Raw genomic sequence first — 57,671 nt, 5'->3', positions numbered from 1 at the left:
GTGGCATCGATTCTCCCGACATGCTCTGGGAGGCGCTGCTGCGGGGCGACGACCTGATCACCGAGATCCCGGCGGACCGGTGGGACGTCGACGAGCACTATGACCCGCAACCGGGCGTGCCCGGCCGGTCGGTGTCGCGATGGGGCGGGTTCATCGACGACGTCGGCGGTTTCGACGCCGAGTTCTTCGGCATCGGCGAGCGTGAGGCGGCCGCGATCGACCCGCAGCATCGCCTCATGATGGAGACGGCCTGGGAAGCGGTGGAGCACGCCGGCATGGCGCCCTCGGTGCTCGCGGATTCACTCACCGGTGTCTTCGCCGGCCTGTGCCACGACGACTACACCCTGGTGACCAGTGAAGCAGGCGCCATGGAGGGTCCATACGGCTATACCTGCACCCCGTACAGCATGGCGTCCGGGCGGATCGCCTACGCGCTGGGGCTGCGAGGTCCGGCGTACACCGTCGACAGCTCGTGCTCATCGGGCCTCCTGGCGGTGCATATGGCCTGCCGAAGCCTCCATGAGGGCGAGAGCGATTACGCGCTGGCCGGTGGCTGTCAGGTCATCCTGAAACCGTCGGTGAGTGCGTCGGCCTCAGCCCAGGGCATGCTCTCCCCGACCGGCCGGTGCCGGGCTTTCGACGCTGACGCGAACGGCTTCGTGCGATCCGACGGTGCCGCAGTGGTGCTCCTGAAGAGATTGCCCGACGCACTGCGTGACGGCGACCGGGTGCTGGCCGTCATCCGCGGTACCGCCGCGAATCAGGACGGCCGATCGGTGACACTGACGACGCCGTCGCTGGACGCCCAGGCCGACGTCTACCGGGCGGCACTGGCGGTGGCCGGCGTGGACGCGAACACCGTCGGCATGGTCGAGGCGCACGGCACCGGAACACCGGTGGGTGACCCACTCGAATTCGGAAGTCTGGCAAAGGTTTACGGCGCCGACGGTAACCAGTGCCTGATCGGATCAGCGAAGAGTAATCTCGGCCACACCGAATCCGCGGCAGGCACCGTCGGTCTCGTCAAGGCCATCCTCGGGCTGCGTCACGGTGTGGTGCCGGCGATGGCGCATTTCAACCGCCTGTCCGACGATCTGGCTCGCATCGAGACCGGTCTGGTCGTGCCGAGGGAGATCACTGCGTGGCCCACCCACCCCGGTCAGCCGCGCCGTGCGGGGGTGTCGTCGTTCGGGATGTCGGGAACCAACGTGCACGCCGTGATCGAGCAGGCGCCGGAGAGCGCAGAGCAGGCCGACGCCGACGTCGCGGCCATCGAGCCGGGATCGTTACTGTTCCCGATATCGGCGACCTCGAGCGAGGAGTTGCGTCACACCTCACGTCGTCTGGCCGACTGGGTCTCTGGGCATGCGGACGGTCTGGTGGCCTCCGATCTGGCCTATTCATTGGCCCGCAGGCGCGGGCACCGGTCGGTGCGAACCGCGGTGCTCGCGGCCGACCTCGCGGGACTGACCGACGGTCTGCGCGAGATCGCCGGTGGGGACATCGCCTATCCCGAGGCCGTCGGACAGGGCGACCGCGGACCGGTGTGGGTGTTCTCCGGCCAGGGTTCTCAGTGGGCGGCGATGGGCGCGGAACTTCTGGCCCGGGAGCCGGCGTTCGCCGCACGCATCGCTGAACTCGAACCGCTGATCGAACGGGAGTCCGGCTTCTCGGTGACCGCGGCAATGTCGGCACCCGAAACGGTGACCGGTATCGACCGGGTGCAGCCGACCTTGTTCGCGATGCAGGTCGGGATCGCGGCGGCGATGCGCTCCTACGGTGTGCAGCCGGGTGCGGTTATCGGGCATTCGATGGGCGAGGCGGCAGCGGCCGTCGTTGCCGGTGCCCTGTCAACCGAAGACGGCGTGCGGGTGATCTGCCGCCGCTCGCGGCTCATGTGCCGGCTCTCCGGCGGGGGGGCGATGGCGTCCGTCGAGTTGCCCGCCCAGCAGGTACGCGACGAACTAGCAGCCCGCGGTGTCCACGACGTGGTGGTGTCGGTGCTCGCCTCGCCGGAGTCCACGGTGATCGGCGGCGCCACCGATACCGTTCGTGAACTGGTGGCCGCCTGGGACGACGCCGATGTGATGGCCCGCGAGGTGGCCGTCGACGTCGCCTCGCACTCCCCTCAGGTCGACCCCATCCTCGCCGACCTGGCCGCTGAACTCGCAGAGCTGGCTCCGCGCGAACCCCAGGTGCCGTATTACTCCGCCACTCTGGAGGACCCTCGCGCCCGACCGGCGTTCGATGCTCGCTACTGGGTCGACAACCTGCGGCAGCCGGTGCGTTTCGCGATGGCAGTCCAGGCGGCCCTCGACGACGGCCACCGGGTGTTCGGCGAGCCTGCCCCCCACCCGTTACTGATCCGGGCGGTTGAGCAGACCGCGCAGGCCGCGGGGATCTCGGTCCAAACCGTGGCGGGTATGCGACGCGAGCAACCGCAGCCGCATGGTCTCCGGCAATTCCTCGCAGATCTGCACAGCGTGGGCGCCGCAGTCGATTTCGCCACCCTGTATCCGAGCGGGAACCTGGTCGACGCACCGCTGCCGACGTGGACGCATCGTCACTTCCTCATCGAATCCGGTGATCAGGACTCCGCGGCGCGCGGCGCGTGCACAGCAGCGGTTCATCCGTTACTGGGCGAGCACGTGCGGCTGCCTGAAGAACCCGAGCGGCACGTCTGGCAGTCCGATGTGGGCACCGGAAAACTGCCATGGCTGACCGACCATCGAGTCAATGACGTGCCGGCCTACCCGGGGGCCGCGTACTGCGAAATGGCCTTAGCCGCAGCCGAACTCGTGTTCGGCGCCGGCAGCGAGGTACGGGATGTCGAATTCGAGCAGCTGATGCTGCTCGATGAAGGCACCGACATCACCTCGGTTGCAGCGGTTACCGGCGCCGCGCTTGCTGAGTTCGCCGTGGAGAACGAACAGGACGGTGAACGCATCCGCCAGGCGGTGGCGGTGCTCGCCGCAGTCGCCGATGACCCTCAACCAGCACACCAGAACATCGCCGAACTGCTGGCATCGCATCCCAACCGGATTTCCGGAGACGAGGTGCGCCAGTGGTTCGCCACCCGGCGAATCCAGTTCGGCCCCGCCTTCACCGGCCTGACCGCCGTGCACACCAGCGGTGGCGACGATGGAACAACGCTGCTGGCTGAGATCGCACTTCCCGGCGACATCCGCTCCCAACAAGCCGGCTACGGCATCCATCCGGCACTGCTGGACGCCTGCTTCCAGTCGGTGGCTGCCGTACTTGTGGCAGCAGGCCGCACCGACGGCGGCCTGCTGCTGCCGTTGCACGTCGCCCGACTGCGCCGGATCGGCTCCGGTCGCGACGCCCGGTACTGCCTGGTTCGGGTGATCTCCTCCGACACCACCACGATCGAGGCGGATCTCGACATCCTGGGCAGCCACGGCGAGATCGTCGCCCAGGTCGCCGGCCTGCGGATGGGGACCAAGGAATCCAAGGCCGGCGAGCGCGACCGCCTTCTCGCCGAGCGACTGCTGACCGTCGAATGGGACCGCCAGGAAATCCCGACGGCCGTTACCGACGCGGGCGCCGGGGCCTGGCTGCTGATCGCGCCCGACGTCCATGACGAATTCGCCGCAGACCTCTCCACGGCTATGACCGCACTCGGTGCGCAGTGCCGAGTGCACACTGCCGCTGACGCCGCCGACGGCGCCATCCGGAATGCACACAGGGGTGTGGTCGTCCTCGCCCCCCCAGCGGATGGTCAGACCGATCAGGGCTGCCTGATTCGCGGTCGCGACCTGGTGGCATCGATCGTCGATGTCGCGCAACAGCTCACCGACGCCGAGGCGGAGGCGCCGCGGCTGTATGTGATCACCCGGGGCGCGCAGGCGGTGGCCACCGGCGACCGGATGAATCTCGACCACGGCGGGGTGCGCGGCCTGTTGCGGGTGATCGGCGCCGAGCAGCCCGATCTCCGGCCCACCCAGATCGACATCGACGCGCGCACCGCGGCCGATGCCGTAGCAGGCGAACTGCTCAGCGGCTCCGATGAGGATGAGACAGCGTGGCGGGAGGGTGCGTGGTACGCCGCGCGCCTGCGTCAGAGCCCGCTGCGCCCGGATGAACGACGTACCACAACTGTCGACACCGAGCGCGACGGTATGCGACTCGACATCCGCGTTCCGGGCGACCTGGACACCCTCGAGTTCGTCACCGCTGACCGGCAGCCACCGCAGGCGGGCCAGATCGAAGTCGCTGTCGGTGCTTCGAGCGTCAATTTCGCCGACGTACTTCTCGCCTTCGGCCGGTACCACACCGTTGAAGGTCCCAGGCCCGGTCTCGGAATCGACCTTGCGGGCGTCGTCACCGCGGTTGGACCCGGCGTGACGAACGTTCAGGTCGGCGACCGGGTCGGCGCCATCGCCGATGCTGTCGCGTGGGGAACATTCGTCACCTGTGACGCGCGACTGGCGGCGACGCTGCCGGAGAACGTGTCCGCCGAGCAGGCCGCAGCTTTGTCGACCGCCTACGCCACCGCGTGGTACGGCCTGCACGATCTGGCCCGGATCCAGGCCGGCGATCGGGTGTTGATCCATTCGGCAACCGGCGGCGTGGGGCAGGCGGCGATCGCGATCGCCCGGCAAGCTGGGGCCCAGATCTTCGCGACAGCGGGAACTGACGAGCGACGTGAGCTTCTTCGCTCGATGGGGATAAAGTACGTATACAACTCACGCACAACGGATTTCGCCGACGAAATCCGTCATGACACCGAGGGGTACGGTGTCGACATCGTGCTCAACTCGCTGACTGGGCTCGCGCAGCGGGCGGGGCTGGAACTGCTCGCCTTCGGCGGTCGTTTCGTGGAGATCGGCAAGCGTGACGTCTACGAGCACACCCGCGTCGACCTCTACCCGTTCCGGCGCAATCTTGCTTTCTACTACGCAGACCTTCTGCTGATGAGCAACAGCGCGCCGGACAAGATCGGCAATCTGCTGCGGACGATCTATTCATCGGTCGCCGACGGCACACTGCCGACGCCGGAGTACTCCGTACGGCCGTTGGCCGAAGCGGACTCCGCCATCCGCGAGATGAGCGCAGCCCAGCACACCGGAAAGCTTGTCCTGACCATCCCGCATGGACAGCAGACCGAGGTCGCGGTGCCGCCGACCAAGGCCGGAGTCTTCCGCAAGGACGGCTCTTACATCGTCACCGGCGGTGTCGGCGGTCTGGGTTTGTTCCTCGCTGCGGTGATGGCATCAGCCGGCTGCGGCCGGATCGTGCTGAGTTCACGTTCGCAGCCGAACCCGCAGGCGCAGAAGACCATCGAGCGACTCCGGTCCAACGGGGCCGACGTCGTCGTCGAGAGCGGCAATATCGCCGATCCGGAGACCGCCGCCCGGTTGGTGTCCGCCGCCACCGCCACCGGTCTGCCGTTGCGCGGTGTTCTCCATGCTGCCGCGGTCGTCGACGACGCAACCCTGGCCAATATCACCGAGGAGTTGATCGACCGGGACTGGGCGCCTAAGGCACACGGCGCCTGGCACCTGCACCAGGCCAGTGTCGGACAGCCGTTGGACTGGTTCGCCAGCTTCTCCTCGGTTGCCGCGCTGTTCGGTTCCCCCGGTCAGGGCGCCTACGCCGCCGCCAACAGTTGGCTGGACACGTTCACTGCCTGGCGACGCAGCCAGGGTCTGCCTGCGACTGCAATCGCCTGGGGCGCATGGGATCAGATCGGCAAGGGCGCGGGTCTGGCGCAGCGCGGTGACACCGCGATGATCTCGCCACAGGAAGGCGCGCATGCCTTCCGCGCGCTGCTCCGCTACGACCGGGGCTACAGTGCCTACCTGCCCTTGACCGGCGCTCCATGGCTCACCGCACTGGCGGCTCGAAGTCCCTTCGCCGCAACATTCCACGCCGCAGAGTCAGGCGGCGGCACCAGCGCCGCCGCAGTTCTCGCCGAACTTCGCGCCCTGCCGCCGGAGGAATGGCCGGACCGGTTGCGCAGGCTGGTCACCGATCAGGTGGGTCTCATCCTGCGGAGGGCGATCGACCCTGATCGTCCGTTCGCCGAACACGGACTGGACTCCCTGGGCAATCTCGAATTGCGCACCCATATCGAAACCCAGACCGGCGTCCGGGTGACTCCGAAGACGATCGTCACCTACAACACCGCGCGCACGCTGGCGAGTCATCTCACCGAGGCGCTTGCCGGAGAGTCTGCTGGCTAGCGGAAAAGTTTGCCGGACAAGCCTGTTCAGCCTTCGATCAACCAGCCGGACAGTGCGATCATCAGCCGCCTGGGCACCACTTTGGTGAACCCGCGCCAGACCAGCGCGTTGGCAGCACCGTCGACGAAGCTGGGTTTGCGGCCGGCCAGCGCCCGCATGGTGTTCTCAACGACCTGCTCCGGGGTGCGGGTGAACATCACGGCCGCCGAACCTGAGGCGGCCTTCACCGCGGCATCACCGGCCACCTCGAAGAACGAGGTCTCGGTCAGCCCGGGACACACCGCCAGAACACGGATACCGTGCCTGCGCTCCTCGGACCACAGCGCCTCGGTGAACGACAACACAAAAGCCTTCGTCGCGCCGTATACCGCCATCTTCGGCAGGGGCAGGAAGGCGGCGGTCGAAGCCAGGTTGATGATCGCTCCACCACCCCTGGCCCGCATCTGCGGCAGATAACGCGCGGTGGTACCGACCAGCGTCAGGCAATTGAGCCGGACCTCTTCCTCAAGGCGTTCGGGGTCAGCGTCGGCGACGTCGCGATGGGTGCCGAAGCCGGCGTTGTTGACCAGCACCGTGATCTCCAGACCCAGCCTGTCGGTCTGCTGCCACAGATCACCGGCGGCGGTGGGGACCGACAGATCCATGGCGATCACGGTGACGTCCACCCCGTGCGCTGCGCGGAGTTGTTTCGCCAGAGCGTCGAGCCTGTCCTCGCTGCGGGCGACCACGACCAAGTCGTGGCCCCGCGCGGCGAATTGCCGGGCGAACTCGGCGCCGATGCCGGTCGATGCCCCGGTAATCAAGGCGACCATCGCAACCTCGCAATCTCCGATGGATGTCCGTACCGGCCACCTCAGCCGGTGCCGTTGGTCAGGTCCTCATCGTAGAGGGAGCCGACCGTGGTGAACTGCGGCGCATTAACGTCCGAGGTGCTCATGGCGGCCGACACGTACGATTAGAGATGTGCAACGTCCAGAGTGGCTTACCGGACTCGATGCCAGCTTCCTGAACCTCGAGACCGCGATCCAACCCCTGCAAATGTTGATCGTGACGCAACTGGACACCACAACCATTCCCGGCGGTTACTCCTACGAGAGTTTCCGTGCGGAATTGGCGGAGCGCATGCGTGCGGTACCGGAGTTTCGGGAGAAGCTGTCACCAAGATTCGGCAACCCCGATCACCCCGCCTGGGTCGAGGATCCCGAGTTCAACATCGACCGGCATGTTCACCGGATCGGCGTTCCGGACCCGGGAGGACCGGCCGAGCTGGACGAGGTCTACGGCTATCTGGCCGGTTTGCCGCTCAACCGGTTCCGGCCGCTGTGGGAGATGTGGGTCATCGAGGGCGTCGATGGCGCGCCGAGCAGCGAACGGCTTTCCGTCGTGATCAAGATCCATCACGCCGCCGCCGACGGTGTCAGCTACTCGGAGTTGTTCGCACGGTTGTGCAGCACCGAACCGGACCCGCCCCGCCGGGATTTCGTTGCGGCCCCGGGTGCCGACCGTCCGCTGCGGATCGCGATGGGCGGTCTGGCGCGGTTCGCCAACCGGCCGCTGCATCTTGTACGCAAAGTTGTGCCCGAGACCGTACACGCGGTGCGCGACGCCTACCGGCGGGCCGCACTCGGTCGCGCGATGGCCGCGCCCTTCAGCGCACCGCCGACGATCTTCAACAGCCGCTTCACCGCCAACCGCAATGTCGCGTTCACCCGCCTTGATCTCAACGAGGTGAAGAGGGTGAAGAACCACTTCGGGGTCACCGTCAACGATGTGGTCACCGCACTGGTCAGCGGATCGGTGCGGCAGTTCCTGCTGGAGCGGCACGAACTTCCGAGTTCCTCCTTGACGGCCCTGGTCCCGGCATCGGTGCACGCGCCGGATCGCCTCGGCCGCAACCAGGTTTCAGGAATGATCACCACACTGCAGACCCAGCTGGCAGACCCGGTGGAGAGGCTCAAGGCGGTCGCCGAGTCCAACACCATCGCCAAGGAGCACAGTGCGGCGATCGGTGCCACGCTGCTGGAGGACTGGATGCAGCTGGGCGGCCGGGCCATCCTCGGGATCGCCAAGCGGGTGTACGGCCGGGTGACTCGATCCAGGCCGATGTACAACGTCGTTGTGTCCAACTGCCCCGAACCCAAGCCGGCGGACTACTTCATGGGCGCCAGGGTCACGGCGTTCTACCCGGTGGGGCCGGTCATGCTCGGTGCGGGCCTCAACATCACCGTATGCACGGTACGTGGGGTACTCAACGTCGGACTGATCTCATGTCCGGACGTGCTGCCCGACCTGCCCGAGATTGCCAAGGGAATGACCACGGGTTTAAACCAGCTGCTGGATCAATGCGGCTGAGCCACAGTCGTTTTCGCTACTTGGTAATTTATTCTGTGGCCCATCCGTAGCGCGAAGGGATATCCACCAGCAGCTTGTGGATCGCGTCAGTGTACTGCTCGGGTCGCGCGCCATGGCTGTGATATGTGATCACCAATGTGCCGTCGTACATGATCGCTGAATACATATCGACACCCGCCGCGGTCGAAGCGAAGAGAACCTCGAAGCCGAACTGCTCGACTGTCAACTCCGGCGGTGTGCGCAGCGATGGAATATCTCCGCTGTCGGTGGCCATCACCACATCGGGCAAACCGGGAGGGTTCCCCTCGTAGTGCTGGCCGAAGTGCAGGAAGGACTGTTGGATCACGCCTTCGGCCAGATCGGAGCGGAACGCCTCGGCGATATCGCGGGCCAGGTCGATGACATCGGTGTCCGGGTGGATCTCGGCCAGGTACATCGCCATCCCGATCGGGTTGGTGGCCTCGGTCGCACCCACCGGCGGGGTCAGGAAGAAGCGCAGATCGACCGGATAGGTGTACGGGATCGGGATGTTCGGGGTATCCCGAATAGTCCACTCGGACATCAGGATCGCAGCCGCGACCATCGCATTGAGACTGACTCGGCGGGACGCGCAAATGTCGAGCAGGCTCTGACTCTCCTGGCGGGTAAGCCGACAGGTGGCCGACGGCACACGTACCGATTGCGGCCCCACCCGTCCTTCGTTGCGCTTTGACGGAGGAAGGTCGTAGGCGAAGATCGCCGGCATGAACCGTTCCAGTCCGAATCGCTGAAGCTTGCTGATGCCGCGGGTGGTAAGCACCGACTCCAACGAGTCCGGAATGGGTTCGACCTTGACCGGTCCCACACCTGCGCCCGTCACGATATCGGTGTACCAACCGAACAACTGCTCCAGCAGAACGAATTGGTGGTGCGCGTCAGCCAGCGAGTGATGTATGTAAAGCGTGAGCTCGGAGCGCTCGTCACCCATTCTCAATCGCAGGTTGACCAGTGCCTCGGATTGGTTCGGAAGCCGTTGCGACAGCGGATCGTCGATCTTCTCGAGCCATATGCCGGCATGTTCGAAATCATCGACCATGAGCTGGTGGCGACCGTCCGCTCCCCTGCTGAGATGCCCGGCATGCGCTGGGTGCACCCGAAGCAGAGTCCTGAAGGCCTCCGCCATCGCATCGACAACGATCGGTCCGCGCAGCGTCAGAGTCAGACCGATGAAGTTCTCGGACTGTGCAAAGAACTCCTCACTGGGCGCCAAATACCGAATCGGCGATGAGTCGAACACCGTGAACCCTCCTCTTGAAGTGCGTGGCCGGTCAGCGGCTTGTGCTTGCCTTTCGGTAGCCCACCATGATGGGCCAGAAACACAGCGCGACGATCCCCACCGACCACGCGAGGGTACCGAGCATCGGCACCAGCACCGGACCACCGACCGACAGGCCGCGCATCGCGTCGACAGCGGTCGACATCGGCTGATACCGGACGACTGGCTGAACCCATTCGGGGTATTTGTCGACCGGAACGAATCCGGTGCACAGAGCCAGACCCATACCCGCGACGGGTTGAATCGCGTCCACCAGAAGTGCTTTCGGCCAGTGCAGTGCGACCATGGTCACCGCGGAGGAAAACGCCACTCCGAAGATCACCGGGACGGTGAGCCACAGCACGGCGGCCGCGATGCCCTGATGGAAACGGAAGCCGAGAGCGAATCCGACGCACAGGATGACCGACGTCGTCGCGAAGAGTCGGATGACTTCGGCGAACAGTCTCGCCAGCAGGCCTGCCCCGCGATGCAACGGCAGCACCCAGAGCCGGTTCAGGAATCCGTCGTGTTGTTCGCCGATGATCCCGATCATGCCCACTGCGGACCCGGATATCGCCGCCACCAGTGCCATCAGCGGCGCGCTGCGGTAAATCCCGTTCTCGCCGGTGACCGCCTCGATCGAGTCACCGAGGACGATGTCAATCGTGAGCAGAAACAGCACCGGCAGCAGTAGCGCGAACGCGATGGTGATCGGGTTGCGGATCAGCCGGACCAGTAATCGCCTCGTGAGCACCGCGGTCTGCGCGGCCATAGTCGACAGTGAGGTTTCCGCGTCAGCGCGCGCGCCAGCCGAACTCGATGCATCCACCAGGATCGCCATCAGATCCTCCGCCGGTAGACCACGATGGCCCACGGGACGGTGCAGGCGATCAGGCCGACAATCCAGGCCAGGGCCGGGCCGACGACCGACCAGGTGACCGGTGCCGTTCCGGGTGAGCTGTCACCTGCAAGCGCCTGCAGGGCGTACACGATCTGCGACACCGGCTGGTTGCGCACAATCGGCTGAATCCACTCCGGAAAGCGTTGCACCGGTTGGATTCCCACCGACAGATACCCGAAGATCATCTGCGGCAGCAGCAGCCACTGGGTAGTCGCGGCGGGATTACGTGAGTTGGTTCCGATGACGTCACCGATGAACGACAGCGCCAGACCGGTGAGAAGTGCCAGCAGGCAGAATGCCACGATGTCGAGCGGTCCGCGGTGGAAACGAAATCCGATCACATAGCCGCAGATGATTGCGACGGTCAGTGCGATGGCGCAACGATAGAAACTCGCGGAGATCCGGGCCGCCAACGGTGTCAGCGCCGCGATCGGCAACGCTTTGAGCCGGCGATTGAGCCCCTGCACCGAGTCGGTTGCGGCCCGGAACGCGGTCGTCACCGACGCGAAGGCGATGGCTTGCAGAGTGATCAGCGGCAGAAGGTATTGCGCGTAGCTGCTCGTCGGTAGGTCAGGGCCGTCCATCAGCCGGTTCAGTGGGATGTAGAAACCCGCGGTCGCCACCACCGATGTGACGATTCCCACCGCGACCTCGCCATTGCGCAGGCTGGGGGCGATCAGACGGGAGGTGAGCACCCACCACTGCTGCACCGTCGCCGGTGCAGGCCGGTTGGCGGTCAGGATTGTCACGCCCGCACCTCGCCAGCCGCGTCCGTCGGCGCTGAGCTGGTGGCCGGACCCCCCGTCAGCGCCAGGAACACATCGTCGAGCGACGGCCGTCGCAATGCGATATCGGCCAACTCGATCTCCGCTGATGTCAGTCGCTGCACGACCGTTGTCAACGTGCCCGGACCGTCGGGGGCGGGGATCGTGACGCGATCGGATTCGGCAGTGAGCGCAGCCCGGCTTGTCGCCGGTAGAAGCGAACCGAGAGCACCCGCAACGGCGTAGACGTCGGCGGGGTCGCGGGGCACGATCTCGCAATACGTGCCGCCGGTGCGCTCCTTGAGTTGGTCGGCGGTTCCCTGCGCGACGATCGTGCCGTGGTCGATCACGACGATCCGGTCACTGAGCGCGTCGGCTTCTTCCAAATACTGCGTCGTCAACAGGGTTGCGATACCCGCCGACTTGAACGAGGTGACCAGATCCCAGATGCCCTGGCGGCTGCGCGGATCCAGTCCGGTCGTCGGCTCGTCAAGGAACACCACCTCGGGGCGGACCACCAGTCCGCAGGCGATATCGACGCGGCGGCGCATTCCGCCGGAGTAGGTGCCGACTCGGCGACCGGCCGCATGCTCCAGATCGAACTCGCCCAGGAGTTCGCGCGCCCTGTTCTGCGCCGCCGCTTTCTTGAGTCCCTGGAGCCGGCCGAACATAACCAGATTCTCGTATCCGGTCTGCATATCATCGAGGGCGACGTGCTGGCCGGTGAGCATGATCGACCGGCGCACCATCGCCGGGTCGGAGACCACGTCGTGACCGGCGACGATCGCACGTCCACGATCCGGCTTGGTCAGCGTCGACAGGATCTCCACAGTCGTCGTCTTGCCGGCGCCGTTGGGACCCAGCAGGGCCACTACCTCACCGCGGCCCACGTCGAACGAGATGTCACGCAACGCGTCAACCGGGCCGAACGACTTACCGACGCCGTCGACATCGACGCCTTTGCCGGACTCCGACATCGCTACCTACTCGTCATCGTCGAGCACGGCCGCCGACAGATCGACCAGCGCGAGGGCTTCGTCATCATCGGCATCGTCATCGCCACCCTCATCACCGGCAACCGCGTCACCGATCAATTCCATCAGGATTGCGGGGAATTGTTCGGCGAACGCGTCGACAGTGCCGCTGCGTACCCGCCGGCTGTCGTACCACCAGTCCATCCGCAGCTCGCCGCCGTAGCGATACGCCCTCAGTTCAAGCGGGTGACCCAACCCAGGCAGGGTGTCCCGGATCGCCAGCTCGTTGTCGGGGTCGAACTGGACCGGTGCATCGTTGTGCTGCCACTCGGGGATCATGCCGAGGTAGGAGACGAAGATGTCCGCGGTGCCCGCGGCCGCGAGCAGCGCGGCGGTCGGAGCGTTCAGGTAACGCAGTAGTCCGTACCCGATTCCGTGATGGGGCACGGCGTCGAGGGCCTGGCTGACCTCGCTGAGTAGTTCCGGCGCGGCGGTACCGGATGCGCACGGCAGAGCAATCGGGTAGACCGTGGAGAACGAGCCGAGGGTCCTGCGCAGGTCGACATCCGGCCGCAGTACCGACCGGCCTGCACCGGCCAGGTCGACCGAAGCCACGCCGTCGCCGAGGGTGACCGCAATGGTGCGCGCCAGCGCGGCCAGCAGGATCGCCTCGATCGAGGACTGCAACAGCCTGCGGGCGTTGTCGAACTGCGATGTCTGCTCGGCGGTCAATCCGGTCGCCAGTTTGGTGAGATCCGCGGCGTGCGGCGGGCCGGTGGGTTCGGTATCGGTGTCAAGGCCCGCCAGGCTCAACGTCGTCTTCGCGGCGTTGTCGATCCAGTAGTCCAGGCTGTCAAGCACCGCGGGATGGGCGGCCAGGGCGGCACAGCGCTGTGACCATTCCCGCCACGGTGCGGTGGCCGGTTCCACAGCGATGTCCTGATCTGCCAGCCGCTGACCGAATGCGGTCAGCAGGTCGGTCGCCAACACGTCTCGTGAGGTCGCGTCAAAGACCATCTGGTGCACGGTCAGAACCAGGAAACGCGATTCGCCGGTGCTGTCTGTGACCCGGGTCGCCGTCAGTGGCGAGCTGCTCAGATCCTGTGCCGCAACAGTTTCGGCGACAATAGCCGCGAGCGCCTCACGCTCCTGCGGCGTTCCCGGTGCCATACCTCCGGGCAATGCGGACTCCGCCACATGGATTGACTCGACCGGTTCGCCGATCCGCTGTTCCCAGATCCCCTTTCGCTTGGTGACCGTCATACGAAGCGCGTCATGGGCGTTGGTCACCGCAGTCAGCACCGACCGGACGTCGTCGACGCTCACCCGCGCAGCGATGCGCAGCACCAGTGGCACCCGCCACCGGCCTGCCTCGGCCAACCCACCCTCGAGGAAGCGCAGGATATTCGGCGGGACTGGAAGGCCCAGATCGCCGGTGTCCTGACCTGACAGGCTGCCGGATCCGGAGCGGGCGACGAGGGTGTCGGCCAGTGCGGTCAGGCTTGGGTGGTCGTAAAGATCCTGGGGCGTGAGTTCCAGGCCCTGATGGGACGCGGTCATCGCCACACCGATCGCCAGCAGTGAGTCGCCGCCGAGTTCGAAGAAGTTGTCGCCCGGTGCCACCGTCGTGACGCCGAGGCACTGCGACCAGATCTGTGCCAGCGTCGCCTGCATCTGCGAGCGGGCGTCCGCGGCGCTACCGCCCTTGTTCTCCGCCGGCTGTGCATCGCCGGTGCCGGCCGCTACTGCGCCGACCGAAGACTTCACGAAGGCCGCGGGCTCGATCCAGTGCCGCTGGCGCGCGAAGGCGTAGCCCGGCAGCGTCACGCGTCGGGCATGTTCTCCCTGCAGCACCGTCCAGTCCACCTCGACACCGGCCGACCACAGCTGGCCGAGTGCGAGCAGAAACGCATCGCGGTCTTTCCTGTTCTGCAACGGGTGCCGCATCATCTTCACCGCGCGGTGGTTCTGCGACCAACCCGGTTGCCGAACGGCCGACCCGGTCAGACTGCCGCCGGGGCCGACTTCGACCAGCACCCGGTGGGTTTCACCGAGGAGCACCTCGAGTTCGTCGGCGAAGCGCACGGTGGATCGGATGTGCTGGGCCCACCGATTGGGGTCGGTGGCTTCCTCGTCGGTCATCCAGGTGCCGGTCACGTTCGACAGCATCGGAATGGCCGGAGCCCGCAATGTGACGGTCGCGAGGTACTCGGCGAACGGTGCGAGCACGACATCCATCGACTGCGAGTGAAAACCATGGGACGTGCGAACGCGGCGGGCCAGAATGCCCTTGGCGGCAACGGCGTCGGTGAACTCGCGGATCGCATCCTCAGGTCCCGCCACGACGCAGCCGCCGGGTTCGTTGATCGCGGCAAGGTCGACACCCCCGCCGAGTTGGTCGGTGATATCGGCGGGACTGGCCGCCACCGCCACCATCGCGCCCGGGGGTGCGGCGTGCATCAGCTTCGCCCGAAGTGCGACGACCTTGATCGCGGTCGGCAAGTCGAAGACGCCGGCGAGGGTGGCCGCCACGAGTTCGCCGATGCTGTGCCCGGCGAGCGCCGTCGGTGTGACGCCGTAGGACATGGTCAGCTGTGCCAGGGCGTACTCCACCGTGAAGAGCGCGGGTTGAGCCAGATCGGTGGACTCGAGGCTGGTGGCACCGGTCTCCGCATCGAAAACCTCTGCGTTGAGGTCGATGTCGAGTTCCTCACGGAAGCCGGCGGCACACCGGTCGAAGCTCTCCCGGAACACCGGTTCGGTGTCGTAGAGCCCGCGGCTCATGCCGACATGCTGGGAACCCTGGCCGGGGAACAGAAATGCCACCCGGTCGGATCCGTTCCCGACCGAAGGTGCCAGCCCGACCGAGACGTTGTCATGCTCGTCCGCCGACAGTACGGCGTGGGCGTCAGCGTGGCCGTCGACGACCGCAGCCATCCGGAACTCGTGGGTGCGGCGCTTCTCAAGCGTGAACGCGACGTCGGCGAGTGGCAGCTTCTCATCGCGAGCAAGTTCGGTGGCAAGTGCTGCCCTGGCGTCCTGCAGGGACTCGGCGGTGCGGGCCGACAGCAGCAACACCTGCGGACCGCCTGGTGCCGGGCCTCCGGCCGCGGTCCGGGGAGCCTCCTCGACCACGACGTGCGCATTGGTGCCGCCGACGCCGAAGGAGCTGACGCCGGCACGCCGCGGTGTTTCGGATTCCCACGGGAGATAGGTGTTCGACACGACGAACGGTGTGTTCTCCAGATGTAGTTCGGGATTGGGCGCGGTGTAGTTCGCGGTCGGCGGAATCGCCCTGTGCTGCAGGCACAGGATCGTCTTGATCAGTCCGGCCACTCCGGATGCGGCGTCGAGGTGGCCGATATTGGACTTCACCGAGCCGAGGACGCATGGGCCGGGCCGCTCGAGTTCTGCTGCCTCGAATGCCTTTCGCAGTGCTTCGATTTCGATCGGATCACCGAGTGGGGTTCCGGTGCCGTGGGTTTCGACGAATCCAATGGTTGAGGCGTCGACCTCGGCAACGGCCTGCGCTTCGGCGATTACCTCAGCCTGCCCGGAAACGGTGGGGGCCGCGTAGGTCATCTTCAACGCGCCGTCGTTGTTGACCGCCGAGCCACGGATGACGGCGTGGATGCGATCACCGTCGTCGAGGGCCGCCTGCAATGGCTTGAGGATCAGCGCTGCTACCCCGCTGCCGAATATCGTTCCGTCGGAACCGATGTCGAAGGGCCGGCAGTGCCCTGAGGGCGACATCATCGCGCCGGATTCGTAGGTGTAGCCGACCTGGTGTGGCACTCGGATCGCGGACCCGCCGGCCAATGCCAGATCGCATTCCCCGGACAGCAGGCTCTGACAGGCCAGGTGCACCGCGACCAACGACGACGAACATGCGGTCTGCACGGACATGCTCGGCCCACGCAGATTCAATTCATGTGACACCCGGGTTGCCAGGTGATCCTTGTCATTGAGCAGCACCAGGTTGAACATCTCGACGGTGATGCCCTCGCCCACAAGCGTATTGACGTCGCGATGCGATATCAGGTTGTCCATCAGATAACCACTGGCGGTACTGCTGGCGAACACACCGATCGATCCGTCGTAGTGCTCGGGGTCGTACCCCGAATCCTCAAGTGCGTGCCAGGCGGTCTGTAGGAACAGCCGCTGCTGAGGGTCCATCATGCGCGCGGTGTACGGGTTGATCCCGAAGTACTCCGCGTCGAAATCCTCGATCCCGTCCAGCAGTGGTGCCCTCCGGACATAGGTGGGATCGGCCAATGTCGTGGCGCTCACTCCCGAGGCGACGAGTGTCTCCTCCGACAACGTTTCAATGGACTCCCTACCAGCGCAGAGGTTCTCCCAGAACTGCGTCAGAGAACCCGCGCCGGGGAAGCGGCCCGCCATTCCGATGACAGCTATCGCATTGTCGTTGGTCACCCGACATGTCCTTTCCGTCTGCTCGCCGCTCCCTGACGCGCCTTGGCTCGCTGCTGGGCGCGGGTGGCGACGCCGGACTTGGCCGCCGGCGCCGCGTCGCAGCCCATGCGCTCGCACAGTGCCTCGGTCAGGGACGAGATCGTCGGGTTCTCGTAGATGAACGCGGCCGGCAGATCGATGCCGAGGCTCGCGCTGAGAGTGCGCTGAAGTGTGACGCTCATCAGCGAGTCCATGCCGAGTTGGAAGAATCCCGCCTCCGGGTCCAGACGATCGCCGGGTGCAAGGCCGATCACGGCGGATGCGGTCGCCAGGATGTGCTCTGCCAACAGTTCCCGGCGGTCCTCGGACGGGCATTCGCGCAGCGCCTTGCGGAACTCACTCTCGGGTGCATCCGCACCAGTGGCCGCATCGCGCTCAAGAACGTCGTCGATGATGCGCAATGCTCCACGGGTCCGGTAGGCCGCGGCAATCAGCGGCCAGTCGGCGTCGACGACAGTGATCCGCACCGGCGCGCCGGAACCCATCGCCAGGGGCAACGCGCGGATTGCGACCTCATCAGCCATCGGCTCGAGTCCCGCGTTCGCCATGACCTCGCCGGCGTCAGACTGCAAGTCGGCCAACGACTTCCATAGTCCCCAGTTCACCACGGTGGCAGGGAGGCCGAGATTGCGGCGCGCGTAGCCGAAGGTGTCGAGGAACGTGCTGGTGGCCGTGTAGTGGGCCAGCCAGCGCGAACCGAGTAGACCGGAGATCGACGAGAACAGCACAAAATGGCGAACCCGCGTCCGCAAGGACAGGGCGTGCAGTACCCCGAGTGCATCCAGTTTCGGCCGGAACATTGTGCTGACGTCGTCATCGGTCATATCAGCCAGCGTCACCGGGCCTCCGGCGAATGCCGCCAGGTAGATGCCGTCCAGCGCCGGCAGATCCGCGCCGAACCGTTCGAATAGTGCGGCCATCGCGGACTCATCGGTGACGTCGGCTGCCACCTGAACCAGATTCGTCCCGGTCGATGCGAGTTGTTGGGCAAGATCGCGCAACCGTTCACCGGGGTTTCGCGACACCGCGACGATCGTGCCGGCGCCCATCTCGGCGAGTTGCCGGATCAGATGCGGGCCGATGTGACCGGTGGCTCCGATCACGAGGTGGCTACCGTCCTTGGTCAACACTGCGTGCGAAGCCGGCGGGGCGCCGGGTTCCAGGCGCGGCACATGCCGCACACCCGAGCGGTAGACGACTTGGTCCTCACCGTCGCCGATGGTGGCCTCGTCTCGCGCCAGGCGGGCGGCCAGCACGGCCGGTATCGACTCGTCCACGTCGATGACACCACCCCAGATTTCGGGGAGTTCGAGGGCCAACGTGCGGCCGAGTCCCCAAAGCACGGCGTGCACCGGGTTGGCCCGGTCACCATCGATGACCGGCTGGGCGTTGCGGGTCAGGAAGAACAGCTTCGGTGGCTGTGATCCCTGGGCATGGGCGGCCAGATCGGTGGCGACACGGCGGGCCTCATTGAACAGCCGGTAGGCCGACGCGATATCGAAGGATGCCCCCGTCGACGCCGGGGCGAACAGTACGTATTCCGCATCCCCAAGCTCGCCGTCCCCGAGCTCGGCGCCGCCCAGTTCGGCAGCCAGCAGGTCGTCGCCGAGTACCCGCCACGATCCGCCCGCGCCGATTGAGCCGGCGGGCAGCGGACGAATGGGCCAGTTCGGCTCATACAGCCAATCGATTGGGACCGGGCTGTCCCCGGCTGACAGTGCCCTACCGCGGCGGGTTCCGAACCCGCTGCGAACAGGTGCGAAATCAAGCCAGTGTCTGGTGTGACGCCACGGCGTGACGGGCAGCGCGGGGTGCGGCTCGGGCGGGTGCGGACCGACCGGCGGCCGGGCGGTGAACGTCGAGTTGAGACTGGTATGGAATGCGACGGTGTCATTGGTGTCGCGCGCCAGGGTGCCGAAGCTGTGATGATGCTTGTTGCCCGTGTCCGGGTCCTCGAGGGTGTCGGTGATGGCCTTGGTGAGGATCGGATGCGGGCTGATCTCGATGAATGTGCTGTTGGTGGCACCGGCGGTGGCGATGGCATCGCCGAACCGGACCGGGTTGCGCAGATTGGCCACCCAGTGGACAGCATCGAATTGCGTTGCCTCACCGGCATTCTCGACGGTTGATATGACCCGAACGACCGGAAATCCGGGTATCAGATCGGCGAGTGCGTCCTTCAGTTTCGGCAGGATCGGGTCCATCATCGCGTGATGGGAGGCAACCTCCATGTTCACCCTGCGGGCAAAGACGTTGCGCTCGCGTGCCACCTCTATGACGGCGTCGACCTCGTCGGCCGGGCCTGCCACCACGGTCTGGTGCGGGGATGAGTACACCGTGATCGTGACCCCCGGGTAAGGGTCGATCAGCGCCTCGGTGGCGGCTGCGCCGAGTTCCAGTAACGCGACCGCGCCCTTATCGGTCAACTGCGCCATCAGTTGCGACCGTGCGGCGATCACCTGTAGACCCTCGGCGGCGGTCAGTGCTCCGGCGGCCACCGCGGCGGACACCTCACCCATGGAATGTCCGATGACGGCGTCGGGTTCGACGCCGTAGGAGCGCCACAGCGCCGTCAGCGCCACCTGCAGGCCGTACAGAACCGACTGAACTCGCACCGAACCCTCGACCGGTTCACCATTGGCCAGCACGTCATGCAGTGAGAACCCCAGCCGGGTGATGAACTCAGGATCAAGTTCGGCGACCGCCTCAGCGAACGCCGGCTCATCGGCGAGTAACTGCCGACCCATGCCCGCCCACTGGGAACCCTGGCCGGAATACACGAACACCACGCCCGGGCCACAGGCTCCCGGGTGCGGGCCGACGACTCCGGTCGCGGTCTGTCCTTCGGCCAGCGCCCGGAGTGCGGCCACGGCTTCATCGCGATCGACCGCGCAGACGGTTGCAAAGCTCGCCTGGTGGGTGCGGTGGTGGTTGAGGGTGTGCGCCACCTCGGCCAGCGGAACCGCCGCCCCGGCACCGGTCATCCAGTCGGCCAGCATCGCGGCCGTCGTCGCCAGCCGATCGGGACTCTTCCCACTGACCACCAGCGTGGTCGCCGCCGGCGTAGGAACCGGCAGGCGTAGCGGGGCCTCCGGAGCCTGCTCGAGCACCACATGGGCGTTGGTCCCGCCGAACCCGAATGAGGACACCCCCGCCAGGCGCGGCTGACCATTCGACGGCCATGTCATCGGCTCGTCGACGACCTTCAACCGAAGCTCGTCGAACGGGATGTGCGGATTGGGGTTATCGAAGTGTTGATTGGGGGGAATCTCGCCACGCTGCACGGCCAGGGTGGTCTTGATAAGACCGGCGATACCGGCAGCGGCCTCGAGGTGACCGAGGTTCGTCTTGGCCGCGCCGACCAGCAGCGGATCGGCGGGTTGGCGTCCCCTGCCGTAGACGGCACCGAGAGCACGGGCCTCGATTGGATCACCGAGCAGCGTTCCGGTGCCGTGCGCCTCGACGTAGCCGACCTCGGCGGGCTCCACCCCGGCGTCCGCACAGGCGGCCCGCAACACAGCGGCCTGCGCGGCCGGATTGGGGGCCATCAGACCGTTGGAGCGGCCGTCTTGGTTGACCGCGGAACCGCGCACGACCGCCAGGATCCGATCACCGTCGCGCACCGCGTCGGAGAGCCGCTTGAGCACCGCGACCCCGCAGCCCTCGCCACGGACGAATCCGTCGGCAGCCGCGTCGAAGGCGTGGCATGCGCCGGTGGGCGACATGGCCTCGGCCCGGTCGAAACTACGCGTCACCACCGGTGAGAGCAGCAGGTTGACCCCGCCGGCGATGGCCAGATCCGACTGGCCGGTCCGCAGGCTCTGACAGGCCAGGTGAACTGCCACCAACGATGAGGAGCAGGCCGTGTCGATGGTCAGCGAGGGCCCGTGCAGGTCGAGAAAGTACGACAACCGATTGGCGATGATGCTCAGCGCACCGCCGGTCCCCGTCCACGCTTCGATCTGGTTGAGATCGCGCGAGGCCAGATACCCGTACTCACTGACGCACGCACCGACGAAGACACCCGTCTGGGAACGCTGCAGTGACTCGGCCGGGATGCCGGCGTGTTCGAGTGCCTCGACCGTCACCTCGAGGATCAGGCGCTGCTGCGGGTCGATGTAGTCGGCCTCGCGCGGAGTGATGTTGAAGTATTCGGCGTCGAAACCCGCGACGTCGGATAGGAACGATCCCCACCGGGTCGTTCCGGCGAGTGCATGCTCGGTTTGGGGCGAGCCGTCATCGAAGGCCTGCCAGCGGTCGTCGGGTACGGTGCTCACCGCCGAGCGGCGCGCAGATATGAAGTCCCACAGCGCATCCGGTCCGTTGATGTCGCCGGGCATCCGGCAGCCGAGACCGATGATGGCGATCGGTTCAGTCAGGGCGGCGAGACTGCCTTCGGCCGTCTGCGCCGCTTCGGCGTCGGGATGGGCCAGCGCGTAGGCAAGACCCGCGATGGTCGGGGTCTGCCAGATGTCGATCGGCGACACCGGCCGGCCCAATAACTCGGCGAGCACACCGGCGAGCACAACTCCGTCGCGCGATCCGACCCCGAGCTCGTTGAACGGGATGTCGACGTCGACCTGGTCCGGGTCGCAGCCGACATTGGTTACCAGGTAGCTGACCAGCCAGCGGCGAAGATCGGCCTCCTCATCGCCGGCTTGGGTCATACGGCGATATCCATCCTCTGGAATTCACCATCGCGGTAGAGCTCCCGGCATGAGGACCGGCGGATCTTGCCGCTGGTGGTGATCGGGATGGATCCCGGTGACACCAGCACCAGGTCGTCGACTCGAAGATTGTGCGACTTCCACACCACGTCGGCCACCTCGTGCTTGACCGAGTCCAGTTCCGGCGCGGGCTTGATCTCGACGATGGCGACAAGATTCTCGGAGGAATCGTGATCGACGGCAATCGCAGCGACGCGGCCGCCGGTGACCTCGCGGATGGTGGCCTCGATGTCCTCGGGGTAGTGGTTGCGCCCGTCGACGATCAGCAGGTCCTTGATACGGCCCATGATGAACAGCTCGCCATCGGAGATGGTTCCGAGGTCACCGGTGCGCAGCCACGGTCCGGCCGGGGTGCCTTCGGAAGGGTTGTTGATCCGGGCGCGGAAGACGCTGGTGGTCAGCTCCGGCTTGCGCCAGTAGCCCAGGGCGACATTATCGCCGCGGGTCCAGATCTCGCCGATGGTGCCCGCGGGCACCTCGATACCGGTCTCCGGGTCGACGATGCGAACCGGGTAGGCCTGCGGCGGTCCGTAACTGACCAGTTCGGTTCCGCTCTCCGGCCGGGAGTCGCTGCGCTGGGCGACGCCGGCGGCAAGCTCCTCGAGGTCGAAGCGGGCGGTGCGGACGGTGTGCGAAATCGGGGGTGAGGCGACATACAGCGTCGCCTCAGCGAGACCGTAGGAGGGCCGGATGACCTTCTCGGTGAGCCCGAACTTGGCGAAGCGGTCGATGAACCGCTTGACGGTTCCGTAGTGCACACGCTCGGCTCCGCTGAGGATGCCGTGCACTCGGCTCAGATCCAGACCCTCCATGTCGGCATCGGTGGTCCGGCGGGCGGCGAGTTCGAAGGCGAAGTTGGGCGCACCGGAGAAGCACACCGGGTTCTGCGCCATCAGCTGCATCCAGCTGGCGGGCTTGGCCAGGAACGCCAGCGGGCTGGTCAGCACTGCGCTGCAATTGGTCACCAGCGGCGAGCAGACGCCCATGATCAGACCAAGGTCGTGGAAGAACGGCAACCACGACACCACCGCGGTCTCCTCGGGCACGCTGCCGCCGTACTCGATGAAGTAGTCCCCGACGATCTGTTCGATATTGCTGGTCACGTTCTTGTGCGACACGATCACGCCGGCCGGTGTGCGGGTCGAGCCCGAGGTGTACTGAAGGTAGGCCGGGCCGTGGCACGAATCATCGGTCTCGTCGAGTGCGCGAGCCGGGTCGACATCGATGACGTCGACCTCCAGGACGGTGGGCGCAGGACGGCCACCATTAGGGCTGGCGTATTTGTTCACATCGGCGACGGCTGCCGAGGTGGTCAGCAGCACGGACGGCACGCTGTCGGCCAGGGCGGACTCCACCCGCTGGTCGTGCACACCGAACATCGGCACCGACAGCGGCACCGCGATCAGACCGGCCTGAAGCGATGCGTAGAACGCGACGACGTAATCCAGCCCCTGCGGAGCCATGATCGCCACCCGGTCGCCCTTGGTGGCGGTCTTCCTCAGCTCCTCGGCCAGTGACAGGACCCGCCGGTAGAGCTGGTTCCAGGTCAGGCTCTCCGGGTGACCCGTGCCGAGCACGGCACCGTCCATGAACGTGAAGGCCAGTTCGTCGCCCTGGGTGTTCGCCTGCTGGCGCAACAGGGCAGGAAGTGTCATATCGGTGTTGAGCATGGTCGAAGACCTCTTCGCGTTTCTCTGTGTGCTCGCTGGCCGGGCAACGCCCGATTCACACGGCCTCTTCGGACGTGCGAATCGGTCTACGGGCGCTAGCCCGCTGCGCTGCTCCCCAAACCTGAGAGCGTGGGGCTCCAGCAAATCTACCAGCTATCCTGCCATCTTGCCCAGCCCGCGAATTCCAGAGGGCTTCCCGACAGCGATCAAAGGAAGTTGCCGGTCATCAGAGGGTATGGGGCTAGCCTTGGGCGGATAGGTTGGCAGCCCCTGACAGGACTTAGCCACCACCCGACGGCGCACCGGTGATCAGCTAACTCAGAAAAACTCAGGATTGGCCGATTATCGTGCGATTATCGCCCGCCCACGGGCGTCGAGGGGATCCGTTCCTCGACCCACTGAGACAGCTCCGGCAGGTTCTCGTTGATGTAGAAGTGGCCACCGGGAAATGTGGTCAGGTCGAATGCGTCGGTCGTCCGCCGGGCCCACGGCGCCACCATCTCGGCGGTGGCCAGTTCGTCATCTTCGGCGATGAGCGCGTGGATCGGGCACGAGACCACCGCCTCCGGCTCGCGGTCATAGGACGCCACGGCCTTCAGTCCGCGCAGCGTCGGCAGCAGAGTGGCGGCGAACTGGTCATCGTTGAGGAACTCCGGATTGGCGCCGGTGACATTGCTGATCAGGCTCAGTAGTTGTTGATCCGAACCGGCCAGTTCAGCGCGGCGCGGCCACAGGCCCGGGGCGGCGCTCGCCGATACGAACAGTGCGGCGATCGGATTGCCGGCCAGCTCGAAACGCGTCGCGACTTCGAAAGCCAACAATCCGCCCATGCTGTGGCCGAAGAACGCAACCGGGCCCGGTTGCACCTCGGCCGGCTTCAACATCGCGCAGAGGCGGTCGGCCAGATCCGGAATACTCGAGTACTGAGACAAATCCTTGCCCGCCCGCTTGCCCGGATACTGGACCGCGACGCATTTGGTGCCACCGGTGAATGCGCGGGCGAACGGCACGTAGAAGTCGGCTGAGCCGCCGGTGTGCGGGAAGATGTAGAGCCGGGCATCCGGCCGTTGATCTGAAACCACGATTAGATCGGGATCAGACCGTGTTTGCGCGCGATACGCTGAATCTGCTTGTCACGCAACAATCTCAGTGACTTCCGAAGCAGAAGCCGGGTCTGGTGCGGTTCGATGACCGCGTCGATGTAGCCGCGCTCGGCCGCCACGTAGGGAATCGCCATATTGAGGTTGTAGCCCTCGATGAAGTCGGCGCGGATCTTCTGAACCTCAGGCGCGGTGGGATCAGGGAACCGCTTCACCAGAAGTTGGGCTGCGCCCTCGGCGCCGATCACTGCGATGCGGGCTGTCGGCCAGGCGAAGTTGAGATCGGCCGTCAACTGCTTGGAACCCATCACCGCGTAGGCGCCGCCGTAGGACTTGCGAACAGTGATGGTGATCTTCGGGACGTCAGCCTCGACGACCGCGTAGAGGAATCGGCCGCCGCGCTTGATGATTCCGTTCTTCTCCTGTTCAACCCCGGGCAGGAAGCCCGGGGTGTCCACGACAAAGACAACCGGCAGGTTGAACGCGTCGCAGAACCGCATGAAGCGGGCGGACTTGTCGGAGGCCTCGTTGTCGATCGCCCCGGACATGTGCATCGGTTGATTGGCGATCACCCCGACCGGTCTGCCGTCCACCCGGGCGAAACCGGTGATCATCGCAAGACCCGCCTGAGCATTGACGTCGAGAAAGTCACCGTCGTCGAATATCCGGATCAGGATTTCGTGCATGTCATAGGCCGTGTTGTCGGCGTCCGGAACAATGCTGTCGAGCTCGAGGTCGTGCGGGGTGATCTCCGGTTCGAGACCGGGATTGATCACCGGCGCATCGTCAAAAGTATTGGGCGGCAGGAACCCCAGGAAATCCCGGACATACGCGAATGCGGCCTTCTCGGAATCGACCACCTGGTGGATATTGCCGTAGCGAGCTTGATGGTCGGCGCCGCCGAGCTCGTCGAGGGTGACATCCTCACCGGTGACGTCTTTGATGACGTCGGGTCCGGTGACGAACATGTAGCCCTGGTCACGGACGGCGACCACCAGGTCGGTCTGGATGGGCGAGTACACCGCACCGCCGGCACACTTGCCGAGAACGATCGATATCTGCGGCACGACGCCACTGAGAAGTTCATGCCGGCGACCCAACTCGGCATACCAGGCCAACGAGGTCGCCGCGTCCTGGATCCGGGCGCCGCCGGAGTCGTTGATGCCGATGATCGGGCAGCCGACCATGGCCACCCACTCCATCAGGCGGGCCACCTTGCGGCCGAACATCTCCCCGACGGTGCCCTGGAACACGGTCTGATCGTGGCTGAACACACCGACCGGACGGCCGTTGATGGTGGCGTGCCCGGTCACCACGCCGTCGCCGAAGAGCGCGTTCGGATCGCCGGGAGTCTTTGCGAGCGCGCCGATCTCGAGGAAGCTGCCCGGATCGACCAGTTCGTGAATGCGTTCGCGGGCGCTGGGCAGCCCCTTCTTCGCCCGTTTGGCGACAGCCTTCTCGCCACCGGGCTCCTTGGCCAGTTCGAGCTTGTCGCGAAGTTCGGCCAGTAGTTCAGCGGTGGTTTTGTTGGTCACTTCCCCTGCGCCTCTATCCGATTGAGTGCCTCGCTCATGTGGGCACCCACCTTGGCAATGTACGGCTCGTCGATCGCTTGAATGTGCTCGCCCCCGATCGGCACCACCTCGAGGTCGGACGCGAACTCGCCCCAGCCGCCATCGGGCTTGCGGGTGCCGTAGCGCGGCTCGAACATGATCGCGTCATCGTGATAGCGGTCAGCCATGTACAGGGTGACGTGGCCATCGAAAGGCTCGATCTTGGCGGTGTCGATAGCGCGGTTGTCCAGATACGACGTGCGCTGGTGCTCGACGATTCCGCCCGGGATGTCGACCCCACTTTCCTTGACGGCGTTGAGGATGAATCGCACCTGTCCGTCGTCGTCGAGTGACTCGAGTTCTTCGTACGGGATCTCCGGGATCTCCACGTTGAAGGTCCGCTGGGCGAACAGCGCGTAGCGATCCCAGCGGGCCCGGATCTCCTCCTTGGTCTGCGGGATGTCCTCCCCGGCACGGACGGTGTCGATCAGGCCGACGAAGCGGACGTCCGCGCCGGCCTTCTTCAGTCCGATGGCGCAGGCATAGGCCAGCACTCCGCCCAGCGACCAGCCGGCAAGGATGAACGGGCCGTTGCCCTGCAGTTCCATCAGCTTGGGCACGTACTCGGCGGCACGCTCCTCGATTGAGCCCTCCACCCGCTCGAATCCGTACATCGGGGTGTCCGCCGGGAGCCGCTTGAGCAGAGGCTCGTAGACCACCGTCGAGCCGCCGGCCGGATGGAAGACGAACACCGGGATTCGCTCCGAACCTTCTTTACGGGCACGGATGGTGCGGACGAACCCGTTGAGTTCGCCGGCCTCGAGATGCTCGCGCACCGTGGTCGCGAGTTCCTCGATGGTGCCCGCCGCCGTGACCTGCTCGACGGTGATGGTGCCCTCACAGCGCTCGGTGAGCCTCGCGGCGATCTTCGTCGCGGTCTCGCTGTCGATCTTGGGCAGTTCGTTGAAGATGCCACCCGGTGACTTACCGGTGACGATGGCCCAGGTTGCGAAGGTGACCCGCTCGGCGGCCTCGCGTGGCGGGACATCGGCGCCCAGCGCGTCGACGACGGCCTGCTGGGTGAGGACTTTCGCGGCGGCACCGGCGGCGGACTGCTTCGGGGCGCCGGGGCCTTCCGGGTGGGTGGGCGGGGGCGGCACCGGGTGGGTGGGCGGAGGCGGAATGTCCGGCCCGGCCGGATTGGTCGGGGGCGGCGGGACGGCCGGTGCCGTCGCGTGCGCCTCGGGGTGCTTGGCAGCGAGTTTCTCGGCCAGTTCCGGGCTGATCTCACCGGCCAGGATCTTGGCCTGTTCGGCGGCGATCTCGTCGGCTGTCATACCCTTCTGGTGCTCGTGCAGCGCCACCACCTCGTCGCGGTGTTCCACGGCATAGGTGATGAGCGCCTTCACATCGTTGAGGCTGGCATCGCGCACCGCGGTCAGCTGGATCGGCGGCATGTCGAAGTCATACTCGACACGGTTCTTGATCCGCACCGCCATCAGCGAAACCAGACCGAGTTCGATCAGCGGCACCTCCCATGGCAGATCCTCGGGCTCGTAGCCCATCGCGCTGCCCACGATTACACCGAGCCTGTCGTGCACACTCTCCCCGGACTCCGGAGACCACTTGCCCAGGCTCGCCGCGACACCGGCGCCGGCCGCGAGGTTGTCGTGCAGGATGTCGGCATCCGGTTGCTCAGGTGCTGCGGCAACGTCCGAAACGGACTGTGTTACAACGGTTCCGGTCGCCACAGCGGCCGGCAGCACCGATGGCGCCCCCGATCGGGTGACAATTGCGTCGTAGACCAGCGTGAACGACTCGCCGATGCGGGCGTGGACCTGTACCGAGGCCCCACCGGGGTGACGGGTCAGCGTGGTCACCAATCGCGCGCCCTCACCGGTAACCGCACGCTGCTCGGCCGCGGTCAGGGTGGAATCCGGAAGCACCTGCGCAGCAGCCGCTTTCACCAGGGCTGCCAGATCCGTGACGCCCTGGGCCGAGTACTCCCAGACATGCCTGCCGTCCGGCATCGCGACATGGGTGCCCGGGATCATCGATGAGCCGTCGGCGGAGAACTGCGCGTTGAGCCAGTGCTCCTTGCGCTTGAATCGAGTCAGCGGGATGTCGGCGTAGTCCCCGGGCCCGGCGGCCGGGGTGAACAGCGTCCGGAAATCGAGATCGTGGCCGTAGGCGTAGAGCGCAGCCATCGCCGCCACCATGGACTCGACCTCATCGGTCTTGCGGGCCAACGTCGCAATCAGCTGGCCGTCATGCAGACCTGCTGACGCCGTGGTCAACCCGACCTGCATGAGGGCCACCGGATTGGGTGCCAGCTCGACGAATGTGGTGTGGCCGTTGTCGACGGCATTGCGGATGGCCTGGGTGAAGTAGACGCTGTGCCGCAGACCCTTCTTCCAGTAGTCGACATCGTGGATCGGCTCGCCACCCGGACGGATGTAGGCGCCTTCGTGAACCGTGGAGAAGTAGCCGACATGCAGCGGGTGGGGCTCGATGCCCTGCAGCTCGGCGGCCAGCTCACCCAGCAGCGGATCCATCTGGGTGGTGTGGCTGGCACCCTTGGTGGCGAACTTTCGGGCGAACCTGCCCTCTTTCTCACAGCGTTCGATGATCGCGTCCACCTGAGCCGGCGGTCCACCGATGACGGTCTGGGTCGGTGCGGCGTACACGCACACCTCAAGGTCGGGGTAGTCGGAGAACACCGCGGTGATCTCGTCGGCGGAGTACTCGACAAGTGCCATCAGCCGGATGTAATCGCCGAAGAGCATGGCTTCGCCCTCGCCCATCAGGTGTGAGCGCGCACAGATGGTACGGGTCGCATCCGCCAGCGACAGCCCGCCGGCGAAGTAGGCCGCAGCCGCCTCGCCCAGCGACTGTCCAACCAGCGCAGCCGGTTTCGCACCGTGGTGCTTGAGCAGTTCGCCAAGGGCGATCTGGATCGCGAAGATCACCAACTGCACGACTTCGATCGGGTACTCACAGGTCTCGTCGGTGTAGTCGACTGCGTCGTCGAGGATGAGCTCGAGGATCGAGTACCCCCGCTCGTCCTGGATGAGCGAATCAACTTTGTTGATCCACTCCGCGAACACCTCGTCGCGCAGGTACAGGCTCTTGCCCATCTTGCGGTGCTGGGCGCCGAAGCCGGCCAGCACCCACACCGGTCCGTTGCTCACCGGGCCGTCGGCGCTGTAGACGAGCGGGCTCTGTTTCCCCTCGGCGATCGCGCGCAGACCCTTGACCGCTTCGTCGTGATCATGAGCCATCACCACAGCTCGCGAACGGCCGTGATTGCGCCGGGACAACGAGCGGCCGATCGACTCCAATGAGGACGCGCGGCCCTCGGGGCTCTCGATCCAGTCCGCGAGCTCACCGGCCGCAGCTCGTTTGCGAGACGTGAGGAACCCCGAAACTGCCAGCGGCACAACCGCAATGGGTTGCTCCTGCGCTTCGAGTTCCTCGCGAGCCACCTCGATCAGGCGTAGCGCCTCGTCGGTCAGACCGGGAAGTTCGGGCTCGCTCTCGTCGTAGCCGTACTCGTAGTCGAAGTCACGTTCAACAGAGGACGCGTCTTCCTGATAATCCTCATCGTCTTCGACCAGGACTCCGCCTACGTAGACGGCATTGGCGTGGGCAGTCGCCGGTGAATCAATCGGATCGGGTTCGGCCTGCGGCTCCACCAGATCCTCAGGCAACACCTCGCGTACCACCAGGTGAGCGTTGGCCCCGCCGAAACCGAACCCGGAAACCCCGGCAACGGCATGGCCGCTGTAACGCGGCCAGTCGGTCGGGGTGTCGGCCACTTTGAGCCGAACTCCCTCGAAGTCGATATAGGGGTTGGGGCCGGAGTAGTTGATCGACGCCGGTACCTTGTCGCGTTGCAGTGACAGCGCCACCTTGGCCAGGCTCGCCGATCCGGCGGCTGACTCCAGATGGCCCACATTGGATTTCACCGCACCGAGCAGTGCGGGGCAGTCGGCGGCTCGGCCACGTCCGACCACTCGGCCAAGCGCGTCGGCCTCGATCGGATCGCCGAGGATGGTGCCGGTGCCGTGCGCCTCGATGTAGTCGACGGTGCTCGGGTCGATTCCGGCGTCCCGGTACGCCTTTCGTAACACCTCGGCCTGAGCGTCGGGGTTGGGGGCCAGCATGCCGTTGGACCGGCCGTCATGGTTGATCGCGCTACCGGCGATCACCGCGATGATCTCGTCTCCGTCGCGGCGGGCGTCACCGAGGCGCTTGAGCACCACCATGCCGCCGCCTTCGGAACGGGCGTATCCGTCGGCGTCCGCGCTGAACGACTTGATCCGGCCGTCCGGCGCGAGCACCCCGCCGACCTCGTCGAAACCCAGTGTGACAGCGGGCGTCACCAACGCGTTCACACCGCCGGCCAGTACCACGTCGGCCTGGCCGGTTCGCAGCGCCTGCACGCCCTGGTGCACCGCCACCAGCGACGACGAGCATGCGGTGTCCACCGCCACCGAGGGGCCGCGGAAGTCGTAGAAGTAGGAGACACGGTTGGCGATGATCGAGCTCGCGGTGCCGGTGATGGCGTAGGGATGCGCTGTCCGGGGATCCATCATCGCCAGGTAGCTGTAGTCATTGGTGGAACTGCCCACGAAAACGCCGACATCCCGGCCGCGCAGACTCGAGGCCGGAATACGCGCGTACTCCAACGCCTCCCAGGTCAGCTCCAGGGCAAGCCGCTGCTGCGGATCCATGTTGTCGGCCTCCATCTTCGACAATGCGAAGAATTCGGCGTCGAAACCCTTGAGGTCCTTCAGATATCCGCCACGCGTGCGGGCCTTCTCGATCCGCTCGGCCAGCCGCGGCTCGGTCATGAACTCCGCCCACCGACCCTCGGGAAGGTCGGTGATGGCGTCGCGGCCCTCCAGCAGTGCCTGCCACATCTGGTCGGGGCTGTTCATCTCGCCGGGGAACCTGGTCGCCAGGCCGACGATGGCGATGTTGAAGACGTCCTCGTCGACGTCGCGCGTCCAGTCGTCATCACCCTCGGTGAACTCCGGTTCGGGCTCACCCTCGATGATCACGACCGCCAGCGCCTCGATGGTCGGATGGCGGAAGGCCACGGTTGCGGTCAGCGTGACACCGGTGAGGTCCTCGATATCACTGGCCATCGCAACGGCATCGCGAGACGACAGTCCCAACTCGACCATCGGCACCGACTCGTCGACGGCTTCGGGGGCCTGCCCGGTCGCGTTGGCAACCCAGTTACGCAGCCATTCGCGCATTTCCGGGACCGTCATATCGGTCCGCGGAGCCGCCAACTCCTTCTCGGGGGCGATGATCAACTCGTCGGCCCGATCAACTTCGTCGGCTGGGTGCGAATCTGATTCAGACATGAGGCCTTCGGTGGTCGTTATTCCGCTTCGGGGAAGGCGTTGGCGACCTTCCCGGCTCGGAGGCTGCCGTCCAGGTAGGCCGACCGGCAGGCAGTCCGGCCGATCTTGCCGCTCGAGGTGCGCGGGATCGCGCCGGCCGGCGTCAGCAGGACATCGCGGACGGTGACACCGTGGCGCACCGCGATGGCGGCGCGGATGGCGTCCGCGACCTGACTGAGTTCGATCTTGTGTGAGCCGGCGGCCCGTTCGGCGACGATCACCAACTGCTCGGAGCTGTCGTCGGGGTTGCGCTTGAGACCCGCGTGGGCATCGGCGAACACCTCATCGGGCAGCTGGTTGGCGGGCACCGAGAACGCTGCGGCGAAACCGGTGCGCACCGCCTTGGACGCCTCCTGAGCCGAGTACTCCAGATCCTGCGGGTAGTGGTTGCGGCCGTCGATGATCACCAGATCCTTGGTCCGTCCGGTGATGAACAGTTCTCCGTCGTAATAGGCGCCGAGGTCGCCAGTGCGCACCCAGGTGGCGTCATCGGCGGCGCCTTCGGCATGCGACGGGCTGGTCCGCGACTTGAGGATGTTCTGGAACGTCTCGATGGACTTCTCGGGCTTGTTCCAGTAACCGGTGCCCATGTTCATACCGCTGATCCAGATCTCAGCGATGTGACCGTCGGGAACCTCCGAGGCCGTCTCGGGCTCGACGATCGCGGCCCACTCACCGACGCCGATCTTGCCCGCACCGGCTTGTGCGACAGCCTTGGGTGAGTCGTCGGGTACCGGCACGAACCGGCCGGCATTGAGCTCGTCGCGGTCGACGGAGATGATCGTCGGCTCCTCGGAGGCCGGGGTGGTGGAGACGAACAATGTCGCCTCGGCCAGACCGTAGGACGGCTTGATCGCCTTGGGCTGGAAGCCGAACGGGCCGAACGCGGCGTTGAACCGGCGCACGGTGGCAGCCGAGATCGGCTCGCTGCCGTTGAGGATCGCCTTGACGCCGGACAGGTCCAGTGGTTCCTCGTCATCCTTGGGCAGACCGCGGGCCGCGGCATGGTCGAAGGCGAAGTTCGGGGCCACCGAGATGGTGCCGCCGGTGTCCCCGGGCTGGCGCGCGAGTTCGCGCATCCAACGGATCGGGCGGCGGACGAACGCGGCCGGGGTCATGAAGGTGAAGTAGTGGCCGATCAGCGACGGCAGCAGCGCGGTGACCAGACCCATGTCGTGGAAGAACGGCAACCAGGACACCCCGCGGTCGGCTTCCTCGCCCTCGAGTGCCTCGATCACCTGCACGACATTGGCGGCGAGGTTCTGGTGGGTGATCTGGACGCCGCTCGGGATGCGGGTGGATCCCGAGGTGTATTGCAGATAGGCGATGGTGTCCTCGAGGACGACGGTGTTGTAGTCCCAGGTTGCGCCGACCTCGTCCGGGATCGCGTCGACCGCGATGACGCGGGGACGCTCCTTGGCCGGACGGCTGCGGAAGAACTTCCGCACGCCCTCGGCGGCCTCGGTGGTGGTCAGAATCGCCGAGGGCTGGCAGTCGTCGAGCACGGCGTGCAGTCGGCCTACGTGGCCGGGCTCGGACGGGTCGAACAGTGGCACCGCGATCCGCCCGGAGTACAGGGTGCCGAAGAAGGCGACGAGGTACTCGAGGTTCTGCGGGCACAGGATCGCGACCCGGTCGCCGGGTTCGGTCACCTGCTGCAGGCGCGCACCCAGCGCACGGTTACGAGCGCCGAAGTCGGCCCAGGTCAGAACACGGGCAACGCCGTCGCGTTCGGTGGAGAAGTCGAGGAAGCGGTAGGCGGGCTTGTCACCCCGCACGCGGGCCCAGCGCTCGACATGCTTCACCAGGCTCGCGCCCTCAGGGAAGGTGATCCGTCCGTCCTTGATGAACGGGTTATGGAACGGCATACCATTCTCCTGTCAGAACACTCATGCGTCGCGATGCACCGCGATGCTGGGCGTGGTCGCGCGGTGCGGCAGCCTCGTCGGCGCGCCACCGGTTGTCCTGGTTCGTGGTCTGCGGGCCAGTCGGCCCACCGGCCTGTGGCCCAACAGATCGTACCGAGAATCCTGCGGCAACAGTCGTCTCCGGCAGGAGTCGGGGACCACTACCGGACCGGCGTTCACAGCTCTTAAATATTTCTTAATGTTAGTGGCACTAGCGGTGCGGACCAAATCGGATCGCCGCGCGTCGGAGAACGTTTATCCAGGTTTTCTTCGGCCGGATTCACCCGTGCGGCGGACGCGGGGCGTTCTCGATCACGACACGGGCCCAGTTGAGCGTCCAACCGGTGGCGGTCTGGCCGTCGAGATTCCAGAACTCGGGGGTGTTGTACATGGCGTGGATCGGTTGCCCCGCCCCGGCGGTGAGCACCTCGAGAGTGCGGGGCAGGTTGGCGATATTGAACGCCGACTGCGGAGCCGAGCAGATCAGATCCCCGGGCGCGCAGATCTCGTTGGTGCGGTTGTTCAGCGCACCGAAACCGCCGGGGCGCTGACCGCTCATGGTCAGCCCGAGAGCGGACAACGCCGGCACCTCGGCCAGGGTGACCTCCGCACCCTGACCGGGCGGCATCGGACCGATGTCCTGACCGACCGCTGGCTGGCGGCGGCCGTCGGCGATCAGCGTCACACCGAGCACCAGATCCTCGTCGACCGGTCCGCGCCCGTTGCCGATATCGCTGGCGAGGTCTCCACCGATCACCGCGCCCTGGGAGAAACCGACGATCACAAAGCTGGTCAGGGGGCAGCGGTCGTTCATCTCGGCCATCGCCCGCACCGTAGCCCTGGTCCCCTCCGTGCGACTGTCGTTGTAGGACATCTGCTTGTCGGCTGAGAGCGGATTGTGGAACTGCGCGGTGTAGGGGACGGTATAGACCTCTACGCGATCCCGTCCGAATTGGTCCATGATCGGGCGGGTAACGTTGAGCAACAACGCAATTGGGAACTGAGATGGATTGAGCGGGTCGTCGGTCGGCGATGACTCCCAGGTACCTGGGATGGAGATCATCGAGACGTCGGGACAGCTTGCATCCTGGAATGCAGGGCGGGCCTTACGGCCGGGCTGGCTGGTGGGCGGCACCGCCGTCGGTGGGATGGCGGTGGTCGACGGAGTCGGCCGACGCACGACGATCACGATGATGGTGACCACCAGGGCCACCACGACCGCGACCGCGGCGGCCGCGATCAGCGCCAGGATGCGATGCCGCCTGCGCCGCTTGTCGGTCCGAGGATTGGGCCGGTTGCCCGTCCGCGTCTTACGGGCCATCGTTTAGCAGAGCAGCTCGGAGGCGGTGCGGATGTAACCGGCGATGGCCACGTCGGCCGGGACGGCCGCAACGCCACCGGCCGACTGCGGCGCGGCGGCCTGTGCGGCGGCGACATCGCTGCGGACCATCGGTGCGACGTAATCCCAGACCGCACGTTCCGGTTGACCGGCGGCGCGGGCCTGGCAGATGTAGGAACCGATACTGAGCGCCCGCAACTCGCTGGACGGGCGGATACCGATGGCAATCAGAGCGTCCAGATATCCCTGCTGCACATTCGTCAGGTCGAGTCGTCCCGACCCGCTGGCGCTGGGCGGGACGCCGACGCCGTCGACGAACCCCTCGTTCTGCTGGGTTGGCAGCACCACGATGCTCATCAGGTCCGCACCGGATCCGCACCCGGCCAGCAGAGCCGCCGCGGGTGCCACCACCGCGGCGAGTAACCGCACCGGTGCGGGCGTGCTCAGTGGCCGCCTGCTCGTCCCTGAGCGTTTGCTGAGCGAACCGCTCCCGACGCGCTGCACGGGTGCCACATTACAGGTCCGGTGCCACGTGCCAGCCTCTGAGCGGTTGCGGATGGCTAACGGTTTTACCGCCTCCGGTTAGCTACTTGATGGCGGCCGCGATGTCGGCGGACATTGCTGCGAGTTGCCCCGACCAATTGCCCCAGTCATGATTTCCGCCGGCCGGGAAGTCGAAGTGGCCGTTGTGGCCGCCGACCGCGCGGTAGTGCGCGTAGAACGTGCGGTTGCTGCCCTGGGCGATATCGCAGCGACCGATCATCGCCGCCGGATCGCTGCAGGTGACGTTCTGCGGGCTGAACACCCACAGCCGGGTGTTGTTGTCCACCAGGAGCGCGACATGGACGTTGGGATCGTGCCACTTCCACCGGCCGAGCTGGGGAGCGCCCCACATCGCCTCGATGTTGCCGCCGCTTGCGTTGATGCCCGCCGAGATCGCGCCGTTGGTGAAGGTGTCCGACGGGTTGAGGAATCCGGACAGCGAGCCCGCGTAGCGGTAGCGGTCCGGATGGAAGGTGGCCATGGTCAGCGCACCGGTGCCGCCCTGGGCGGCGCCGACGATCGCGTGACCGGCGGGAGCGAGGCCCTTGTTTGCTGCCAGCCAGTTGGGCAGTTCGTCAGCGAGGAAGGTTTCCCACTGCTTGCTGCCGTCCAACTCCCAGTTGGTGTACATGCTGTAGGCGCCACTGGCCGGGGCTGCGACCGACAGGCCGCTGCCGGCGAAAGCGCTCATCGCGTTGCCGACCGTCACCCAGTTGCTCACGTCGGGGGCCGCGTTGAACGCGTCGAGCAGCACCACCGCGTGCGGACCGCCACCCTGGAACGCGACCGGGATGTCCCGGCCCATCGCCGCAGACGGGACCATCAGGTACTCCACCCCCGCGGCGCTCGCGGCCGGAGCGGTGACGCACCACGTTCCGAGCGCCACGACGAGGGCGCCCAACGCCCGGAACAGCTTCACCAGAACCCTCATACCCACCTCACGACCGATTCGTCCACGACACCCCGTAGTGAATCACAATCGTGGGCCCGGGTTTCCGTGATTGGCGTGCTGAAAACCCGCTACGGGCCCGTCGCGGGGAGCCCGGTATAGGGCGGGACATCGAAGGGCGGGCGGTCAAGACCGCAGCGCAACAAGTCGTATTCCGGCACCCGGTCGATGCGGTACCGGGTGAACTCCAACGCGCGATGCAGGTTGCCGATGAACCGTGGAAGGGTCATCGGATCCCGGATGGACTTGAGTTTCTCCGCGGTTTCCGGGCAGCCGAGGGCGGCCCGCGCCTCCGTGATCCACCCCTCGTCGAGGTAGGGCGGCACATACGGATGCTTGGTGAGCCAGGGCCCTTCCGCGACCGCCCAGTCGGGGAAGAGGTTCTTGTCATGGCCGATCCGGGCATCGTCCAACCGTGCGGTGTGTGCGGCCAGGGGGTTGGCCAGGCCGATCTGATCGATCACCCTGGTGTCGAGGCCTACGTTCATCCCCACCATGCCGAGGTTGGTGAAAAAGACGGTGTGCGGAGCGACTTGGCGGCGCCAGGTATCCATCGGCACCCCCGGAGGCGGCGGTGGCGGCGGCAGGGCCGGCACGACATCCCACACGTCGTAATTGCCCGACGGCAGCAGCAGTGCGCCGTCGGGGGTGTTTTTGATGGCCACCAGCACGGCCCGCATCCGGGGATAGTCGAGATAGTCCGCTGCCGTCAGCGGGTGGGCATGACCGGTGGCCTGCGAGTAGAACCGGCGTTCGTCGACGATCCCCGAGTAGGTGACCCGGGTTGCGTCCGATCCCAATCCGGGAGAGTTCGCGGCCCACAGCGCCCAGCCGGCCAAGGCGAGCCACAGCGCCGCAGTCGCCCGGCCGACGAGGCGGCCCTTCTCCCGCGCGAATCGGTTGGCTGTTATCGCCACCGGGATCACCGCCACCGGGGCCAGCACACAGAACAGCGGGGCAAGCAGAACCCGGCCGTGCATGAAGTCACCGCCCTGGCGGATCCAGTACAACCCTTGGATCAACCCGCTGATGATCATGAACACCACGATGGCGCGCGAGTTCTGCACCGAACCTCGCAGGCCGGTACCGGCATCCGAGGTATCGGCAGCGCGGGCCCACCACGGTCCGGACCGCTCGGCGAGCAGCACGGCGCCGAGCCCGATGAGCAGCACCGCCGGAATCCACAACAGGTACGGCCCGGCGAAGTTGTCCAGATAGGTGAACCCCTGAGCCCACTTGCTGCCGGCGGCATCCTTGGCCAGGGCGGTCTGGGGCACCAGGAGCCCGTAGTAACCCATCCGGAAGATCTCATAGCCGACCGGCAGTAGTCCGCCCGCGATGACGATCCACCCACGAGCGCGCCACCCCGACGCGGCGGCGAGCATCATCAGCAGTACGACACCGCCGATGAGCGCCAGTTCGGGACGCACCATGACGCTGAGTCCGGCGACGAAAGCCAGTGCCGCATTGAACACCGGTCTCGGGCGGGAATTCGCCGGGATCTGCGACCAGCAGACCAACATCCACCACAGCAGGCCGAGCCAGGCAGTCACCAGACCGTTCTCCAGTCCCGACGTCGCGAAGTCGCGCGCGGGCGGAACGGCGATGTACACCAGCGCCCCGGCCGGCAGGACCAGGGCTCGCCTTCCGTTCAGCGTGGGCGCCCACAACCGGGCCGTACCGAGCATGACCATCGCCACCCCGCCGATGCTCAACGCCAGCGCCAGCGCCAGCGCCACATACTCCAGACGCAGTGGTCCGCCGATCAGGCTGCCGAAGTAGACCAGGTAGGTCCAGGCCGCGGAGGTGTTGGACTCCACCCGTTCGCCAGCGTTGAACACCGGGCCGTTACCGGCCAACAGATTGCGAATCGTCCGCAGCACGATAAGCCCGTCGTCGGCGATCCAGCGCCGCTGCCAGATACCCCAGGCCCACAGAACAGATACCACCGCGACGGTGATCCACAGGCTTATCCGCGTCGGGGCGCTGTAGGGGAACGCCGGCCAGTCGCCACGGACCGAACTGCTTCCCGGCGAAGCGGTTTCGGGCTCGCTAACCGAATACGACGGCGGCAACTACGGTTCCGATCCAGGCCAGTGCCAGCATCTGCAGCACGCGGTCACCCAGGGCGATCTCTTCGGGCTCGCCCGCCAGGCCGCCGTCGACATCAACCGCATAGCGGAGGATGGCAATGGTGAAGGGGATCATCGAGATGACGAACCACGAGCCCTGGCCGCCGTCTCGCTCGAACGCCCACAGACCGTAGGAGAGCACCACAGCCGTAGCCGAAAGGGTCCAGACGAAACGTAGATAGGTGCTGGTGTAACTCTCCAGCGATTTGCGGATCTTTGCACCGGTGCGCTCAGCGAGTTGGAGCTCGGCATAGCGTTTTCCTGCCGCCATGAACAACGATCCGAAGGCCATCACCAGAAGGAACCACTGCGAGAGCGGAATTCCGGCAGCCACGCCACCGGCGATCGCCCGGATCAAGAAACCGGAAGAAACGATGCAGATATCAAGCACCGCTTGATGTTTCAGCCCAAAACAGTAGGCAAGCTGGATGACCAGATAAACCGCCATGACCACAGCCAGCTGAGGTTTGACCAACCAGGCGATGATCAGCGAAGCAGCCGCCAGTGCGGCTGCCAGACCGTAGGCCATCCCGACCGGAAGCACGCCTGCGGCGATCGGCCGGAAACGCTTCGTCGGATGGGCACGGTCGGCTTCGACGTCGCGGGCGTCGTTGACGAGGTAGATCGCCGAGGCTGCGAAGCTGAATACGACGAACGCTATCGAGACCTGGATCACCACCCGGCGATAGTCGTAGGTGCCCTCATGGCCCAGTGCCGCCAGCGGCGCAGCGAACACCAGGAGGTTCTTGACCCACTGCCGGGGGCGGATCGCCTTGATGATGCCGGCGAAAAGGCTGCTCGGCGGACCGGCGACCTTGGCGTCACTCACTGTTCGACTCCTTCTTGGCGCCGCCGACGCGGGCCGTGACCCTGGCAACGATGGCTCCGACGGCGATACCGGCGAGCACATCACTCGGGTAATGCACGCCCAGCACCAGCCGTGACATCGCCATCAGCGGAACGATGACCAGTGGCAGCGGTGAGCGGGTGGCCCGGCAGAGCAGCATAGCCGCGGCCGTGCTGGACGTGGCGTGCGCCGAGGGGAAGCTCAATGAACTCGGCGTGCCCACATTGACCGCGATATCCCGATGATGCGGCCGCTTTCGCCGGACGGCGAGTTTGATGACGATCGCCGCCGCGTGGGCAGCAATGGCACCGACACCGACAAGCAGCCAGTCCCGACGGCGCTGCGGAACCAACAGCGCACCGATGCCGGACAGCGCCAGCCAGCCCGCGGCGTGCTCGCCGAAATGGGACATCAACCGCGTCACCGTCAGAACCGGCGGTGTGGCGAACTTCGACTGGACGGCAACCAGTACGGCGACCTCACCAGTCGGCGTCCCCGTCTCGAGTCCCGGCTCAGACATTTCCGTCTCAGACATTGATCGGCGATTCGTCGAACAGCACGGTCTCCCATTTCTGCGTGCTCGACAGCACCGGCAGCGCCTGGCGGTAGACGCGGCGCATGTGGTCGTACTTGCGGGCCAACGCGATATGGCGGCGCAGCGATGCACGCAACAGTCCGAACATCTTGGCCCGGTCTCGCTGCCGGTACACCACGCCACGACCATCGGCGGTGGTAACCGTCACGCCATCGACGTTGCACAGCAGGAACCACCGCGCGTCCTGGGTGGCGACGTTGAGTTGGGGCCTGGTGTGATTACCCGGATCCTCCCTGCGGAGTTGATGGAGCACACCACGCACCAACCGGAAACCGATTGCGGGCAGGGCCACCGGCGGCTTGTGCACCTTGGTCCTGCCGCTTGCGGCGGGCAGCGAAGTCGCACCGGGCAGGACCACGGCGTCGGGAAACTCTTTGCGCATGGCCCGGACCTCTGGCAGCGCGGACTCCAGGATGGAGAAGATGTGCTCCGGGCCGGCCAGGAAGTCGTCGATCGCCTTGTTCTGGATCGCGACGGTCGAATATTCCAGGCACAGGAGATGTTTGAGAGTGGCCTTGATTGAACTCATGATCAGGCCGCGAACCGGCGCATCCCAGTGCAGCGCGGACACCACCAACCGGTTACGGAGGTGGAAGTAGGCCTGCCAGTCGATCGCGTCATCTTTGTCGCTCCACGCCATATGCCAGATCGCCGTGCCAGGCATGGTGACGGTGGGATAGCCGTGCTCGCCTGCCCGCAGACCGTAGTCGGCGTCATCCCATTTGATGAACAGCGGCAGCGGCTGACCCAACTCCTCCGCGATCTGGCGGGGGATCAAACACATCCACCAGCCGTTGTAGTCGACATCGATGCGCCTGTGCAGCAGCGCACTGGAGCCGGTTTCGTCATCGCTTGTGAGGGGGTACTTGGCGAAGTCGTGGTCGTACTCGGTGTACGGAGCGTTGGTCCACATAAAGTTGGCCCGGTTGACCACCTCGCCCATGACGTGCAGGTGCGACGGCTCCTGGAGGTTCAGCATCTGACCGCCGATGAGCGTGGGCCGCTTGGCGAATCGGCTCAGCGCCAGCGCGCGCAGGATGGAGTCCGGTTCGATGCGGATGTCGTCGTCCATGAACAGAATCTGTTCGCAGTCGGTGTTCTTGAGTGCCTCGTACATGACCCGGCTGTAGCCGCCGGATCCACCGAGGTTCGGTTGATGGTGGACCGAGAGTCGCTCCCCCAGTGCGGCGGCCGCGGCGGCGAAACCGGGGTTGGCGATCGACTTGTCGGTGCCCTGGTCCACGACGATCACCGCGCCGATGACGGCGTCGACCAATGGGTCCGATGTCAATGCCTGCAGCGCGTTCACACAGTCGGCGGGCCGGTTGAACGTCGGGATGCCAACTGCGACGTCGGCGCGGCCGGGGGCGGCGGCCGGTGCGTACCACCCCGCGCTGTGCATCTCGGTCTCGGTGTCGGTGGTGATGTCGAACCAGATCCAACCGCCGTCCTCGAAGGGCTCGAGTTCGACTTCGAATTCCGCGGTGGCGGCGGTGCTCGCGTCCGGGCTGACGATCTCGGTGCCGCCGACGCTGATTCGTGCCGCGTTCGCCTTGGAGCGGTACACATCTACCCGCGCACTACCGGTCAGTTCCACCCGCAGCACCACCGAGGTCAGAGTTGACCAGCGCCGCCAGTAGCTGGCCGGGAATGCATTGAAGTAGGTCGCGAACGACACTTCGGACTCGGCGCCGATCTGCAGCGCAGTGCGAGTGGCGGCGTGAGCGCGGCGGGCGTTGGTGTCGGACTCGACGATGTACAGCTTGCGCACGTCCAGGGATTCGCCCGGCCGCGGCAGGATGACCCGCGCGAGCAGACTCACCGCCCGGGTCTGACCGGGCGGGATCGGTCCGGTGGGGATTTCGCTCATGATCCGTTGCTTTCGTCGGCCTCGTCAGCCGTCAGCGGCGCACCGTCGCGCAGATGCGGCACCAGGACGTTGTCGTACATGTTCAGCGCACTTGCGATGGCCATGTGCATGTCGAGGTATTGATAGGTCCCCAGCCTGCCACCGAACAGGACCTGGGCAGCGGCGGTCTCGGCCCTGGCGCGTCCCCGGTAGGCGGCCAGTACGGTGCGGTCTGCCTCGGTGTTGATCGGGTAGTACGGCTCGTCGTCGGAATCGGCGAAACGGGAGTACTCCCGCATGATGACCGTCTTGTCAGCCGGATAGTCCCGTTCGGGGTGAAAGTGACGGAACTCGTGAATGCGGGTGAAGGGGACGTCGCCGTCGTTGTAGTTCATCACCGGCGTGCCCTGAAAATCGCCGGTGGGCAGCACCTCGACATCGAAATCCAGTGTGCGCCAACCCAGCCGGCCTTCGGTGTAGTCGAAGTAGCGATCCAACGGTCCGGTGTAGACCACCGGCGCATCCGGACTCGCGGTCCGCAACTGGTCCCGGACATCGAACCAGTCGGTGTCCAGCCGCACCTCGATACGGTCATCGGCAGCCATGTTCTGCAGCCATGCTGTGTAACCGTCGACCGGCAGTCCCTCGTAGGTGTCGTTGAAGTAGCGGTTGTCAAAGGTGTAGCGGACCGGCAGTCGGCTGATCGTGGAGGCGGGCAGCTCCTTGGGGTCGGTCTGCCACTGTTTGGCGGTGTAGTCCTTCACGAACGCCTCATACAGGGGGCGGCCGATCAGCGAGATGGCCTTCTCCTCGAGGTTGTTCGCCTTGGACGTTTCGATTTCGGCGGCCTGCTCGGCAATCAGCGCGCGGGCCTCGTCGGGACCGTAGTAGCGGCCAAAGAACTGCGCCACCAGACCCAGACCCATCGGAAACTGGTAGGCCTGGCCATCGTGCATGGCGAACACCCGATGCTGATACCCGGTGAAGTCGGTGAACTGGCGGGCGTAGTCCCACACTCGCGAATTGGAGGTGTGGAACAGATGGGCGCCGTAGCGGTGGATCTCGATACCGGTTTCCGGCTCCGGCTCGGAGTAGGCGTTTCCGCCGATGTGCGATCGGCGCTCGATGACCAGGACCCGCTTGCCGAGCTGCGTGGCCGCGCGCTCAGCGATCGTGAGCCCGAAGAAACCGGAGCCGACGACGAAGAGGTCGAAGTCCCCGGGCGCAGAACCGGTGGGCGTGACCCGGGAATCAAGAGAACTCATCGGTTGCCAGGTTATCCGACGTGGGCCCCGGCAACGGTGCGGCGAACCGGTGCGACCCGCAGAAAGTCCCGTGAATCTGCCCACCTTGCAGCGGATCTCAATGTCGCGATTCGCTCACGATTCAGCATCGTCACTCCAGTCTCAAGAATCTCAGCTTTAACATCAGTACACGTCAGCTTTCGGCTCTGGCATACCGCCGGAATCGGAGTTGACGAAGGGGTCCACAACTACGGGCCCACCTAGTCGCAAATTGAGGAGACTTCCGTGCCGAACCAACGTCGACGCAAGATCTCGACTGCCATGAGCGCGGTCGCCGCCCTCGCTGTCGCCACGCCGTTCGCGGCAATCGGTGTCATCGAGCTGACCGGGAGCGGTCACATCACCGAGCACCGCGACTTCACCCAGGCCGCGGTCGTCACCGACCTGCCCAACGAGATCCTGTCCGCACTGCAGGCGGGGCTGTCGCAGTTCGGCATCAACATCCCGCCGCTGCCGACCGGCTTGAGCCCGGCAGGCGCCCAACCGGTGCAGACCGGGCCGGCTCTGACCACGCCGTCGCTGACCGCGCCGGGCCTGACCACACCCGCGCTCACGACGCCGGGTCTCACCACACCGGCGCTGACTGCGCCCGGCCTGACCACACCCGCGCTCACGACGCCGGGCCTGACCACACCGGCCGCAGCGACGCCCGGTCTGACCACGCCGGGCCTGACCACGCCGGGCCTGACCACACCGGGCGCGGCGGCAGCCGTTCCCGGTCTGACCAATCCGGCGCTGACCAGCCCGGGGCTGACGGCTCCCGGCATTTCGACCCCGCAGCTGGGCGCAACTCCCGGATTGACCACCCCGGCCACGGGTATCGGCCTGCCCACCGGTATCGGTCTGCCCACCGAGATACCGATCACCACCCCGCTGGGTCCTGTTGCGGGAACCTATCCGATCCTCGGCGACCCGTCGCTGGGCCTGCCGGGCACGATCGCGCCGGCGGCCAGCTCAGGCGGCATCATCGGCGACCTGAGCAGCGCCGCCAATCAGCTCGGCGTCGGTCAGGCGATTGACCTGCTCAAAGGTGTCGTGATGCCGGGTATCACCCAGGCCATGCAGGGCGCAGCATCGGCGGCAGCAGCCGCTCCCGCGGCCGCCGCACCGGCGGTCGAGGCCGCGGCTGCCGCCGGCTGAGGCCGGCGACCGGCAACCGCTGGCTCCGGCCGGCGAAGCCTGCACCAAAACGGCACCGCAGGGTGATTCACCCCTGCGGTGCCGTTGCATGCTCAACTTTCACAGTTTTATCAATAGCCCGTGTTGAAACGCTGGCAACAACTAGCGCATACGTAACATCGCACTGTGTCGTCCCGCCGCCGGCCAGCACCGGCGATCCTGTTCACCGCCATCGCGGCGACCGTGGTGGCGGTGCCGTTGGCGGTCGGCCCGTCCGACCGGCAGCACGTGCCCAGTGCCGATGACACGGTTCTGACCCAGCAGCCGTTGACCGGCCTCGGCGGTGGAGAATCCGTCCGCGAGATCAGCCAGGACACCCCCTTCTCGATGGTCGCTTTGACTGGCAGTGATCTGTCCGGCACCTCGGCACGGGTGCGGGCCCGGCAGGCAGACGGCTCCTGGGGTCGGTGGTACACGACGGAGAACATGGAGTCGAACTCCGATGACTCCCAACTTGGTGGGCCGCGGGGCACCGACCCGATCTTCGTCGGGACCACCACTGCGGTTCAGATAGCAGTGTCCCGCCCGATGTCCGCGCCCGAGACTGTCGCACCGCCGGAGTCGGGTCTTGAGGCGGGGCGCCAGCTCGGCTACATCCCCGCCAACGCCGAGGAGTCGCTGGGGCAGACCCTCTCAGCGGTACTGATCACTCCACCGAAGACACCGGTCGACAGTCAGTGGACGCCCCCGACGGCCGTGCTCGGGCCCGGTCAGCCACCCAACATCATCAGCCGGACCGAGTGGGGCGCCGGAAGCGGCTCGCGCTGCGGCGGACCGTCCTACGGCAACGGCCTGCGTGCCGCGGTCGTGCATCACACCGCAACCGGAAACGACTATGCCCCAGAGGATTCCGCATCGATTGTCCGGTCGATCTACGCTTATCACACGATGACCCTGGGCTGGTGCGACATCGCCTACAACGCCTTGGTGGACAGATACGGCCAGGTCTTCGAAGGCCGGGGTGGCGGGATTACCAAGGACGTCATGGGATCGCACACCGGCGGTTTCAACCGCGACGTGTGGGGTGTGTCGATGATCGGCGATTTCGAGGACGAGCCGCCGACGGACGCCACAATCAAGACGGTCGGCCGGCTTCTCGGATGGCGGTTGAGCCTCGACAACATCAACCCACTCGGATCGGCGCCACTGACATCGGCCGGCGGCTCCTACACCGTCATACCGGGCGGCAGAACGGTGACACTGCCGGAGATCTTCGCCCACCGTGACGTCGGCAACACCGAGTGCCCCGGTAAAGCGGGTTACGCGGCGCTGGACCAGATCCGATCCATTGCAGCGGGATTCAACCGGCCACCGGATGCGACCGAATCGCTGCGCGGCGGTGCGATCCTGGCGCGCTGGGAGACCGATGGCGGCGTGCTGAGTCCGCTCGGGAGCCCGACCTCTCCGGAGGCCTCCGCGGACGGCTCGGCCCGCTACGCGACTTTCGAAAACGGTGCGATGTACTGGTCACCGGAGACCGGAGCACAACCCCTCACCGGTGCGATCTACCAGGCGTGGGGTTCGCTCGGCTTCGAGCGGAGCGCTCTCGGTCTGCCCACGAGTGGAGAGATCGCCGAACCACAGTGGATCGTGCAGAACTTCCAGCACGGCACGCTCAACTTCGATCGGCAGACCCACAACGTCATTCGGGTCATCGACGGGGTGGACCTTCTGCTGCCTCCCCCGGACACCGACGGTCCGCCGACACAGCTTGAACGGTTCAGCCGGATCCAGACCACGGACTAGGCGCGGTCCGGCGCTACAGCCACCACCGTTCGAGCACCCGAGCCACTCCATCGTCACTATTGGGTGCGGTGACCTCGTTGGCCGCCGCGATCGCCTCCGGATGGGCATTTCCCATCGCAACGCCGTGCCCGGCCCAGCTCAGCAGGGGCACATCGTTGGGCATATCCCCGAAGGCCACCACGTCCTCAGCGGTGATCTCCAGCGGGTGGGCGACCTGTTGGACACCGATGGCCTTACTTATCCCCAACGGACTGATCTCCACCAGCCCGTCATTTGTGGAGAAGGTGATATCCCCCAGCAGGCCAACATGTTTGGCCAATGCGGCGGCGAGTTCGGCACTGGGCATTCCGGGCTTACGGACCAGAAGTTTGACAGCGGGTGAGCTGATCACATCCTCGTGCGAGACCTCGGTGTTGTCCGGATTCAGCCAGGCGTGCTCATATCCGGGCGCGCTGACGAACTGCGGAGTAGCCGAGTCATGCGCGCTGCGGCCCACCCGTTCAGCCGCCAGGCCCGCTCCCGGCACGATGCGAACCGCGATCTCGGCGATTTCGGTGAGCTGATCCACCGACAGGGTCTGCGCAGAGATGACCCGGTCATTGGCCGGGTCGTAGACCACCGCACCGTTGGCGCACACGGCCATCGGCGCAAAACCCAGCGCCTCCACCACCGGCGGTATCCATCGCGGCGGGCGACCGGTCGCCAAAACGAAGACAGCGCCGGAGTCCACCGCCGCAAGGATCGCCTGGCGGGTGCGGCCGGTGACGCGCTCGTGATGGTCCAGTAGCGTGCCGTCGACGTCGCTGGCGATGAGCGCAGGCAGCATCAGCACGGTTGGCGGCTGTGAACGGTTGTCATCAGTCCTGTTCCGCGGAGCTACCGAGTTCACGCTGCCGACGCTTCTCGGCCCGGGCCGCCAATTCGGCCACCTCCAGCTCGGCGGCCTGCGCCGGTGTGGGGGCACTACCGCCGAGGCGGTGCGGAACCCAGAACTCACCGGGCGGATACGGCCCGTAGGCGTCCTGCACCTGATCGAGAAGATGTTGCATCCGCGAACGCAACAGCTCGGTCAGTTCGGCGGGCGGCAGAGTAGGCATGATCGGCTCTCCGACGGCGACCGATATCGGCACCTTCGGCCGCCATAACTTCCTGGGGTGGTCCTTGGTCCAGATGCGCTGTGCGCCCCAGACGATGTGCGGAACGATCGGTACGTCGGCGGCGATCGCCATTCGCGCCGCACCGGACTTGAACTCCTTGAGTTCGAAGCTTCGGCTGATGGTCGCTTCGGGATAGACGCCAACCAGTTCGCCCGCCTTCAGCGCCGCCACCGCCGCATCGAAGGACTCGGCCCCATTGGCACGGTCGACCGCGATGTGACGCATGGCGCGCATCAGCGGACGGCCGTACCTGTTCTCGAAGATCTCCTTCTTGGCCATGAACCGGACCTTGCGGCCGATCTCGTCCGACGGAAGGCCGGCGAAGGTGAAGTCCAGGTAACCGGTGTGGTTGATCGCTACGACCGCGCCGCCGGTGGCCGGCAGGTGCTCCAACCCGGTGATGGTGAACTTCAGGCCCTGGATTCGCCAGAGCATCCGCGCGGCCTTGATGGCAGTCCCATATACCGGCTCCACAGCGCCAGCCTAGTGCGGGGCGGGGGGCTAAGCTCATGACCGGTCAAGTCCACCGTTGGGAAGGGTATTCGTGCAGGTCACCAGCATCGGTCATGCCGGCTTTCGGATCGATACCTCCGCCGGCAGCATCTTGTGCGACCCGTGGGTCAACCCTGCCTACTTCGGTTCCTGGTTCGTCTTTCCCGACAACAGCGGCCTGGACTGGCCGGCCCTGGGCGACTGCGATTACCTCTACGTCTCACACCTGCATCTCGACCACTTCGACGCGAAACTGCTCTCCGATCACGTCAGCAAGGACGCGGTGGTGCTGCTGCCGGATTTCCCCGTTCCCGATCTTCGGCGGGAATTGGAGACGCTCGGCTTCCACCGGTTCCTCGAGACCGAGGATTCGGTCAAACACCGGGTGAGCGGACCCAAGGGCGATCTGGACGTGATGATCATCGCGCTGCGCGCGCCGGCCGACGGTCCGATCGGGGACTCCGGCATCATCGTCTCCGATGGCGTCACGACCGTCTTCAACATGAACGACTCACGGCCGCTCGGACTGGACGTGCTGGCCCAATTCGGTCAGATCGATGTGCACATGCCGCAGTACTCCGGCGCCATCTGGTATCCGATGGTCTACGACATGCCAGACCGCGCCAAGGAGGCCTTCGCCGTCCAGAAGCGCCAGCGCGGCATGGACCGCTGCCGGCAGTACATCGCCGATGTCGGCGCAACGTGGGTGATCCCGTCAGCCGGCCCACCGTGCTTCCTCGATGACGAGTTGCGTTTCCTCAATGACGACTGCGGCAACCCAGGCAACATCTTTCCCGACCAGATGGTGTTCCTGGACCAGATGCGGTTGCACGGGAACACCGGTGGTCTGCTGATGATCCCGGGCTCGGTTGCCGATTTCCACGGTTCCCAACTGATCTCGCTGAAACATCCGATGCCCGACGCCGACGTCGAGCGGATCTTCACCACCGGCAAAGCGGCCTATATCGCCGAGTACGCCGAGCGCATGGCGGCTGTCCTCGCCGCCGAGAAGGCCAGTTGGGCGCCCGCCGCCGGCGATCCCCTGCTCGAACCGCTGCGAGCGCGCTTCGAACCGATCATGGTGCAAAGTGACCAGATCTGCGACGGCATCGGCTACCCCGTCGAGTTGAAGATCGGTGCAGAGACCGTCGTATTGGACTTCCCGAAGCGCATCGTCCGCGAACCGGTTGCCAACGAGAATTTCCGCTACGGCTTTGAGATCGCGCCCGAACTCGTTCGCACGGTTCTCCGCGACAACGAACCCGACTGGGTGAACACCATCTTCCTGTCGACCCGGTTCAAGGCCTGGCGGGTCGGCGGTTACAACGAGTACCTGTACACGTTCTTCAAATGCCTCACCGACGAGCGCATCGCCTACGCCGACGGCTGGTTCGCCGAAGCCCACGATGACAGTTCCACGATCACCCTTGCCGGCTGGGAGGTTCAGCGCCGTTGCCCGCACCTGAAGGCCGACCTGTCGAAGTTCGGCGTTGTCGAAGGCGAAACCCTGACGTGCAATCTGCATGGCTGGGAATGGGATCTCAAGACCGGTCGCTGCCTAACCACCAAGGGCCACCAGTTGCGCTGCTCACGCGCATGACTCGGCCACCGCGGCAGTACTACGACGACGGCCTGGTGCTGCTCGACCGGCATGCACTGACGCTGCGGCGCTACCACTTTCCATCTGGAACGTCGAAAGTCATTCCGCTGCAAGCTATCCGGAGTTACAAGGCGGAGCCACTCGGTACGTTGATCCAACGCTTCCGGCTATGGGGCAGTTCGGACCTGCGTCGTTGGCTACCACTGGATGTGCAGCGGCCGCTGAGGTCCACGTTGATCACCCTCGAGATCCCCGGTACCTGGCCCAGCCCGGCGTTCACCCCGGCACAACCCCGGGAATTCCTGACGATGTTCGCCGAGGTTCTGGGACGCCGGGACTGACCGCCGACGTCAGGACTCCCAGACCAGCTGGCGAAGCTCCGAGAACTCCTCGCAGTCGGTGTCATAGACCCGGACGATCGCCTCGTCACCCGGATTGAGGTAGGTCGATCCCCCGTACTCGGTGTAACGCGTTGCGCCGATGCCGATCAACACATGCTCGGGCCGGCCACAATCGACCATCAGCGCACCGACATCCTCCAAAGGTGTTTCCGGGGAACCCTTCTGGTTAGCCAGCCGCTCGACGATCCAGTCCAGCAGCACCTCACCGTAATAGGAGTAACCGAGTAGCGGGCTGTCCTGGCCGTACTCGTGGTGAACACCGTCCGCGGTGCGCAGATGGCACAGCAGGCGCATCGATGCCGTGGGGCCGTCGGGGGTGAGGTCGTGCACCTCGAAGAACTCGCTCGCAACACCTTTGGACGCCGGACCCCAGTTCTTCTTGTGGCTTATCTTGGGCGCGTTGGGCCGTCGGATGGAGCAGTCGTTGAAGGCGCCGAGTGCGAACGGTTGCAACGTCACGACGGTGTCGCCATTCCAAACCACCCGGCAGGCAAGACCGACCTCAGGCTCGATCTGTAGGTTCAACGGCCCGTCCGCCTCGGCGGTGGGCGGCACGATCAGAGCGTCGTGCGACAAGGGGAACTGGCCCAGGAAGCTGTCGTGTCCGGGCACGTACCACGGGAAAATCCCTTTCGGGGCGCCCTCCGCGGCGACAACGGTCGCGAAGTCACCTGCCTCCCCGGCCTGGTCGAGATGGCCGGCGAAGTTGCCGGCGACACCGAATCCGAACCAATCGTGCATATCGTTGAGATCGAGCTCGATCATGGGCGCAGCACCTCTGTGCCGACGAAAGGCACCAGAGCGGCCGGGACTCGGACGCTGCCGTCGGGCTGCTGATGGTTCTCCAGTATGGCGACCAGCCATCGGGTGGTTGCCAGGGTTCCGTTGAGGGTTGCGGCGGTCTGCGGCTTGCCGTTCTCGTCGCGATAACGGGTGGCCAACCGGCGGGCCTGGAAGGTGGTGCAGTTCGAGGTCGACGTCAACTCGCGATAGGCCTGCTGGGTGGGCACCCAGGCTTCGCAGTCGAACTTGCGCGCCGCGGATGATCCGAGATCGCCTGCGGCAACGTCGATTACACGGTAGGGCACTTCGATCAACTCCAGCATCTGCCGCTGCCATCCGAGCAACCGCTGATGTTCTGCCTCGGCATCTTCGGGCCTGCAGTAGATGAACGCCTCCACCTTGTCGAACTGGTGAACCCGGATGATGCCGCGGGTGTCCTTGCCGTAGCTGCCGGCCTCTCTGCGGAAGCAGGATGACCAGCCTGCGTAACGCAGCGGTCCGTCGGACAGATCGAGAATCTCGTCGGAGTGGTAGCCGGCCAACGGGACCTCGGAGGTGCCGACGAGATAGAGGTCGTCCGCCTCCAGGTGGTAGATCTCATCGGCGTGAGCGCCGAGGAAACCGGTGCCGGCCATCACCTCGGGACGCACCAGCACCGGGGGGATCATCAGGGTGAAGCCGTTGTCCGTCGCCAGACGCACGGCCAGCTGCAGCAGACCGAGTTGGAGCAGAGCACCACGACCGGTCAGGAAGTAGAACCGCGAGCCGGAAACCTTGGCGCCGCGCTCCATGTCGATCAGCCGGAGGGACTCCCCGAGGTCCAGGTGGTCTTTCGGATCTTCGATCGCCGGCGTTTCACCAACGACCTCGAGAACCACGTAGTCGTCCTCACCGCCTGCCGGTACACCGTCGATGATGATGTTCGGGATCGCCGTGTGCGCGGCGATGAACGCGGCTTCGGCCTCGGCCTGCGCCGCCTCAGCTTCTTTGACGCCGGCCGCCAGTGACTTGGCGTGCTCCAGTAGTGCCGGACGCTCCTCGGCGCCGGCCGAACCGACACTCTTGCTGGCGGCCTTCTGCTCGGCGCGCAGGGTGTCGGCCGCTGAAATCGCCGCGCGACGGTTGCTGTCGGCGGCAAGCAGGGCGTCAACCAGTGCGGGATCCTCACCCCGGTTCAGTTGGGACCGGCGCACCGCATCGGGATCTTCGCGGACCAGTTTCAGGTCGATCACGATCGCAACCCTACTTTCGGTGGGTTGCGCCCCCGATGACGCCCTGGGGTCGGGTCGATCCTGCCGGACAGCACAACCCCGTAACGGTCAACCTGCATCACTTGTCACACCACAGTGTGGGCCTGCCACAATGGAGCCGATGGTGCAGTTATCCGAGCGCGATGAGTCGCTGGCCCCCGACGAGAATCCGGACGAACAGCCCGTCTCCGGGCGCCGCGGGGCGTTGCGCACCCTGCAGGCCACGTCGACACGGCGGGCCCTGCTACTGACCGCACTCGGCGGGCTGTTGATCGCGGGGGTCGTGACGGCATTGCCCTTCGGCGCCAGGAGCGCATTCGGAGCCGACGGTGGCGGACTGGGCACTAATCCCACGTTCGCCAGAGCCGAGCCGGGGGACTGCCTCAACTGGCCGGATAACTCGGCCGACGCAGCGACGATCGTCGACTGCAAGGACGGCCACCGCTTCGAGGTGGCCGCGTCGGTGGACTTGCGCGCCTACCCGGGCAGTGAGTTCGCCCCCGACGCGCCGCCTCCAACGCCCGCGCGGATCCAGCAGATCAGCCTCGAGCAGTGCGCGCCGGCGGTGGAGCAGTATCTCGGGGAGAAGTTCGATCCCAACAGCCGGTTCAGCATCAGCCTGCTGTGGGCGGGTGACAAGGCCTGGAAGCACTCCGGTGAGCGCCGAATGCTCTGCGGGGTCCAGTTGCCGGGGCCGAACAACCAGCAGGAGATCTTCACGGGCCGGGTGGCTGATCTCGATCAGTCCAAAGTCTGGCCTGCTGGCACCTGCCTGGGTATCGACCCCGCGACAAGTCAGCCGACCGACGTTCCGGTGGATTGTGCGGTGCCGCACGCCATGGAGGTCACCGGTGCGGTGAATCTCGCAGAGAGGTTCCCCGCAGGAGTGCCCGTCGAAGCCGACCAGGATGCGTTCATCAAGGACGTCTGCACTCGGCTCACCGACGCCTATCTGGCTCCCGTTCAGTTGCGCGACACGACACTGACACTGATCTACAGCACCGCCTCCCTGCCGAGTTGGAATGCCGGCAGCCGTCAGGTTGCCTGCAACATCGGGGCCACCCTGGGAAACGGTGGCTGGGCGACTCTGATCAGCAGCGCCAAGGGCCCGTTGTTGATCAACGGCCAGCCTCCCATTCCGCCGCCGGCCATCCCCGAGGGTCGACTGGATCTCCCTCTGCCCCCGGCCATTCCGGGTTTTGCCCCGCCTGCGGTCAACAGCCAGCCTCGCCTTCAGCAGCAGCCGGCAACGCAGACCGCCCCGGCGGTGCGGCAGGTGCCGGCACCGGGTCCCGCGCCACGTGTAGCGACCGCCTAGTGCCGGCCCGGATGAGCCCGGAGCGCTTCGAAGAACTCGTCGGTGATGCGCTTGACCTCATCCCGTCGGATCTGGCGCAGGCCATCGACAACGTCGTGATCCTGGTAGCCGACCGCGACTCGGACGATCCTGAATTGCTCGGAATCTACGAGGGCATCGCACTGACCGATCGCGACACGACGTATGCGGGTGCGCTGCCCGACACGATCACGATCTTCCGCGAAAGCCTGCTCGAGATGTGCGATACCGAGGACGAGGTCGTCGAGGAGGTCGCGATAACGGTGATTCACGAGATCGCCCATCACTTCGGGATCGATGACGAGCGGCTGCACGAATTAGGCTGGGGCTGAACGCCACCCGCTAACGCCATTTATCGCAGCGGATCGCCATTCCACTGGAAGCTGTTGACGTACTCACCCAGATCCTTGGCGATTTGCAGATTCGCCCCCGAGGGCGGACCCGGGCCGAAATCCGGCCCGAACGCGTGGTGCGGGCCGCTGGCGAAGGCGATCAGGGCCACATCGTTTTTCACCAGGTCGGTCGAATTGGCCAGCAGGGACGCATACGGCCCACGGATGAGCCCGGTGGCCCGCGGGAACGCCGAGGTCCCCGCGGGCCACCGAGCTGACTGTCATCGGCGGATGCTCCGCGGCCCGCCGAAGCCGCAGACCCGCTTAGTTACCGGTGATGACGTTGCCCGGAAGGGCGGTCGGAGCCGCGGGGGCCTTCACCGTCGGGGAGAACGAGTTGGCCCCGCCCGGCTTGAGGTTCTTTTCGGTCGGCGCCACCGGAGCACTGGAGCCGGAGGACGGCGCGACCGTCTCAGCCGGCTTCTCCTTCGTGCTGCTGCACGCCGTCAACGTTCCCATGCCGACGAGAGCGGCCGCACCGGCCGCAAGTGCGATCTGGCGAGTCAAACGGGCTGACAACATATGAATTTCCCTACTTTCTGCGCCCGGAAGGGCGAACTCGAATTATACCGGCCCGTCAGCGTCGGTGGCGGTTGGAACAGGTGGTGACTCCTTTCGCAACCGCCGCGAGAGACGCGAGGACGCTCGACTGGCCGCGCCACAAAACGGGCAGAAGGGCATGTCGGGCACTATGCGATCGCAGTGCACGCACAGCACGGGCTGACCGGTTGCCGGATCGGGCGCCTCCCGCAGCAAAGCCATCTGGACGGCTACCCGCAAGCCGAACATAGCGACCAGTGCCAGGATGAGGTGGAGAACCAACTGGGTGATCTGCGGCAGGCGGGCCGCCTCCATCACCCAGACGGCGCCGTACAGGGATGCGACCAGCAGACTGAACAGCAGCAGCGCGGCGCGGACCCGCCCCGGATGGGCACGCGCGCTGGCACCCGGCCGAAACCACAGCAGTATGCCTATGAGTCCACCGGAGGCCGCGGCGGTCAACGGCGCGGCGACTCCGTAGAGCGCGGCGTGGACGGCCAGTCGCAGCGGTTTCACGTTGGTGATCAGACCCGAGACGAATTGTGGGGCGAAATTGGTGATGGTCGAGGCCCCGGTGAAGGTCAACGCGCCCAACGCTCCGATCACAAACCCGTCCAAGGACTCGCGGCCGGGCGGCCGAAGCAACCGGACCACGATTGCCGGCAGCGTCATCAGGAACGCCCCCACCAACGACACGGCGAGCCCGACACTGAGTATCTGCTCCAGCGCGAACCCGGCGGCCAGCGGAATGCCGTAGGCGCGTGCGACCACCCCGCCGGTGAATACGGTCCAACCCACACCCAAGGCGGTACCGATCACCGCTGAAACAAACAGTCCGTGCCGGGGCATGTCCCGATAGACATCGGTCTGCCATAGGTACAGGACGAACAGGACGGGAACACCGAGGCCAGTAACGGTGATGAGTGGGCCGACCAGGCCCAGCCAGGAGAAGGCGACCAAAGCCGCGAAGAGCAGGAGCAGGCTGATCCGGAACGGACTGCTGGACGGCCGCTCCAGGTGCGGGAACAACGAACTGGTGAAGGCCGGGAACGCCAGACGCTCACCGGGGGCCGCCGCGAAAGCACTGGGCCGCAATAACGTTCGCCACCGGGCTGGTTCCGCGCCCAGCTCGGCACCGCAGCAGCCGCAGAACGTCCCGTCCGGGACCGCTGAACCGCACGCGGGACACACGACAGTCTCGACTGCGTCCACTCGGGATGTCATAGCGCGTAGGTCCTCAGCGGTCTCATCCTCAACCCATTGGGTCGACGGCTTTCAGTGCGTCCTCTACCGGATGGGAGTCCGGCTCCGGATAGAACGGCGGCGTATGGGTCCCCCACTGCAGACAACTCCATCGCCCGTCGGTTATCGGCATCAGCGTCACGAACTCGGTGTTGGCCAGGTGGTGGTCGAGGACGAAGCTCGGCTCGACACCGGCGAGCACCGCAGCGGCCAGCCGGATCGCCGCGCCGTGGCTGACCACGATCACGTCCTGGGACCAGCGCTCGTCGTCGAGGTAGCGCAACCGGAGGTCCTGAACAACCGGCAGGTACCGCTGGAGGACGTCATGCCCGTTCTCTCCACCGGGCATGGCTACATCGAGAGCGCCCTCATGCCATCGTCGGTAGACGAGGTTGAACGCCGCGATCGCCTCGTCGTCGGTGCGGTCCTCCAGATCGCCGGCCTGGACTTCGTGAATGCCGTCGACTGCCGTTGCCTCGGTGGCTAACTCGGCGCTGATCTCGGCTGCGGTCTGCGCAGCGCGATGGGCGATGGAGTGCAGCAGCATGCCGGGTCGTTCGCGTCGGGAACGGGCGAACTCACGAGCCTGCAACCGGCCGTCGTCGGTGAGTTCAGCCCCCGGGGGCCGGGTGTCCAGCCGACGCTCAACATTGGCCAGCGACTGACCATGCCTGACGAGGATGAGCCGTCCACTCACGCGGTGCCCTCGCGCAACCCGGCCAGCCACCGATCAGCCTCATCCGGTTTCGGTGGAAGCGCGCCCAAGGCGGCGCCGGTGGACCACGAGCCGAGATAGCGCACATCGGCACAGCGGCGATGCAGGGCCTTGAGCGCCTCGGCCACCGCGTTGTCCTCGATATGGCCGACGCAGTCCAGGAAGAAGATGTAGGTGCCCAATCCTGTTCGGGTGGGGCGGGATTCGATCCGGGTGAGGTCGATATCCCGGATGCTGAACTCTGTCATCGCCGACACCAGCGCACCCGGTGCATTGTCCAATTGCAGGACCACCGAGGTGCGGTCGTTTCCGGTGCGGGCGGGCGGGCGGCCCACGGGCCCGACGAGAACGAACCGGGTCCGCGCGTTGGGTTCGTCGACCACACCCTCTGCCAAAGTGGGCAATCCATAACGCCGTGCTGCTAACGCCGTGCTGACACCTGCGTCGCAGCGACCGTCGGCAACATCGCGGGCAGCGGCCGCGTTCGAGTTCGTGAGGACGACCTCGGCTTCGGGGAGTTCGGCGGCCAGCCACCGCCGAACCTGAGCGGCCGCCACCGGGAACGCCGCAACACTGCGAACCTGCGCGGCGGACATTCCCGGCCGGACCACGATGCTGAAAGCGACATCGAGGGTCAGTTCGGCGTATATCTGCAGGGGCGAACCGGCAGCGAGGCTGTCCAGGGTGGGCAACACGCTGCCCTCAATCGAGTTCTCAATCGGCACGCAGGCGAAATCCGCCGCACCCGAACGAACCGACTCGATAGCCGAGGGCGTGGTCTCAGTCGGATGGGGCGTGATCTCACCGCCGCGCGGCACAGCGCCGGCGGCAGCCATCCTGAGCAATGCCGCCTCGGTGAACGTCCCCTCCGGACCGAGGTAGGCGATACGAGCCACGGGACAACCCTATCGGGTCGAACCGGCCTGAACCGGTGAGCGTTACCGTGGCGGGGTGAGCGAGGGCCAGCCGGTGATGCCACGGCGGGCCGCGCAGATCGAGATCGGCGTCATGCTGGCCGTGACGTTCGGCGTCAGCGCGGTCATCGCGATGCTGGAGCTGGCCGATGCGGTGCTGTCCGGTCTGCCCGGCCATCGGGTCCGGCTCAACCCGAACCAGTCCCGCTATGACCTGATCAACCTCGGTCTCAACCTCACCTCGGTGGGCCAGCTGGTGGCTTGGGGTTTGCTTGCCCTTTATCTGTTGTGGCGCACCGGAATAAGGCCCTCCGCAATAGGACTCGGGCGGCTGCACTGGCGGCCCGACGTGCTCGGCGGGCTTGGCCTGGCAGCACTGATCGGCATCCCCGGGCTGCTGCTCTACATCGCCGCCCGAGCCCTGGGCTTGAACGCCGAGGTCGAGCCGTCAGCTCTGCACAACTCGTGGTGGCGGATACCGGTTCTGGTTCTGGCAGCCTTCGCCAACGGGTTTGCCGAGGAGACAGTCGTGGTGGGTTACCTGATCACCCGACTGCGCGAAGTGGGCTTGACCAACCGCGGCGCCATGCTGGCATCGGCGGTACTGCGCGCCCTGTATCACCTGTACCAGGGATTCGGCGCGGGTCTGGGCAACCTGGTGATGGGGCTGGTGTTCGCCTACACATGGAACCGCAGCGGCCGGCTGTGGCCGCTGGTCATAGCCCACGGGGTCATCGACACGGTGGCGTTCGTCGGCTACACGCTGCTGGCCGGTCATACCGGCTGGCTCCGCTGATTCAACGGCCGTTGCCCGTAAATTGACCTGGTGAGCGAGCATCGCACGCCGGCCGATGACACGCCGACTGAGCGGATTCCCCGGGTTCGGGTGCGACCATCCGAACCGTCACAGGTGATCCCGCGCAATCCCGCCCGGCGGCCACCCGGGCCTCCCCCACCGGTCCCGCCCAGACCTCTCCCACCCATCCCGCCCAGGCCTCTCCCACCCATCCCGCCCAGACCTCTCCCAC

The 57,671-nt window shown here is 66.0% G+C and carries 38 protein-coding genes (1 of these 38 running past the window's edge); 9 read left to right on the top strand and 29 right to left on the bottom strand.

The features are described from left to right. A protein-coding gene (pks2, locus tag ACR2JI_RS07150; RefSeq protein WP_526389386.1) for a sulfolipid-1 biosynthesis phthioceranic/hydroxyphthioceranic acid synthase crosses the window boundary here: on the top strand, positions 1 to 6,206 show its 3' portion. It extends 58 nt beyond the left edge of the window; only the last 6,206 of its 6,264 coding nucleotides appear in the window; its start codon lies off the left edge, out of view; the stop codon is at positions 6,204 to 6,206. Positions 6,207 to 6,232: 26 nt separating this feature from the next. Here pks2 and ACR2JI_RS07145 read toward each other — a convergent pair whose 3' ends face one another. After that, positions 6,233 to 7,018: an SDR family NAD(P)-dependent oxidoreductase gene (locus ACR2JI_RS07145; protein WP_526389385.1), complete on the bottom strand. Its 786-nt coding sequence runs from the start codon at positions 7,016 to 7,018 to the stop codon at positions 6,233 to 6,235. Between the two features lie 151 nt (positions 7,019 to 7,169). Here ACR2JI_RS07145 and ACR2JI_RS07140 point away from each other — a divergent pair, with 151 nt between their 5' ends. Then, a complete protein-coding gene (locus ACR2JI_RS07140; RefSeq protein WP_526389384.1) occupies positions 7,170 to 8,558 on the top strand; it encodes a WS/DGAT/MGAT family O-acyltransferase in 1,389 nt (462 codons plus the stop codon). Positions 8,559 to 8,586: 28 nt separating this feature from the next. Here ACR2JI_RS07140 and ACR2JI_RS07135 read toward each other — a convergent pair whose 3' ends face one another. The 19 genes from ACR2JI_RS07135 to glf form a co-directional block, all read right to left on the bottom strand. Continuing rightward, positions 8,587 to 9,834, bottom strand: coding sequence for a phthiocerol/phthiodiolone dimycocerosyl transferase family protein (locus ACR2JI_RS07135; RefSeq protein ID WP_526389383.1), 1,248 nt, complete (start codon positions 9,832 to 9,834; stop codon positions 8,587 to 8,589). Between the two features lie 31 nt (positions 9,835 to 9,865). Then, complete coding sequence (locus ACR2JI_RS07130; RefSeq protein ID WP_526389382.1) at positions 9,866 to 10,693, bottom strand: GNAT family N-acetyltransferase; 828 nt, start codon at positions 10,691 to 10,693, stop codon at positions 9,866 to 9,868. Next, positions 10,693 to 11,502: an ABC transporter permease gene (locus ACR2JI_RS07125; protein WP_526389381.1), complete on the bottom strand. Its 810-nt coding sequence runs from the start codon at positions 11,500 to 11,502 to the stop codon at positions 10,693 to 10,695. The genes ACR2JI_RS07130 and ACR2JI_RS07125 overlap by 1 nt, the downstream gene beginning before the upstream one ends. After that, entirely contained in the window at positions 11,499 to 12,494 is a 996-nt protein-coding gene (locus ACR2JI_RS07120; RefSeq protein ID WP_526389380.1) for an efflux ABC transporter ATPase subunit, DrrA-related, read from the bottom strand. Before ACR2JI_RS07120 ends, ACR2JI_RS07125 begins: the two co-directional genes overlap by 4 nt. A 6-nt stretch (positions 12,495 to 12,500) precedes the next feature. Continuing rightward, entirely contained in the window at positions 12,501 to 16,925 is a 4,425-nt protein-coding gene (locus tag ACR2JI_RS07115; protein ID WP_526389379.1) for a type I polyketide synthase, read from the bottom strand. Continuing rightward, positions 16,922 to 21,631: an SDR family NAD(P)-dependent oxidoreductase gene (locus ACR2JI_RS07110; protein ID WP_526389378.1), complete on the bottom strand. Its 4,710-nt coding sequence runs from the start codon at positions 21,629 to 21,631 to the stop codon at positions 16,922 to 16,924. Before ACR2JI_RS07110 ends, ACR2JI_RS07115 begins: the two co-directional genes overlap by 4 nt. Continuing rightward, entirely contained in the window at positions 21,628 to 23,361 is a 1,734-nt protein-coding gene (locus ACR2JI_RS07105; RefSeq protein WP_526389377.1) for a fatty-acid--AMP ligase, read from the bottom strand. Before ACR2JI_RS07105 ends, ACR2JI_RS07110 begins: the two co-directional genes overlap by 4 nt. 353 nt (positions 23,362 to 23,714) lie before the next feature. After that, positions 23,715 to 24,443: a thioesterase II family protein gene (locus tag ACR2JI_RS07100; protein ID WP_526389376.1), complete on the bottom strand. Its 729-nt coding sequence runs from the start codon at positions 24,441 to 24,443 to the stop codon at positions 23,715 to 23,717. A 2-nt stretch (positions 24,444 to 24,445) separates the two neighbouring features. After that, positions 24,446 to 25,996: an acyl-CoA carboxylase subunit beta gene (locus ACR2JI_RS07095; protein WP_526389375.1), complete on the bottom strand. Its 1,551-nt coding sequence runs from the start codon at positions 25,994 to 25,996 to the stop codon at positions 24,446 to 24,448. Then, positions 25,993 to 31,296, bottom strand: coding sequence for a polyketide synthase Pks13 (pks13, locus tag ACR2JI_RS07090; RefSeq protein ID WP_526389397.1), 5,304 nt, complete (start codon positions 31,294 to 31,296; stop codon positions 25,993 to 25,995). Before pks13 ends, ACR2JI_RS07095 begins: the two co-directional genes overlap by 4 nt. 113 nt (positions 31,297 to 31,409) lie before the next feature. Next, positions 31,410 to 33,299, bottom strand: coding sequence for a long-chain-fatty-acid--AMP ligase FadD32 (gene fadD32 / locus ACR2JI_RS07085; RefSeq protein ID WP_526389374.1), 1,890 nt, complete (start codon positions 33,297 to 33,299; stop codon positions 31,410 to 31,412). Between the two features lie 319 nt (positions 33,300 to 33,618). Then, a complete protein-coding gene (gene culp6, locus ACR2JI_RS07080) occupies positions 33,619 to 34,659 on the bottom strand; it encodes a carboxylesterase Culp6 (protein ID WP_526389373.1) in 1,041 nt (346 codons plus the stop codon). 3 nt (positions 34,660 to 34,662) lie between these two features. Next, positions 34,663 to 35,181 (bottom strand): hypothetical protein, encoded by a 519-nt coding sequence (locus tag ACR2JI_RS07075; protein WP_526389372.1) that lies wholly within the window; start codon positions 35,179 to 35,181, stop codon positions 34,663 to 34,665. Between the two features lie 82 nt (positions 35,182 to 35,263). Continuing rightward, a complete protein-coding gene (locus ACR2JI_RS07070; RefSeq protein WP_526389371.1) occupies positions 35,264 to 36,151 on the bottom strand; it encodes an alpha/beta hydrolase in 888 nt (295 codons plus the stop codon). A gap of 89 nt (positions 36,152 to 36,240) precedes the next feature. Beyond that, on the bottom strand, positions 36,241 to 38,244 hold the full coding sequence (gene aftB / locus ACR2JI_RS07065; protein ID WP_526389370.1) for a terminal beta-(1->2)-arabinofuranosyltransferase: 2,004 nt from the start codon (positions 38,242 to 38,244) through the stop codon (positions 36,241 to 36,243). Then, positions 38,222 to 39,130 carry a decaprenyl-phosphate phosphoribosyltransferase gene (locus tag ACR2JI_RS07060; protein ID WP_526389369.1) on the bottom strand — a complete coding sequence of 303 codons (909 nt, stop codon included), beginning with the start codon at positions 39,128 to 39,130 and terminating at the stop codon, positions 38,222 to 38,224. Before ACR2JI_RS07060 ends, aftB begins: the two co-directional genes overlap by 23 nt. Continuing rightward, positions 39,123 to 39,668: a phosphatase PAP2 family protein gene (locus ACR2JI_RS07055; protein WP_526389368.1), complete on the bottom strand. Its 546-nt coding sequence runs from the start codon at positions 39,666 to 39,668 to the stop codon at positions 39,123 to 39,125. Before ACR2JI_RS07055 ends, ACR2JI_RS07060 begins: the two co-directional genes overlap by 8 nt. A gap of 7 nt (positions 39,669 to 39,675) precedes the next feature. After that, on the bottom strand, positions 39,676 to 41,613 hold the full coding sequence (locus ACR2JI_RS07050; RefSeq protein WP_526389367.1) for a glycosyltransferase family 2 protein: 1,938 nt from the start codon (positions 41,611 to 41,613) through the stop codon (positions 39,676 to 39,678). Further along, a complete protein-coding gene (glf, locus tag ACR2JI_RS07045) occupies positions 41,610 to 42,857 on the bottom strand; it encodes a UDP-galactopyranose mutase (protein WP_526389366.1) in 1,248 nt (415 codons plus the stop codon). The genes ACR2JI_RS07050 and glf overlap by 4 nt, the downstream gene beginning before the upstream one ends. A gap of 264 nt (positions 42,858 to 43,121) precedes the next feature. Between glf and ACR2JI_RS07040 the strand changes: the two genes are divergently transcribed. Together ACR2JI_RS07040 and ACR2JI_RS07035 are read left to right on the top strand one after the other, a co-directional pair. After that, positions 43,122 to 44,036 (top strand): hypothetical protein, encoded by a 915-nt coding sequence (locus ACR2JI_RS07040; protein WP_526389365.1) that lies wholly within the window; start codon positions 43,122 to 43,124, stop codon positions 44,034 to 44,036. A gap of 165 nt (positions 44,037 to 44,201) precedes the next feature. Further along, positions 44,202 to 45,821 (top strand): N-acetylmuramoyl-L-alanine amidase, encoded by a 1,620-nt coding sequence (locus ACR2JI_RS07035; protein ID WP_526389364.1) that lies wholly within the window; start codon positions 44,202 to 44,204, stop codon positions 45,819 to 45,821. Positions 45,822 to 45,834: 13 nt separating this feature from the next. On the opposite strand, the gene ACR2JI_RS07030 is transcribed toward ACR2JI_RS07035, so the two are convergent. Together ACR2JI_RS07030 and ACR2JI_RS07025 are read right to left on the bottom strand one after the other, a co-directional pair. Further along, positions 45,835 to 46,647, bottom strand: coding sequence for a Cof-type HAD-IIB family hydrolase (locus ACR2JI_RS07030; RefSeq protein ID WP_526389396.1), 813 nt, complete (start codon positions 46,645 to 46,647; stop codon positions 45,835 to 45,837). A 31-nt stretch (positions 46,648 to 46,678) separates the two neighbouring features. Then, entirely contained in the window at positions 46,679 to 47,452 is a 774-nt protein-coding gene (locus ACR2JI_RS07025) for a lysophospholipid acyltransferase family protein (RefSeq protein WP_526389363.1), read from the bottom strand. Positions 47,453 to 47,522: 70 nt separating this feature from the next. Between ACR2JI_RS07025 and ACR2JI_RS07020 the strand changes: the two genes are divergently transcribed. Beyond that, positions 47,523 to 49,070 (top strand): Rieske 2Fe-2S domain-containing protein, encoded by a 1,548-nt coding sequence (locus ACR2JI_RS07020; RefSeq protein WP_526389362.1) that lies wholly within the window; start codon positions 47,523 to 47,525, stop codon positions 49,068 to 49,070. After that, positions 49,067 to 49,411: a hypothetical protein gene (locus ACR2JI_RS07015; RefSeq protein ID WP_526389361.1), complete on the top strand. Its 345-nt coding sequence runs from the start codon at positions 49,067 to 49,069 to the stop codon at positions 49,409 to 49,411. The genes ACR2JI_RS07020 and ACR2JI_RS07015 overlap by 4 nt, the downstream gene beginning before the upstream one ends. Before the next feature lie 9 nt (positions 49,412 to 49,420). On the opposite strand, the gene ACR2JI_RS07010 is transcribed toward ACR2JI_RS07015, so the two are convergent. Together ACR2JI_RS07010 and serS are read right to left on the bottom strand one after the other, a co-directional pair. Then, positions 49,421 to 50,236 (bottom strand): DUF5718 family protein, encoded by an 816-nt coding sequence (locus tag ACR2JI_RS07010; RefSeq protein ID WP_526389360.1) that lies wholly within the window; start codon positions 50,234 to 50,236, stop codon positions 49,421 to 49,423. Beyond that, positions 50,233 to 51,486 (bottom strand): serine--tRNA ligase, encoded by a 1,254-nt coding sequence (gene serS, locus ACR2JI_RS07005; protein WP_526389359.1) that lies wholly within the window; start codon positions 51,484 to 51,486, stop codon positions 50,233 to 50,235. The genes ACR2JI_RS07010 and serS overlap by 4 nt, the downstream gene beginning before the upstream one ends. A 130-nt stretch (positions 51,487 to 51,616) precedes the next feature. Between serS and ACR2JI_RS07000 the strand changes: the two genes are divergently transcribed. After that, positions 51,617 to 52,822 (top strand): septum formation family protein, encoded by a 1,206-nt coding sequence (locus ACR2JI_RS07000; protein ID WP_526389358.1) that lies wholly within the window; start codon positions 51,617 to 51,619, stop codon positions 52,820 to 52,822. Further along, positions 52,822 to 53,172 (top strand): metallopeptidase family protein, encoded by a 351-nt coding sequence (locus tag ACR2JI_RS06995; protein ID WP_526389357.1) that lies wholly within the window; start codon positions 52,822 to 52,824, stop codon positions 53,170 to 53,172. Before ACR2JI_RS07000 ends, ACR2JI_RS06995 begins: the two co-directional genes overlap by 1 nt. A gap of 20 nt (positions 53,173 to 53,192) precedes the next feature. On the opposite strand, the gene ACR2JI_RS06990 is transcribed toward ACR2JI_RS06995, so the two are convergent. The 5 genes from ACR2JI_RS06990 to pheA all read right to left on the bottom strand — a co-directional run bounded on the left by ACR2JI_RS06990 (position 53,193) and on the right by pheA (position 56,625). Then, the gene (locus ACR2JI_RS06990) at positions 53,193 to 53,354 is read right to left on the bottom strand and encodes a hypothetical protein (protein WP_526389356.1); all 162 of its coding nucleotides are present in this window, start codon (positions 53,352 to 53,354) and stop codon (positions 53,193 to 53,195) included. A gap of 142 nt (positions 53,355 to 53,496) precedes the next feature. After that, a complete protein-coding gene (locus ACR2JI_RS06985) occupies positions 53,497 to 53,754 on the bottom strand; it encodes a hypothetical protein (protein ID WP_526389355.1) in 258 nt (85 codons plus the stop codon). Between the two features lie 42 nt (positions 53,755 to 53,796). Next, positions 53,797 to 54,996: a zinc ribbon domain-containing protein gene (locus ACR2JI_RS06980; RefSeq protein WP_526389354.1), complete on the bottom strand. Its 1,200-nt coding sequence runs from the start codon at positions 54,994 to 54,996 to the stop codon at positions 53,797 to 53,799. Positions 54,997 to 55,024: 28 nt separating this feature from the next. Beyond that, entirely contained in the window at positions 55,025 to 55,711 is a 687-nt protein-coding gene (locus ACR2JI_RS06975; RefSeq protein WP_526389353.1) for a histidine phosphatase family protein, read from the bottom strand. After that, positions 55,708 to 56,625 carry a prephenate dehydratase gene (pheA, locus tag ACR2JI_RS06970; protein ID WP_526389352.1) on the bottom strand — a complete coding sequence of 306 codons (918 nt, stop codon included), beginning with the start codon at positions 56,623 to 56,625 and terminating at the stop codon, positions 55,708 to 55,710. The genes ACR2JI_RS06975 and pheA overlap by 4 nt, the downstream gene beginning before the upstream one ends. Positions 56,626 to 56,701: 76 nt before the next feature. Here pheA and ACR2JI_RS06965 point away from each other — a divergent pair, with 76 nt between their 5' ends. Further along, positions 56,702 to 57,439 carry a CPBP family intramembrane glutamic endopeptidase gene (locus tag ACR2JI_RS06965; protein WP_526389395.1) on the top strand — a complete coding sequence of 246 codons (738 nt, stop codon included), beginning with the start codon at positions 56,702 to 56,704 and terminating at the stop codon, positions 57,437 to 57,439. The last annotated feature ends 232 nt before the right edge of the window (positions 57,440 to 57,671 follow it).

Source organism: Mycobacterium sp. (assembly GCF_051006775.1).
Taxonomy (GTDB): Bacteria; Actinomycetota; Actinomycetes; order Mycobacteriales; family Mycobacteriaceae; genus Mycobacterium.
This window is presented reverse-complemented; position numbering and strand designations above follow the sequence as displayed.

What these genes read in the sequence shown, in the direction of transcription:
- ACR2JI_RS07145 (WP_526389385.1), bottom strand. Translation starts at nt 7,018, where the DNA reads ATGGTCGCCTTGATTACCGGGGCATCGACCGGCATCGGCGCCGAGTTC.
- ACR2JI_RS07130 (WP_526389382.1), bottom strand. Translation starts at nt 10,693, where the DNA reads ATGGCGATCCTGGTGGATGCATCGAGTTCGGCTGGCGCGCGCGCTGAC.
- ACR2JI_RS07120 (WP_526389380.1), bottom strand. Translation starts at nt 12,494, where the DNA reads ATGTCGGAGTCCGGCAAAGGCGTCGATGTCGACGGCGTCGGTAAGTCG.
- ACR2JI_RS07110 (WP_526389378.1), bottom strand. Translation starts at nt 21,631, where the DNA reads ATGACCCAAGCCGGCGATGAGGAGGCCGATCTTCGCCGCTGGCTGGTC.
- ACR2JI_RS07105 (WP_526389377.1), bottom strand. Translation starts at nt 23,361, where the DNA reads ATGCTCAACACCGATATGACACTTCCTGCCCTGTTGCGCCAGCAGGCG.
- pks13 (WP_526389397.1), bottom strand. Translation starts at nt 31,296, where the DNA reads ATGACGGTCCCGGAAATGCGCGAATGGCTGCGTAACTGGGTTGCCAAC.
- fadD32 (WP_526389374.1), bottom strand. Translation starts at nt 33,299, where the DNA reads ATGCCGTTCCATAACCCGTTCATCAAGGACGGACGGATCACCTTCCCT.
- culp6 (WP_526389373.1), bottom strand. Translation starts at nt 34,659, where the DNA reads ATGGCCCGTAAGACGCGGACGGGCAACCGGCCCAATCCTCGGACCGAC.
- ACR2JI_RS07070 (WP_526389371.1), bottom strand. Translation starts at nt 36,151, where the DNA reads ATGAGGGTTCTGGTGAAGCTGTTCCGGGCGTTGGGCGCCCTCGTCGTG.
- ACR2JI_RS07055 (WP_526389368.1), bottom strand. Translation starts at nt 39,668, where the DNA reads ATGTCTGAGCCGGGACTCGAGACGGGGACGCCGACTGGTGAGGTCGCC.
- ACR2JI_RS07050 (WP_526389367.1), bottom strand. Translation starts at nt 41,613, where the DNA reads ATGAGCGAAATCCCCACCGGACCGATCCCGCCCGGTCAGACCCGGGCG.
- glf (WP_526389366.1), bottom strand. Translation starts at nt 42,857, where the DNA reads ATGAGTTCTCTTGATTCCCGGGTCACGCCCACCGGTTCTGCGCCCGGG.
- ACR2JI_RS07030 (WP_526389396.1), bottom strand. Translation starts at nt 46,647, where the DNA reads ATGCTGCCTGCGCTCATCGCCAGCGACGTCGACGGCACGCTACTGGAC.
- ACR2JI_RS07015 (WP_526389361.1), top strand. Translation starts at nt 49,067, where the DNA reads ATGACTCGGCCACCGCGGCAGTACTACGACGACGGCCTGGTGCTGCTC.
- ACR2JI_RS07010 (WP_526389360.1), bottom strand. Translation starts at nt 50,236, where the DNA reads ATGATCGAGCTCGATCTCAACGATATGCACGATTGGTTCGGATTCGGT.
- ACR2JI_RS07000 (WP_526389358.1), top strand. Translation starts at nt 51,617, where the DNA reads ATGGAGCCGATGGTGCAGTTATCCGAGCGCGATGAGTCGCTGGCCCCC.
- ACR2JI_RS06985 (WP_526389355.1), bottom strand. Translation starts at nt 53,754, where the DNA reads ATGTTGTCAGCCCGTTTGACTCGCCAGATCGCACTTGCGGCCGGTGCG.
- ACR2JI_RS06980 (WP_526389354.1), bottom strand. Translation starts at nt 54,996, where the DNA reads ATGACATCCCGAGTGGACGCAGTCGAGACTGTCGTGTGTCCCGCGTGC.
- ACR2JI_RS06965 (WP_526389395.1), top strand. Translation starts at nt 56,702, where the DNA reads ATGCCACGGCGGGCCGCGCAGATCGAGATCGGCGTCATGCTGGCCGTG.